Origin of the sequence: Pseudonocardia bannensis, assembly GCF_012911875.1 — a bacterium.
GTDB lineage: Bacteria > Actinomycetota > Actinomycetes > Mycobacteriales > Pseudonocardiaceae > Pseudonocardia > Pseudonocardia bannensis.
The window spans coordinates 1-57,671 of sequence record NZ_JAAXKZ010000019.1 but is presented as its reverse complement, the minus strand read 5'-3'; the positions used below and the strand labels follow the sequence as shown (position 1 = coordinate 57,671).

At 71.2% G+C, this 57,671-nt stretch carries 51 protein-coding genes and 3 tRNA genes; 27 read left to right on the top strand and 27 right to left on the bottom strand.

Annotated elements, in window-relative coordinates; all coding sequences use genetic code 11:
- Nucleotides 1-87 precede the first annotated feature (87 nt).
- The 3 genes from trxB (at nucleotide 88) to HF519_RS08020 (ending at nucleotide 2,864) form a co-directional block, all read left to right on the top strand.
- Nucleotides 88-1,083, top strand: coding sequence for a thioredoxin-disulfide reductase (gene trxB / locus HF519_RS08030; RefSeq protein WP_169411682.1), 996 nt, complete (start codon nucleotides 88-90; stop codon nucleotides 1,081-1,083).
- A gap of 73 nt (nucleotides 1,084-1,156) precedes the next feature.
- Nucleotides 1,157-1,486 (top strand): thioredoxin, encoded by a 330-nt coding sequence (gene trxA, locus HF519_RS08025; protein WP_169411680.1) that lies wholly within the window; start codon nucleotides 1,157-1,159, stop codon nucleotides 1,484-1,486.
- Nucleotides 1,487-1,685: 199 nt separating this feature from the next.
- Nucleotides 1,686-2,864: an N-acetylmuramoyl-L-alanine amidase gene (locus tag HF519_RS08020; RefSeq protein ID WP_169411677.1), complete on the top strand. Its 1,179-nt coding sequence runs from the start codon at nucleotides 1,686-1,688 to the stop codon at nucleotides 2,862-2,864.
- A gap of 100 nt (nucleotides 2,865-2,964) precedes the next feature.
- Here the strand turns inward: HF519_RS08020 and HF519_RS08015 are convergent, their stop codons facing one another.
- Complete coding sequence (locus HF519_RS08015; protein WP_169411675.1) at nucleotides 2,965-3,618, bottom strand: GNAT family N-acetyltransferase; 654 nt, start codon at nucleotides 3,616-3,618, stop codon at nucleotides 2,965-2,967.
- 247 nt (nucleotides 3,619-3,865) lie between these two features.
- Here HF519_RS08015 and HF519_RS08010 point away from each other — a divergent pair, with 247 nt between their 5' ends.
- On the top strand, nucleotides 3,866-5,185 hold the full coding sequence (locus HF519_RS08010) for an aminotransferase-like domain-containing protein (protein ID WP_246242808.1): 1,320 nt from the start codon (nucleotides 3,866-3,868) through the stop codon (nucleotides 5,183-5,185).
- Nucleotides 5,186-5,217: 32 nt separating this feature from the next.
- On the top strand, nucleotides 5,218-6,165 hold the full coding sequence (locus tag HF519_RS08005) for a D-alanine--D-alanine ligase family protein (protein WP_169411672.1): 948 nt from the start codon (nucleotides 5,218-5,220) through the stop codon (nucleotides 6,163-6,165).
- Nucleotides 6,166-11,560: 5,395 nt separating this feature from the next.
- On the opposite strand, the gene HF519_RS08000 is transcribed toward HF519_RS08005, so the two are convergent.
- The 8 genes from HF519_RS08000 to rpmH all read right to left on the bottom strand — a co-directional run bounded on the left by HF519_RS08000 (nucleotide 11,561) and on the right by rpmH (nucleotide 16,868).
- Nucleotides 11,561-12,574 (bottom strand): ParB/RepB/Spo0J family partition protein, encoded by a 1,014-nt coding sequence (locus HF519_RS08000; RefSeq protein ID WP_169411670.1) that lies wholly within the window; start codon nucleotides 12,572-12,574, stop codon nucleotides 11,561-11,563.
- Nucleotides 12,575-12,579: 5 nt separating this feature from the next.
- The gene (locus HF519_RS07995) at nucleotides 12,580-13,515 is read right to left on the bottom strand and encodes a ParA family protein (protein WP_312859968.1); all 936 of its coding nucleotides are present in this window, start codon (nucleotides 13,513-13,515) and stop codon (nucleotides 12,580-12,582) included.
- Nucleotides 13,516-13,553: 38 nt separating this feature from the next.
- Nucleotides 13,554-14,237, bottom strand: coding sequence for a 16S rRNA (guanine(527)-N(7))-methyltransferase RsmG (gene rsmG, locus HF519_RS07990; protein WP_312859966.1), 684 nt, complete (start codon nucleotides 14,235-14,237; stop codon nucleotides 13,554-13,556).
- Between the two features lie 61 nt (nucleotides 14,238-14,298).
- The gene (locus HF519_RS07985) at nucleotides 14,299-14,829 is read right to left on the bottom strand and encodes a Jag family protein (RefSeq protein WP_169411668.1); all 531 of its coding nucleotides are present in this window, start codon (nucleotides 14,827-14,829) and stop codon (nucleotides 14,299-14,301) included.
- Nucleotides 14,830-14,937: 108 nt separating this feature from the next.
- Entirely contained in the window at nucleotides 14,938-16,059 is a 1,122-nt protein-coding gene (gene yidC, locus HF519_RS07980; protein WP_169411666.1) for a membrane protein insertase YidC, read from the bottom strand.
- Nucleotides 16,053-16,310, bottom strand: a complete 258-nt coding sequence (gene yidD / locus HF519_RS07975) for a membrane protein insertion efficiency factor YidD (RefSeq protein ID WP_211169706.1) — start codon at nucleotides 16,308-16,310, stop codon at nucleotides 16,053-16,055. Before yidD ends, yidC begins: the two co-directional genes overlap by 7 nt.
- 38 nt (nucleotides 16,311-16,348) lie before the next feature.
- Nucleotides 16,349-16,708, bottom strand: coding sequence for a ribonuclease P protein component (gene rnpA, locus HF519_RS07970; RefSeq protein ID WP_169411662.1), 360 nt, complete (start codon nucleotides 16,706-16,708; stop codon nucleotides 16,349-16,351).
- A 16-nt stretch (nucleotides 16,709-16,724) separates the two neighbouring features.
- Entirely contained in the window at nucleotides 16,725-16,868 is a 144-nt protein-coding gene (rpmH, locus tag HF519_RS07965; RefSeq protein ID WP_169411660.1) for a 50S ribosomal protein L34, read from the bottom strand.
- Nucleotides 16,869-17,318: 450 nt separating this feature from the next.
- Here rpmH and dnaA point away from each other — a divergent pair, with 450 nt between their 5' ends.
- The 11 genes from dnaA (at nucleotide 17,319) to HF519_RS07915 (ending at nucleotide 30,412) form a co-directional block, all read left to right on the top strand.
- The gene (gene dnaA, locus HF519_RS07960) at nucleotides 17,319-18,932 is read left to right on the top strand and encodes a chromosomal replication initiator protein DnaA (protein WP_169411657.1); all 1,614 of its coding nucleotides are present in this window, start codon (nucleotides 17,319-17,321) and stop codon (nucleotides 18,930-18,932) included.
- 962 nt (nucleotides 18,933-19,894) lie between these two features.
- Complete coding sequence (gene dnaN / locus HF519_RS07955) at nucleotides 19,895-21,067, top strand: DNA polymerase III subunit beta (protein WP_169411655.1); 1,173 nt, start codon at nucleotides 19,895-19,897, stop codon at nucleotides 21,065-21,067.
- A 54-nt stretch (nucleotides 21,068-21,121) separates the two neighbouring features.
- Complete coding sequence (gene gnd, locus HF519_RS07950) at nucleotides 21,122-22,069, top strand: phosphogluconate dehydrogenase (NAD(+)-dependent, decarboxylating) (protein WP_169411653.1); 948 nt, start codon at nucleotides 21,122-21,124, stop codon at nucleotides 22,067-22,069.
- Between the two features lie 7 nt (nucleotides 22,070-22,076).
- Nucleotides 22,077-23,219 carry a DNA replication/repair protein RecF gene (gene recF / locus HF519_RS07945; RefSeq protein WP_169411650.1) on the top strand — a complete coding sequence of 381 codons (1,143 nt, stop codon included), beginning with the start codon at nucleotides 22,077-22,079 and terminating at the stop codon, nucleotides 23,217-23,219.
- Nucleotides 23,220-23,361: 142 nt separating this feature from the next.
- The gene (locus HF519_RS07940) at nucleotides 23,362-23,919 is read left to right on the top strand and encodes a DciA family protein (RefSeq protein WP_169411648.1); all 558 of its coding nucleotides are present in this window, start codon (nucleotides 23,362-23,364) and stop codon (nucleotides 23,917-23,919) included.
- Nucleotides 23,920-24,273: 354 nt separating this feature from the next.
- Nucleotides 24,274-26,256: a DNA topoisomerase (ATP-hydrolyzing) subunit B gene (gyrB, locus tag HF519_RS07935; RefSeq protein WP_169411645.1), complete on the top strand. Its 1,983-nt coding sequence runs from the start codon at nucleotides 24,274-24,276 to the stop codon at nucleotides 26,254-26,256.
- A gap of 90 nt (nucleotides 26,257-26,346) precedes the next feature.
- The gene (gene gyrA / locus HF519_RS07930) at nucleotides 26,347-28,842 is read left to right on the top strand and encodes a DNA gyrase subunit A (RefSeq protein ID WP_169411643.1); all 2,496 of its coding nucleotides are present in this window, start codon (nucleotides 26,347-26,349) and stop codon (nucleotides 28,840-28,842) included.
- 397 nt (nucleotides 28,843-29,239) lie between these two features.
- Nucleotides 29,240-29,977 (top strand): DUF3566 domain-containing protein, encoded by a 738-nt coding sequence (locus HF519_RS32740; protein WP_312859965.1) that lies wholly within the window; start codon nucleotides 29,240-29,242, stop codon nucleotides 29,975-29,977.
- Between the two features lie 96 nt (nucleotides 29,978-30,073).
- Nucleotides 30,074-30,147: transfer RNA gene (locus tag HF519_RS07920), tRNA-Ile, on the top strand.
- A gap of 35 nt (nucleotides 30,148-30,182) precedes the next feature.
- Complete coding sequence (locus tag HF519_RS30320; RefSeq protein ID WP_211169693.1) at nucleotides 30,183-30,296, top strand: DLW-39 family protein; 114 nt, start codon at nucleotides 30,183-30,185, stop codon at nucleotides 30,294-30,296.
- Between the two features lie 43 nt (nucleotides 30,297-30,339).
- Nucleotides 30,340-30,412 (top strand) — tRNA-Ala (locus HF519_RS07915).
- 108 nt (nucleotides 30,413-30,520) lie between these two features.
- Here HF519_RS07915 and HF519_RS07910 read toward each other — a convergent pair.
- Entirely contained in the window at nucleotides 30,521-31,144 is a 624-nt protein-coding gene (locus HF519_RS07910; protein WP_211169692.1) for a site-specific integrase, read from the bottom strand.
- A gap of 211 nt (nucleotides 31,145-31,355) precedes the next feature.
- On the opposite strand from HF519_RS07910, the gene HF519_RS07905 reads away from it, so the two are divergent.
- Nucleotides 31,356-31,763, top strand: coding sequence for a hypothetical protein (locus HF519_RS07905; RefSeq protein WP_169411640.1), 408 nt, complete (start codon nucleotides 31,356-31,358; stop codon nucleotides 31,761-31,763).
- An 85-nt stretch (nucleotides 31,764-31,848) separates the two neighbouring features.
- Nucleotides 31,849-32,523, top strand: a complete 675-nt coding sequence (locus tag HF519_RS07900; protein WP_169411636.1) for a DUF6766 family protein — start codon at nucleotides 31,849-31,851, stop codon at nucleotides 32,521-32,523.
- Nucleotides 32,524-32,679: 156 nt separating this feature from the next.
- Here the strand turns inward: HF519_RS07900 and HF519_RS07895 are convergent, their stop codons facing one another.
- Nucleotides 32,680-33,105, bottom strand: a complete 426-nt coding sequence (locus tag HF519_RS07895; RefSeq protein ID WP_281358455.1) for an STAS domain-containing protein — start codon at nucleotides 33,103-33,105, stop codon at nucleotides 32,680-32,682.
- Nucleotides 33,106-33,304: 199 nt separating this feature from the next.
- On the opposite strand from HF519_RS07895, the gene HF519_RS32240 reads away from it, so the two are divergent.
- Nucleotides 33,305-34,012, top strand: a complete 708-nt coding sequence (locus tag HF519_RS32240; protein WP_169411631.1) for a GAF and ANTAR domain-containing protein — start codon at nucleotides 33,305-33,307, stop codon at nucleotides 34,010-34,012.
- 1,074 nt (nucleotides 34,013-35,086) lie between these two features.
- Here HF519_RS32240 and HF519_RS07885 read toward each other — a convergent pair.
- From HF519_RS07885 to HF519_RS07875, 3 genes are all read right to left on the bottom strand, one after another.
- Nucleotides 35,087-35,506, bottom strand: a complete 420-nt coding sequence (locus HF519_RS07885) for a hypothetical protein (RefSeq protein ID WP_211169691.1) — start codon at nucleotides 35,504-35,506, stop codon at nucleotides 35,087-35,089.
- Between the two features lie 187 nt (nucleotides 35,507-35,693).
- Nucleotides 35,694-36,119, bottom strand: a complete 426-nt coding sequence (locus tag HF519_RS07880; RefSeq protein ID WP_169411625.1) for a hypothetical protein — start codon at nucleotides 36,117-36,119, stop codon at nucleotides 35,694-35,696.
- A gap of 177 nt (nucleotides 36,120-36,296) precedes the next feature.
- The gene (locus tag HF519_RS07875) at nucleotides 36,297-36,860 is read right to left on the bottom strand and encodes a hypothetical protein (RefSeq protein ID WP_169411623.1); all 564 of its coding nucleotides are present in this window, start codon (nucleotides 36,858-36,860) and stop codon (nucleotides 36,297-36,299) included.
- Between the two features lie 233 nt (nucleotides 36,861-37,093).
- On the opposite strand from HF519_RS07875, the gene HF519_RS07870 reads away from it, so the two are divergent.
- Nucleotides 37,094-38,197, top strand: coding sequence for an alpha/beta hydrolase (locus HF519_RS07870; protein ID WP_312859964.1), 1,104 nt, complete (start codon nucleotides 37,094-37,096; stop codon nucleotides 38,195-38,197).
- A 26-nt stretch (nucleotides 38,198-38,223) separates the two neighbouring features.
- Here HF519_RS07870 and HF519_RS07865 read toward each other — a convergent pair whose 3' ends face one another.
- Nucleotides 38,224-38,625: a hypothetical protein gene (locus HF519_RS07865; RefSeq protein WP_169411618.1), complete on the bottom strand. Its 402-nt coding sequence runs from the start codon at nucleotides 38,623-38,625 to the stop codon at nucleotides 38,224-38,226.
- A gap of 119 nt (nucleotides 38,626-38,744) precedes the next feature.
- Between HF519_RS07865 and HF519_RS07860 the strand changes: the two genes are divergently transcribed.
- Together HF519_RS07860 and HF519_RS07855 are read left to right on the top strand one after the other, a co-directional pair.
- A complete protein-coding gene (locus HF519_RS07860; protein ID WP_169411615.1) occupies nucleotides 38,745-39,284 on the top strand; it encodes a peptidylprolyl isomerase in 540 nt (179 codons plus the stop codon).
- A 224-nt stretch (nucleotides 39,285-39,508) separates the two neighbouring features.
- The gene (locus tag HF519_RS07855) at nucleotides 39,509-40,180 is read left to right on the top strand and encodes a rhomboid family intramembrane serine protease (protein ID WP_312859963.1); all 672 of its coding nucleotides are present in this window, start codon (nucleotides 39,509-39,511) and stop codon (nucleotides 40,178-40,180) included.
- Nucleotides 40,181-40,457: 277 nt separating this feature from the next.
- Here HF519_RS07855 and HF519_RS07850 read toward each other — a convergent pair whose 3' ends face one another.
- The 10 genes from HF519_RS07850 to HF519_RS07805 all read right to left on the bottom strand — a co-directional run bounded on the left by HF519_RS07850 (nucleotide 40,458) and on the right by HF519_RS07805 (nucleotide 51,958).
- Nucleotides 40,458-40,889 (bottom strand): PH domain-containing protein, encoded by a 432-nt coding sequence (locus HF519_RS07850; RefSeq protein ID WP_169411610.1) that lies wholly within the window; start codon nucleotides 40,887-40,889, stop codon nucleotides 40,458-40,460.
- 83 nt (nucleotides 40,890-40,972) lie between these two features.
- Entirely contained in the window at nucleotides 40,973-41,242 is a 270-nt protein-coding gene (gene crgA / locus HF519_RS07845; protein WP_169411609.1) for a cell division protein CrgA, read from the bottom strand.
- Between the two features lie 115 nt (nucleotides 41,243-41,357).
- Nucleotides 41,358-41,993 carry an aminodeoxychorismate/anthranilate synthase component II gene (locus HF519_RS07840; RefSeq protein WP_169411606.1) on the bottom strand — a complete coding sequence of 212 codons (636 nt, stop codon included), beginning with the start codon at nucleotides 41,991-41,993 and terminating at the stop codon, nucleotides 41,358-41,360.
- 2 nt (nucleotides 41,994-41,995) lie between these two features.
- On the bottom strand, nucleotides 41,996-43,981 hold the full coding sequence (gene pknB, locus HF519_RS07835; protein WP_169411604.1) for a Stk1 family PASTA domain-containing Ser/Thr kinase: 1,986 nt from the start codon (nucleotides 43,979-43,981) through the stop codon (nucleotides 41,996-41,998).
- A 108-nt stretch (nucleotides 43,982-44,089) separates the two neighbouring features.
- Nucleotides 44,090-45,757 (bottom strand): serine/threonine-protein kinase, encoded by a 1,668-nt coding sequence (locus HF519_RS33520; RefSeq protein WP_169411601.1) that lies wholly within the window; start codon nucleotides 45,755-45,757, stop codon nucleotides 44,090-44,092.
- A gap of 34 nt (nucleotides 45,758-45,791) precedes the next feature.
- The gene (locus HF519_RS07825; protein WP_169411599.1) at nucleotides 45,792-47,261 is read right to left on the bottom strand and encodes a peptidoglycan D,D-transpeptidase FtsI family protein; all 1,470 of its coding nucleotides are present in this window, start codon (nucleotides 47,259-47,261) and stop codon (nucleotides 45,792-45,794) included.
- Nucleotides 47,258-48,709 (bottom strand): FtsW/RodA/SpoVE family cell cycle protein, encoded by a 1,452-nt coding sequence (locus HF519_RS07820; RefSeq protein WP_169411596.1) that lies wholly within the window; start codon nucleotides 48,707-48,709, stop codon nucleotides 47,258-47,260. Before HF519_RS07820 ends, HF519_RS07825 begins: the two co-directional genes overlap by 4 nt.
- Nucleotides 48,709-50,058, bottom strand: coding sequence for a PP2C family protein-serine/threonine phosphatase (locus tag HF519_RS07815; protein WP_169411594.1), 1,350 nt, complete (start codon nucleotides 50,056-50,058; stop codon nucleotides 48,709-48,711). The genes HF519_RS07820 and HF519_RS07815 overlap by 1 nt, the downstream gene beginning before the upstream one ends.
- A 124-nt stretch (nucleotides 50,059-50,182) precedes the next feature.
- A complete protein-coding gene (locus tag HF519_RS07810) occupies nucleotides 50,183-50,638 on the bottom strand; it encodes an FHA domain-containing protein FhaB/FipA (protein ID WP_169411592.1) in 456 nt (151 codons plus the stop codon).
- A 54-nt stretch (nucleotides 50,639-50,692) separates the two neighbouring features.
- Nucleotides 50,693-51,958: an FhaA domain-containing protein gene (locus tag HF519_RS07805; RefSeq protein ID WP_281358454.1), complete on the bottom strand. Its 1,266-nt coding sequence runs from the start codon at nucleotides 51,956-51,958 to the stop codon at nucleotides 50,693-50,695.
- A gap of 136 nt (nucleotides 51,959-52,094) precedes the next feature.
- Between HF519_RS07805 and HF519_RS07800 the strand changes: the two genes are divergently transcribed.
- A tRNA-Leu gene (locus tag HF519_RS07800) sits at nucleotides 52,095-52,177 on the top strand.
- A 29-nt stretch (nucleotides 52,178-52,206) separates the two neighbouring features.
- Here the strand turns inward: HF519_RS07800 and HF519_RS07795 are convergent.
- On the bottom strand, nucleotides 52,207-52,827 hold the full coding sequence (locus tag HF519_RS07795; protein ID WP_169411588.1) for a nucleoside/nucleotide kinase family protein: 621 nt from the start codon (nucleotides 52,825-52,827) through the stop codon (nucleotides 52,207-52,209).
- A 220-nt stretch (nucleotides 52,828-53,047) separates the two neighbouring features.
- Between HF519_RS07795 and HF519_RS32735 the strand changes: the two genes are divergently transcribed.
- On the top strand, nucleotides 53,048-53,839 hold the full coding sequence (locus HF519_RS32735; protein ID WP_169411586.1) for an IclR family transcriptional regulator: 792 nt from the start codon (nucleotides 53,048-53,050) through the stop codon (nucleotides 53,837-53,839).
- 31 nt (nucleotides 53,840-53,870) lie between these two features.
- The gene (locus HF519_RS07785) at nucleotides 53,871-54,650 is read left to right on the top strand and encodes an enoyl-CoA hydratase/isomerase family protein (protein ID WP_169411584.1); all 780 of its coding nucleotides are present in this window, start codon (nucleotides 53,871-53,873) and stop codon (nucleotides 54,648-54,650) included.
- A 100-nt stretch (nucleotides 54,651-54,750) separates the two neighbouring features.
- Here HF519_RS07785 and HF519_RS07780 read toward each other — a convergent pair whose 3' ends face one another.
- Nucleotides 54,751-55,599 carry an LLM class F420-dependent oxidoreductase gene (locus tag HF519_RS07780; RefSeq protein ID WP_169411582.1) on the bottom strand — a complete coding sequence of 283 codons (849 nt, stop codon included), beginning with the start codon at nucleotides 55,597-55,599 and terminating at the stop codon, nucleotides 54,751-54,753.
- Nucleotides 55,600-55,667: 68 nt separating this feature from the next.
- On the opposite strand from HF519_RS07780, the gene HF519_RS07775 reads away from it, so the two are divergent.
- On the top strand, nucleotides 55,668-56,786 hold the full coding sequence (locus HF519_RS07775) for a 5-methyltetrahydropteroyltriglutamate--homocysteine S-methyltransferase (RefSeq protein ID WP_169411580.1): 1,119 nt from the start codon (nucleotides 55,668-55,670) through the stop codon (nucleotides 56,784-56,786).
- Nucleotides 56,787-56,833: 47 nt separating this feature from the next.
- Entirely contained in the window at nucleotides 56,834-57,568 is a 735-nt protein-coding gene (locus HF519_RS07770; RefSeq protein ID WP_169411578.1) for a class I SAM-dependent methyltransferase, read from the top strand.
- Nucleotides 57,569-57,671: the final 103 nt, after the last annotated feature.

Sequence of the window (57,671 nt, the reverse complement as noted above, 5' to 3'; positions counted from 1 at the left end):
CCGCTCCTAGGATCGTGTTGACCGGTCCGAGTGGCGGGCCCGGTCCGGCCGCCCAGCAGCCACGACGGCGAGGAAGGAAGGCCAGCGGTGACCACCGACACGGTGCACGAGCTGATCATCATCGGATCCGGCCCAGCCGGATACACGGCGGCCATCTATGCCGCACGTGCCCAGCTCGCCCCCCTCGTCTTCGAGGGGACCCAGTTCGGCGGCGCGCTCATGACGACCACCGAGGTCGAGAACTACCCCGGCTTCGCCGAGGGGATCATGGGCCCGGAACTCATGGAGCAGATGCGCCTGCAGGCCAAGCGCTTCGGTGCCGACCTGCGGACCGAGGACGTCGAGTCGGTCTCACTGCTCGGTGACGTCAAGGAGGTCACCGCCAACGGGGTCACCCACCGCTCCCGCGCGGTCATCCTGGCCATGGGCGCCTCGCCGCGCTACCTGCAGGTCCCGGGGGAGCAGGCGCTGCTGGGCCGCGGGGTGAGCTCGTGCGCCACCTGTGACGGGTTCTTCTTCCGCGACCAGGACATCGCGGTCGTCGGCGGCGGGGACTCCGCGATGGAGGAGGCCACCTTCCTGACCCGGTTCGCGAAGTCGGTCACGATCGTCCACCGGCGCGACGAGTTCCGGGCGTCGAAGATCATGCTCGAACGGGCCAGGAACGACCCGAAGATGAAGTGGAAGACCAACGCCGAGGTCACCGAGGTGCGCGGGGACGGCAGCGTCTCCGGGCTGACGGTCCGTGACACCCAGACCGGCGAGCAGTCCGACCTCGACGTCACCGGCATGTTCGTCGCGATCGGGCACGACCCGAACAACGAACTGGTCCGCGGCATCGTCGACACCGACGAGAACGGTTACGTCAAGGTCGAGTCGCCGAGCACCCGGACCTCGGTTCCCGGAGTGTTCGCGGTGGGCGACCTGGTCGACCACACCTACCGGCAGGCCGTGACCGCCGCCGGCTCCGGATGTGCCGGGGCGATCGACGCCGAGCGCTGGCTCGCCGCCCGGCCGATCCCGGCGGAGGAGGCCGGCGGTGGCTACGGTCCCGCCACCGAGGCCGTGCCCGCGACCAGTTGACCGGTCACCACACACTTCACCCGATCGCGCGAAGACGATCGGCTCGACCATCTTTGGGAAAGGGAGTGCTCTGATGGGCAAGAACACCGTGGACGTCACCGACGACTCGTTCGAGGCCGACGTCCTGAAGAGCGAGAAGACCGTGCTGGTCGACTTCTGGGCGACGTGGTGCGGGCCCTGCAAGATGGTCGCCCCGGTGCTCGACGAGATCGCCGGCGAGAACGCCGACAAGCTGACCGTGGCGAAGATCGACATCGACGCGAACCCGGCGACCGCCCGGGACTACCAGGTCATGTCCATCCCGACGATGATCCTGTTCCAGGACGGCAAGCCGGTGAAGCAGATCGTCGGCGCCAAGCCGAAGGCCGCGCTGCTCTCGGACCTGGCCGACTACCTCGGCTGATCCGGCGGGCCCGCTCGGGCCGGTCATAACGGACACGTGTCCCGGTCGATCACGACCGGGACACGCCCGTTTACGCCCCGCTGTCCCCCGGTCGGGGAACGGCAGGGCACAATGGTCGACGGCCGATGCCGGAAACTCGGCGACAACGCCAGGGGACGACGGAGCCGCTCGCGCGGCACGAAGATCGAGCGAGGAGTGCATGCATCTGCTCCGCCGCGGGGACAGCGGTCCGGGGGTCGTCGAGATCCGGGCGATGCTGCGCGGGTTCGGCCTGCTGCCCAAAGAGGGCAGCAACTCTGATGCCCGCCCCGGCACCGCCACCGAGGCCCATTACGACCTCGATGTCGAGCACGCCGTCCGCGCGTTCCAGCAACGCCGCGGGCTCATCACCGACGGGATCGTCGGACCCGCCACCTACCGCGCGCTGCGCGAGGCAGGCTGGACCCTCGGCGACCGGATGCTCGCCCTCATGATCTCCTCGCCGATGAGCGGCGACGACGTGGTGACTCTGCAGGAACGGCTGCTCGAACTCGGCTACGACGTGGGCCGCCCGGGTGGTGTCTTCGACGAGCAGACCGAGCAGGGCCTGCGCGGTTTCCAGCGCGACTACGGGCTCGTTCCCGACGGGGTGTGCGGCCCGCAGACCCTGCGCGCGCTGCGTCAGCTCGGCCGGAAGGTGACCGGGGGCCGCCCGGGCCTGCTCCGCGAGCAGGAGCTGCTGCGTCGCGCCGGGCCGCGGATGCGCGGCAAGCGCATCGTCATCGATCCTGGTCACGGTGGCACCGATCGCGGTGTGACGGTCGCCGGGGTCACCGAGGCCGACCTGATGTGGGACCTGGCCCGCCGACTCGTGGGTCGCATGTCGGCCACCGGCATGGAGGCGCTGCTCTCCCGCCGTGAGGATTCGTGCCCGCCCGAGGCGGAGCGCGCGGCCTTCGCGAACACCACCGGGGCCGACCTCGTGCTGTCGTTGCACACCGACGCGAACCACAGCATGCAGGCCCAGGGACTGGCCACGTTCCACTTCGGGAACGGTTCCGGTGCGACCTCCACCGTCGGTGAGGCGCTGGCCGGCCTGATCCAGCGGGAGCTGCTCATCCGCACGTCGATGCTCGACTGCGGAACCCAACCGCGGACGTGGGAGCTCCTGCGACTGACCCGGATGCCGACCGTCCGTGTCGAGGTCGGCTACCTCACCCACCTCGGCGACCGGCGCAAGCTGCTCGATCCGGCCTTCCGCGACATCGTGGCCGAGGGCATCCTCGTCGGGGTCAAGCGCCTGTACCTGCTCGGGCAGGACGACCAGCCGACCGGCACGTTCACCTTTTCGGACGTATTGGCCCGAGAAATCAGCCGAAACGAAGCACGGGCGATTTAGGGCCCGTCCCGGGCCCCTCGGTCGCGGTCACTTCCGTCAAGCCGGCAGCGGCGATTACAGGGCGCCCCCAGATCGTCACAGAGCAGCGATTTCCTGAAGATCAGACGGATGTGCGGGCCGGCACCTGCGGCCGCACCGGGGCTGCGGGCTGCATGGGGATCGTCACCGAACCGAGGATCTGCTCGAGCGCCGCCTCGACGTCTTCCTTCCACGTCATCGCCGCGCGCAGCTCCATCCGCAACCGCGGCCACCGGGGGTGCGGCCGGACGGTCTTGAAGCCCACCCCGCGCAGGAACTCAGCGGGGATCACACAACTCGGCTCGGTGCCCGGCCGGGCGTCACCGAAGACCTCGATGGCCTTCACCCCGCGCCGGGTGAGATCTTTCACGACGGCCTGAGCGAGCATCCGACCCAGACCCTCGCCGGCGAACTCGGGCATCACCTGCATCGTGGTGAGCAGGACGGCGTCGGCACTCACCGGACCGGTCGGCATCTCCGACGCCCTCGGTACCGCCGACGGCGGGGCGTACATCACGTAACCGGCCGGTACGCCGCGCACGTGCACGATCTTGCCGCAGGAGCCCCACTCGAGCAGGACGCCGGAGACCCAGGCCTCCTTCTCGAGGTCGGTCGAGGCGAACTCGGCCGCTTGCTTGCCGAGGTGGTCGGACAGCTCCCAGAACACGCAGCTGCGACACCGCTTGGGCAGTTCGTCCAGATTGTCCAGAGTGATGCTCGCCACGTGCCAGGACAAGGCGAACCTCCGGCGCCGAATGTGGTGTCGTACGCCGCCGCCTCTTGCGCCGACACCCGAGCTTAGATCGATACAGGACCGTCCCGACACCCCGTCTGCTGCGACCGGCGTCTCAGCTTCGCCGAAGGGCAGGACCGTCCCCCGTCCTGGTTACACTCATCCGCACCGGTTGTCATCCGTCCATCGTCGCGAGCCCGGGGAGGGTCCGTCCGTGCCAGTCCCGAGCGCTGCAGATCCCGAACGCCGTCTGCCCGTCCCGGGCGGGGGAGCGCACCCGGCGGTGCCCCCGGCCGAGCGGTTCGCGGCACGTACGGCCGGGATGACCGCGTCGGAGATCCGGGCCCTGTTCGCCGTCGCGAGCCGGCCCGAGGTCGTCTCTCTGGCCGGCGGCATGCCCAACCTCGCGGCGCTCCCGCTCGACGCGCTGTCGGTCGAGGTGGCCGATCTCGTGGCGCGGGAAGGTCAGGTTGCGCTGCAGTACGGCTCCGCTCAGGGCGTCCCGGCGCTGCGGGAGCAGATCTGCGAGGTCATGCGCCTGGAGGGCGTCAACGCCGATCCGAACGACGTGGTCGTCACGGTGGGCTCCCAGATGGCGCTCGACCTCGTCACCCGGATCTACTGCGATCCGGGTGACGTCGTCCTGGCGGAGGGCCCGTCCTACGTCGGCGCGCTGGGCAGCTTCGCCGCTTATCAGGCCCGCGTCGTGCATGTCGCGATGGACGCAGACGGCCTGATACCGGAGGCACTGCGCGATGCATTGCGCACGCTCGGTGCCCAGGGGATCACGCCCAAGTTCCTCTACACGATCCCGAACTTCCACAACCCTGCCGGCGTGACCCTCGCCGTCGAGCGGCGGTCGGAGGTGCTCGAGATCTGCGCGGAGTACGGGGTCGCGGTTATCGAGGACAACCCGTACGGCCTGCTCGGCTTCTCCGGTCGCGTCTACCCGGCACTGCGGTCGATGGATCCGGGGGTCGTGTACCTCGGTTCGTTCTCCAAGACGTTCGCGTCGGGACTCCGGGTGGGCTGGGCGTTGGTGCCGCCGGCAGTGCGCGATCGTCTCGTGCTGGCCGCGGAGTCGGCCACGCTGTGCCCCCCGAGCTTCAACCAGATGCTGGTGTCGCGGTACCTGGAGGGCCACGACTGGCGCAGCCAGATCAAGACCTTCACCGAGGTCTACCGCGACCGCCGGGACGCCCTGCTCTCGGCGCTGGAGACGTACCTCCCCGAAGGCTGCAGCTGGAACGTCCCGGACGGCGGCTTCTACGTCTGGCTGACCGTTCCGGAGGGTGTGGACACCAAGGCGATGCTCCCGCGTGCGGTCACCGCGCGCGTCGCCTACGCCTCGGGCACCGGCTTCTACGCCGACGGGCTCGGCAGTCGGCAGTTACGGCTGTCCTACTGCTATCCGACGCCCGAGCGCATCACCGAGGGCGTCCGGCGGCTGGCAGCGGTGCTCGAGGCCGAGCTCGACGTGATGCGCACGTTCGGTTCGCCCGTCCGGTCGGCATCACCGCCGCCCGCGGTCGGGCGGGGTCCGCAGACTCCCTCTCCGGACACCGCCTGACCCTGCGCCCGGGCATGACGCAGAATGCCCCGGTGAGCGAACGAACCGTAGCGGTCCTGGCCGGTGGGCTGTCCCATGAACGCGAGGTCTCCCTTCGGTCGGGCCGCCGGCTGGCGGGCGCGCTTCGGGCCGTGGGTGTCACGGTCCGCGAGTGGGACGCCGACGCCGCCCTGATCGAGCACCTGCGCGCCGACCCACCCGACGCGGTCGCGATCGCGTTGCACGGCGGCGAGGGGGAGAACGGCGCGATCCAGGCCGTCCTGGAGTTGCTGGGGGTGCCGTTCGTGGGAACGGCGGCACCCGCGTGCCGACGGGCCTGGGACAAGCCGACGGCCAAGGCCGAACTCGCCCGTGCCGGGCTGGACACGCCCGACTGGGTCGCGCTGCCGCACGCGACCTTCCGTGAACTCGGGGCACGGAGGGTGCTCGACGCGATGGTCGAACGCCTCGGCCTCCCGCTGATGCTGAAGCCCGACCAGGGCGGGTCCGCCCTCGGGGCGCAGGTGGTGGGGACCGCGGAGGATCTGCCCGCCGCCATGGTCAGCTGCCTGGCCTACGCCGACACCGTGCTCGCCGAGCGCTTCGTGGCCGGTACCGAGGTCGCCGTCTCGGTCGTTCACGACGGTCCCGAGCCGCGGGCACTCCCGCCGGTGGAGGTGGACGCGAAGGGCGGCGTCTACGACTACACGGCGCGCTACACGCCCGGTGCGACCACCTTCCACTGCCCGGCCCGCCTCGACGCGGGGCTGCTCGAGAAGCTGCAGGAGACCGCTCTGGCCGCGCACCGGCTGCTCGGGTTGCGTGACCTGTCGCGGATGGACGCGGTGGTGGACGACGAGGGCCGGGTGCAGATCCTCGAAGTGAACGTCTCGCCGGGCCTGACCGACACCTCGCTCCTGCCGACCGCGGTCGACGCCGCGGGCAGGGATCTGGGGGAGTTGTACGCCGCGCTGGTGGAGCGGGCGGTCGAGCGGGGCTGACTGTGTTTCACGTGAAACACGGGCCGGCGCGCCGGTGTCCCGGCGACGGTGGGAGATGGCGCGGCGAAGCCCGCGCACTCCATCGGCGCCGGGAGCCGGATCAGAAGCCGTCGGCGGCCGGACGCTCTGCACGGCCCGGATCGATGCGCAGGCGGCGACTCGCGTGTGGCACCTGATGCGGATCCGGACCGGGCGCCGGTCCTGTCGATCGACGCTCGGCACCCGCGAGATCGGCGGCGCGGTGTCACGCCAGGATCGCGGCGACGGCGCTCGATCGATCGTCGCGGCCCGGTGAGGACGCGCCGCGGACTAGAGCCTTGTGGCTCGGACCTTTGGCGGCCGCCTCGTGCGACGGGCAGTTCTCGGGGATTCCCGACGGGCACGGCACCCGCACGGGTTCCGCGACATCGCTCGATCCGATCGAAAGCGTGCTCGATGTTCTTGCGCGTGGTGAGGTCGGGTCGGCCGGGACCGCTCGGGCCGGTGGCAGTCCAGGCGGCGGGGCGAACCAACCAGGACGGCTCGGGGCGCTGCAGCCGGTGCTTCGACGACAACGGAGCGCCGACGGCTGCGGCAGCGATCACCCCGATTGCGGTCCGCGCCCGTGGGGACCGCTGAGCAGGCCGGCCGGCTGGCCGCAACGCTGCGGTCGCAGGGACACGTCATCGGTCGACCGGCCACGCTCGCGGCGACAACCTCAGGGCGGATCGACCGCATCGGCCGCGTCGAGCGGGTCCGCTCAGCGCCGGCGCCCCATCCCCGAAACCGGCCGCATGACACGCGGCGGGCCTCGGCGAGCGACAGGCCGTCCCCGCGGCCGGCCCCGTGGGTCGGCACGGTCCACGGCGGCTCCCGAGCCGAGTTCTAGAAGCCCGGCGGACCCCGACGCGGCACCGTGACCGACCGGGGATTCGCCCCGGCCACGACATCCACAGGGCGGCGATCCCACAGTCGAATGCCGTTGCTGCCGGTGCTGGAGTAGGCGAGGTCCGCACCTGAGATGCCGCCGTCCGCCTGCATCTCACCGCACCATCGCCGTCGCCCGGCAGCCACCTCGTTCGCTTGCTGCACCGGTTTCACGTGAAACACCCGCCGCGCGATCGCGACGAGTTCGTGATGCGGACCCGGGTGATGGACATCGAGTTCGCCGGCCCACTCGGAGTCGCCACCACGTACGCGACGCCCGGAGAGGACGTCCGCCGCGACGACGGCCGGGGAGTGAAGCCGGATACGACGCGCACGAACTCCCGTGTCACCGGAGCCGCCGGTCCGCGTCGGACCAACACCTGTCTCACCGCCGGCGCCCCGTCGGCACGGTGAACGGAGTCTGGATGCCGTCCCGCCCGCCGAGCTTGCACGCCGCCGTACCAGCCACACGCCGGGCAGGCTCAGCGCGACGGCACGAGACGACGGGCTCACAGGCTCGGCCGGCCCGCCCGGGCGGGCCGGCACATGCCGCCAGGGCCGCCGACCCGACGGCGTCACGGCCTACCGCGTCCTCGGGGCCGCCGGGCCGTTGCGGATCACGGCTGTGGCCGGCGGACGATCTCTGCGAACGGAGCGCCGGTGTTTCACGTGAAACGCATCCATGCGCTCGCATCTCCGTCCGTCGTAAAGGCGAAGGGCAGTCGTAGACCGCGGTGCGGTGGCGGGCATCCGCCCGCCACCGTAGGACAGGTGCCGCAACGCCCTCCCCGGAATCGGGGTCGCGTCGGCGCCGAACCCGCTGATGACGTTCTCGACCACGACGTCGCCATCGCGGACCAGGTACATGCTGGGCCGGTTCCTGGACGTCCTCGCCGCCAGGACGAGGTCGGCGACGGCGCTCGCCCCGTACGCCACGCTGCTGCTCGGTGGTCTCGGCACACATGACCGCCCCCGTCCCGGCGGACAGGTCCGGCCCAGGTGCGAGCGGACGAACCGACCTGCCGTCGATCGCCGGGCAAGGTCGGAGTGACAGGGATGCCCGGATCGGCTTCCCGAACTGAGCCCCGGTAGCGCGGTGCGGCCAGCGCGCGGAGCCGCTCCCGCGACGCCTGTGGCGATGCAATGCTGCGCATGGAGCACGTCGAACAGGTCGGTCTCCTCGGCGCGCGCTCGGCCGGGCCGGGGGAGGCTCGCCACGGCCGCTGCATCAGCGACGGCGCGAACCGCGAGAAGCAGATCACGACGCCGACCCATGGCGGCCTTGCAGCTACGGCCTCCGCGCTCAGCGGGCGTCGGCGCCCGGCAGGGCGACGACGCGGATCGTGGTGCGGTCCGGGTCGATGTCGTTGACGCCCGGGCGCGTCGATGCCCTGGCGCGGGTCGTCAATGGTGAAGACGGCGGCCCCGTCAGGATCCCACGTCCACCGCCTGGGTGCGCTCGGCTGCCGGTGCCGTCATGATCACTACGGGCGAGGCCCGGCCTGGCGACCGCAGCACAGGCGCTCACCGACCCGCCGGTGCGTCGCCACTACCGGCGGGTGGCGGCGGTGGGTGTCCCCGCCGGTTGCGACCCACTACCGACTCCCTCGCCACAGGCCAGACACTCCGCCATCGCAGGTCGCCTCGACTCGCCCGCTCCCAGAGGCGCGGTGAAGGCGAGCAGGACGAGGGCTGCGCTCTCTGCTCACTTCGAGCGCAGGCTGCGGGCTCCACGGACGAGGAACATGACCGGGCCGCAATCGCGCACCGCCGCACCCGGCCATCCGCGTCAGGTGGAACGGAGGTCGACCGCGACCCGCGGGTGATACACCAGACCACGGACGGCCCCGGCTCGTCCCTGGCCGCGGCGCAAGCCGCGGAGGTCGTCGCGACGATGGTGCCCGCCAGGCGCCCGTGTCCCACCGAGAGATGGCGAACCGAGACCGATCTCGTACCGGCGCCCGTCGCCGGTCGGGCGGCGCCATGAGGTCGAGCCGACTTCGCCGACCGATGCCCGTCTCGGCGAACAGGCCTGGAGTCGTCCTGCGCTCGGGGGCCCGCTGCTCGGCCGCGCGTGGCGATCCCTCAAGGGTCCCGTTCCGCGGGACCGGCGCCGAGATGCGATCTCCGCGGTCACTCACAACCACCGAGAACCGGCGAGGTCACGCGGTGCCAGCGGGCATAGTGCTGCCGCTCCGGCAACGCACTCCACGTGGCGTTGAGGCACTCCCACATCTCACGCCGTCCGCGTCTACGCCAGCGTCGACCACGGCGTCTACGCCAGCGTCGACCACGCAGCCCGCGACCCCGGCGGCATCCTCGCCGCCGCCGCCGCGGCGTCGCCGGTGAAGGCGGGCCCGTGCATGGCAACTGACGTCGGACGTCCGCCGCGGCAGCCGGTTCGATCGCGGCCGACCACCCTGGGCGATCGTCGCGATGGTCGGCCAGGGGACGATCGGAGCGCTGCCGGTCGCAGGAGTCGAGCCGCTGGCTACCCGCCGATGTCCGGCGACACCCGCGTCGAGCCGGGCCGCCGTGGCATCGATCGCGATGTGGCCGGCACCGTCAGCCCGACAGCAGCGCCGAGGCCGCTGCCTACCTCCGAGCAAGCCCGGTACACCGCGGAGATCGCGGACACCACCCACGGCCGCGACATCGCGGCCCTGGTCTCCGGGCCGGACCCCGCCCCCGTAGCGGCCCGCGATCCGGATCCACCCGATCCACGCGGCGATGCCGGCGGCCCCGACGAGGACCCCCAGGACCCGACGACCCCCGACGACCCCGACGAGGGCGACCCGAACCGGTCGGACCTCGACCAGTTCTCACCCGGGCGCAGCCCTGCAGTGGAGCGTCGAGCCGGCCCAGCGACTGCGCGGCCCCGAGCGGGCGCTCGCGGCAGCGGTGGCATGGCATCCGCCGCGCTCGGCTTCGTCGTAGCGCCCGACGATCTCGTCCGCGGCGGTTGCCGATCGGCCCGACGCCGGATTCATCGCCCGCCTGGACGAGCACACCCGCCGAGGACGGGAGTGGCGGTCATGGCGTACGGCTGCGGGTTGCCTGCCCTGGCCGGATCGGCCGTACATCACGTTCGACCCGCCCACCGCGATCGCAGCGCCACCAACCGCTGGCAGCGCCAGGGGCCGGGCAACCGCCCGCACGTGCCGGATCGGTCCGCCGTTTCACGTGAAACACGACCGACTCCATCCGCGCCCGGCCGAGGCAGCCTCTGAGGGTCGGCGGGAGCGACTCGGTGGTGCCGGCCGTGGCCGGCCGTGGGGTCCGATGGCGCGTGGCGGAGGTGTACCGGCCCGAGACAGGCAGAAAGGGCAGCCCCCGGACAGGACAGGAGGCCGGCCAGATCGCACCCGGCGGGGCAGCACGATGAAGTACCGAGTGATGGTGGCCGACACCGTGGACGCGGTCGCCATCGGCATCCCGCCTCGGCGTATCCGTCGTGGTCGTGCAGCGCGTACGGCACGAAGAGCACCTCGCGGCGCGGGTGCCCCCTCGCGCTGCCGCTTCCTGTCCGCCGTGCCCCGACCGACGGTGAGAGCCTGCCCCTCACCGTGGCGCCCCGCGAACGGGACACGAACCAGCCGGGAGGATCGGTACGCGAGGCCGACCAAGGCAATTCGGTCAGAGAGTCCGCTGCGGAGCAGCCGGGACCGGCCCGCGATCCGCTTCGCGGAAGCGAGGCTGCTCATTCGCGACCAGCACCATCAGCTGCGGGATCGTTCCGTGCCATCTCCGACTGCAGGGCCGGCCGAGCGGGCAGGCCGGCGCCTGTTTCACGTGAAACACGACGATGTTCACGGTCGGTTCATCGGGGCCGCCTCGTGGACCTGGCGCCACGTCGTGGCCCAAGCGCCGAGTGCCCCCGGATGCCGGGCGCATCTGCGGACACGGTGGGGAAGAGCACCGGGCCACCCGGGCCGCCCCCCGGGCTCAGCCGCTCGTGGTGGCCGAAGGACCACGGCCCGGATGCCGGCCCACCGGAGTCGGCCGTTCATGACGAGCGCTGACCATGCGCCCACCCTGGCGCCGGAACCCCGGACCGTCGGAGGAGGGGCTGGCGTCCTGTAGTGCGCGGCACGTCACCGATTGACGACCCTGACCCGCGCAGCCAAGCCTCACCGGCCGGGGCACCGCACTGCCTTCGCCAGGTGGAGATCTTGTCGGTTCGGGTGGCTACGCGGTGCAACCCGGGCGCTACTCGACACGGGGCAAGCGGCAAGGCCGCGATGCACTCCGCGCCCCCGTACTCCTCCGGCTGGCTGAAGCCGAGTGCCCCGAGGCGGCGATCCCGGCCTGCCGGGAGCAGACGAGGCGCAAGCCGCTGCTGCCGCATGCGGCGATCGCGCCCGATGGTGGCCGTGCGGCCCGCGATCTCCTGGCGCGGACACCCTGCGCCGACGGGCGAGGATCTCGAGCACGTCATGGCCGACTCCGTGGAGGTCTCCGGGCACCCACCTGCGCCGGCAGTGGCGTCTCAGCCCTCGCGGGGCGGGGTCATCATTCCCGCGATGCGCTCCAGGTCCTCGACCGAGCCGAACTCGACGACGATCCGGCCCTTGCGCTGTCCGAGCTCGACCTTCACCCGGGTGTCGAACGTGTCGGAGAGACGCTCGGCCAGATCCTGGAGCCCAGGCGCCTGGATCGGCTTGCGGCGCGCCGGTCGCGCCGGGGCCGGTGACTCCCGCCGGGCCAGCACGACAGCCTCCTCCGTCGCCCGCACGGACATCCCCTCGGCGACGATCTTGGCGGCCAGCTCCTCCTGCTGACCCGGGTCCGGCAGGCCGAGCAGCGCACGGGCGTGCCCGGCGCTGAGCACCCCGGCGGCGACCCGGCGCTGCACCGACACCGGCAGCTTCAGCAGCCGGATCATGTTCGTGACCACCGGGCGGCTGCGGCCGATCCGGTCGGCGAGCTCGGTCTGTGTCACCCCGAACTCGGCGAGCAGCTGCTCGTACGCGGCCGCCTCCTCGAGCGGGTTGAGCTGAACGCGGTGGATGTTCTCCAGCAGGGCGTCGCGCAGCATCGCGTCGTTGCCGGTCTGCCGGACGATCGCGGGGAGGCGCTCCAACCCGGCCCGTTGGGCGGCCCGCCACCGGCGCTCGCCCATGACCAACTGGTAGCGGCCGGGCCCGGCCGTCCGCACGACGATCGGTTGCAGCAGGCCGAACTCGCGGATCGAGTGCTCGAGCTCGGCGAGTGACTCGTCGTCGAACGCGGTGCGCGGCTGCTGCGGATTGGGTTCGATGGCATCGACGTCGAGCTCGCGGTAGACAGCACCCGCGACGGGCTCCCCGGTGCTCTCGGGCGGCGGGGCCGGCTCGCCGGTGGCGATGTCGGGACGCGGAGGGTTCCACGACACGGGGACCTCAGCCGGCGGGGTGGGGGGCCGACCATCGGACGGGCCCGTAGCAGTCGGCGCCGGAGCGGGAGGACCGGTGGGGATCAGCGCCGCGAGGCCACGCCCAAGCCCGCCCTTGCGCTCGGCCATGGCCGTCACCGTCCGTTCGTCTCGGAGCCGCCCATACGCGCGCCGTAGTTCGCGATCTCCCGCGCCGCATCCACGTAGCTCATCGAGCCACGCGAGCCCGGATCGTAAGCGAGGACGGTCTGCCCGTAGCCCGGCGCCTCGGACACCTTCACACTGCGCGGGATGACGGTCCGAAGGACCGTGCCGCCGAAGTGCTGGCGGACCTCCGACGTCACCTGGTCGGCCAGCTTGGTCCGGCCGTCGTACATCGTGAGCAGGATCGTCGAGACGTGCAGTGCGGTGTTGAGGTGCGACCGCACCAGGTCGATGTTGGTCAGCAGCTGGCCGAGCCCCTCCAGCGCGTAGTACTCGCACTGGATCGGGATGAGCACCTCGGCGGCCGCGACGAGCGCATTGACCGTCAGCAGGCCGAGAGAGGGCGGGCAGTCGATCAGGACGTAGTCGACGTCGAGCTGGTCGAGCACTGCGGGGTCGAGCGCCTGCTTCAGCCGGGCCTCTCGGGCCACCATGCTGACCAGCTCTATCTCGGCACCGGCCAGATCGATGGTGGCCGGCACGCACAGCAGGTTCGGCGAGGCCGTGCTGGGGGCGGCGGCTTCGAGCAGGCTGATCTCACCGAGCAGCGCCTCGTAGACGGACGGGGTACCGGCGCGGTGCTCGACTCCCAGGGCGGTACTGGCGTTGCCCTGGGGGTCGAGGTCGAGGACCAGCACCCGGATCCCGTGCATGGCCAGTGCCGCCGCGATGTTGACCGTGCTCGTGGTCTTGCCGACGCCGCCCTTCTGGTTGGCGATCGTGATGATCCGCCGGAAGGCCGGACGCGGCATGCCGTGCCGGTCGGGGTGCAGGACGCGCGCTGCTCGCTCGGCCTCCTCGGCGATCGGGGTCCAGCCGAGGTGGGCGGGGGACTCCTGTGTTTCACGTGGAACGGGGGAGTGGATGGGGCCGGCCTGATGTGCCACGTCGTTCGAGTGCGCGGTCACGAGCGCTGTTCCCTTCTCCGCCGGGGCCGTTCAGGACGACCGCCACGCCGGTTCGCCACCCGCTCCACGAGCACCACCGTGCTCGGCGGATCGACGACGCCGACCCCGCAGCGCATCACCTGCGGCTCTCCGCCACCTGACTTCCGGACCGTCGCAGCGTCCCGGACGACTTCCTCGGCCGCCGATGCGCCCTTGACTGCCAACAGCGTGCCACCCGGGCGCAGCAGGGGGAGAGCCCACCCCGCCAGCCGGGCGAGGGGGGCAACGGCCCGCGCGGTCACCACATCGGCCCCCTCCCAGCGGCGTCGCATCGCAGCCTCCTCCGCTCGGCCGCGTTCCACAACGACCGGAATGTCCAGATCTGCGATGATCTCGTCGAGCCAGTCGACACGCCTCGCGAGCGGCTCGATCAGCACGACCTGAAGATCAGGACGGGCGAGCGCCAACGGTATCCCGGGGAGCCCCGCTCCCGAACCGACATCCACCAGACGAGCGCCGTGCGGGATCAATTCCGCGGCCACCGCGCAGTTGAGGATGTGCCGGTCCCAGACCCGACCGGCTTCCCGCGGTCCGATCAGGCCGCGAACCACACCGGAGGTGGCGAGGTGCTCGGCGTACCGGCGGGCGGCCGGCAGCCGGTCGCCGAAGACCTCGGAGGCGACCGCCGGGGGGTGTTTCACGTGAAACAGTTCGTCCTCGGTGAGCCCCGCCTCCCCGGAAGGGCCCACCGATGCAGGCTGATCAGCCACTGCGGAAGACGACCACCTGTCGTCGCGGCTCCTCGCCCTCGCTCTCGCTCGAGACGCCCTTGATCCCGGCCACCGCGTCGTGGACGACCTTGCGCTCGAACGGCGTCATCGGGCGCAGCCGGACCGACTCACCGCTCTCGAGCACGTCGTTCGCGGTCCGGCGGCCCAGCTCGGTGAGCTCGTCGCGGCGGCCCTGGCGCCAGCCGGCAATGTCGAGCATCAGCCGGCTGCGGTTACCCGAGGACTGCTGGACCGCCAGCCGGGTCAGCTCCTGCAGCGCCTCCAGCACATTGCCCCGGTCACCGACGAGCTTGCTCAGGTCCTCGCCACCGTCGATGCTCACCACCGCACGGCCGGCTTCGACGTCGAGGTCGATGTCGCCGTCGTAGTCGAGGACGTCGAGGAGTCGCTCCAGGTAGTCACCGGCGATGTCGCCCTCGCGAATGAGCTGGTCTTCCAGCGATGTCGCGACCGCTCTGCTCTCGCCGGCCTCCGCGGGCCCGTCCTCCGCAGTCTTGGGCACGATGTGTCTCCTCTCGAAATATCCCGGCGGGGTCCCGGTGGCCGCGCAACGCGACCCGGTAACCCCGCCGTGAGCGGCCGGCTCGGGTCGGCCGCTCGAAGGTTCTGGTCAGCGGCGCTTGCGCCCACGGCGGGCGGCCGGCGGGCGAGACCCACCACCGGTCGCCCGGCCGTTGCGGGACGTGGCGGAACCGTTGCTCCCGCCGCCGCTCTTGCCGGACGGCTTCGTGCCGTTCGGCTTCGCACCACTGGACTTCGACACCGGCTTCGCACCGGGCTTCTTGGCCGGGCGGCTGTCGGTGGGATCGTCGGCGGCAGGGGTCGGCTCGTCGACGTTCTCAGCAGCGGTCTCGGAGGCATTCGCGGACGTGTTCGCGGCGGCGTCGCGGTTCGGCTTCTGCCCGGGGCGCGGGGCGCGGGCCTGACGGACCGCGGTCGCCTGCTCGCGCTTGGCCGTCTCCTCGGCGTCGATGCGCTTGTACACGACGTACTGCTGACCCAGGGTCCACAGGTTGTTCGCCACCCAGTAGATGAGCACGGCCAGCGGGAGGAACGGGGCACCGACGACCACGCCGATCGGGAAGACGTAGAGCATCATCTTGTTCATGATCGCGGCCTGCGGGTTGGCGGCCTGCGCCTCGGTCTGGCGGGCGACCGAGTGCCGTGCGGTGATGTGGGTGAAGATGCCCGCAGCGATCATCAGCGGGATCATCACGATCAGCATCGCGGGGATCGACGTGCCGAGCCGGGCCAGCTCGTCGGCCCCCTGCGTCACCCAGGCACCGAGCTTGGCGCCGAACAGGCTGGCCTCGTTGAACGACTCGACCTCGGACGCACCGAAGAAGTAGTTCTCGGTCTTGCCCGGCTTGAACTCGCGGAGCACGTGGAACAGACCGATGAACACCGGGACCTGCACGAGAACGGGCAGACAGCCGCCCAGCGGGTTGACACCCTGCTGGCTCTGCAGCTTCTGCATCTCGGCAGCCATCTTCTGCCGGTCGTTGCCGTACTTCTTCTTGAGCTTCTGGATCTCCGGCGCGAACTCCTGCATCTTCCGCATGGAGCGCACCTGGCTGACGAACGGCTTGTACAGCAGCGCACGCAGTGTGAAGACCAGGAAGACGACCGAGAGGGCCCAGGCGATGCCGCTCGCCTCACCGAACAAGAACCCGAAGGCCTTGTGCCAGAACCACATGATGGCCGAGACCGGGTAATAGATGAAGTTCAGCACGGGGCTTGCTCCTTGTGGTCCTCAGCCGACCAGGTTCGGAGATCCCGGCGCGGCGGGACCGGATCGATACCGCCAGGGTGCCACGGCCCGCAGCGCAGAAGCCGACGAACGGTCAGCCATGTGCCGCGCAGTACACCGTGAACCTGCAGCGACTCCACGGCGTATGCACTGCAGGACGGGTAGAAGCGACAGCTGGGGGGCAGCGCGGGAGAGATCCACCGCTGATACCCGCGGAGCAGGCCGATGAGCAGGCGGCCGACCGGGGACGGCCGGCGCGGCTCGGGTGCGCTCACCGTGGACTCCCGGCGGTGTCGAGCCGGCGCAGCGCGGCACGCAACGCGGCGTCGAGGTCGCTGCCCAGTTCGGCCGAGTCGGCGGTGCCCGCAGGCGGGAGCGCGCGAACGACGAGCCGGGAGCCGGGGGGCAGCTCAGCGAGGTACGGAGCCACGAGATGGCGAAGCCGCCGCGCAACGCGGTGACGGATCACCGCGTTGCCGACAGCTTTGCTCACGACGAATCCGGCGCGCGGAGCCTCGCTACCCGTGACGTGAAGGTGCACCACGAGGCGTGACCGGCCACTGCGCCGACCCCGGCGGATCGTCGAGGCGAACTCTTCCCGACGGGTCAGCCGGGCGCCGGCCGGCAACACTCGGGCGCCGGCCGGATCAGGCAGAGAGCTCTGCGCGCCCCTTGCGGCGACGCGCAGCGAGGATGGCGCGCCCGGCGCGGGTGCGCATCCGCAGCCGGAAGCCGTGCGTACGCGCCCGACGGCGGTTGTTCGGCTGAAAAGTGCGCTTGCCCTTGCTCACGGTCGGCTCTCCTGGTCGACGGCAGCGGTGCGGGGCCCGCGCCGTCAGTAGCTGTGCTGAAGTCTGACAGGTGGTGCTGGTCGTGCTTCGCGCCGAGACCGGTGGGCACGCGGAACGTGCCGGTCGGCGGACGCGGCTGATCCAAGGGTACGCAGCGTCTTCGGAGGGGGTCAAACCGCCCCGGCGCGCCGTCAGCCGGTCGGCGCTTGCATCCGCGAGCGGCTTGTGGCAAAGAGATTCGGGTTGTAGCGTGCCCGCTCGCGGATCGATCCGGGGATCGGACACACACCCGCTCACGCACCACGATGGGGCCCGCACGACGCCCGTCGTGCGGTGCTGCGTACCGTCTTGCACATGTGTGGATAAGTCTGGGGATCGTGAAGGCCCTGGGCACCCGCCGGGCGGGCCCCACAGCTGTTCGAGCGAGATGCGGAGGGGGGCCGTTGGCCTGTGGCCGACCAGCCAGGTGATCTGGGGCGAGTCTGGAACAGGGTCATCGCCGACCTGTCCGGATCCTCTGCCGACTCCGGGGCGCCCAGCCTGTCCGCGCAGCAGCGCGCGTTCCTGCGGCTGACCCGCCCGCTCGGGCTCCTCGACGGGACGGCGCTGCTCGCCGCGCCGAGCGAGTTCGCCAAGGACGCCATCGAGCGCATCCTGCGTCGACCGATCAGTGACGCCCTCGGCCGTCATCTCGGTGTCGCCGTGAACCTGGCGGTCGTCGTCGACGCCTCGGCGGCGTCGGGCGGGACCGAGGTCCCCGATCCGCCCGAGCGTCTCACCCAGGCCCGCGTCGCACCGCCCGCGGGCGGCGACGCGTACACCCGGCCGCCGCTGCCGCACCCCGGCCTCGGCGACGGCGTTGCGGCCCCCGCACCGGTCGAACCCGCGCCGGACGGCGCCTCGCCGGCTCCCGCCACGGTGACGGAGGAGAGCGTCAGCGGCCTCGCGCCCGAGAACGGGCGGCCCGGGGGAGACGTGTGGCCGACGTACTCCGCGCCGCAGGCCGGCGAGGCGGTCACGCCCCGCTCGCAGACGCGGCTCAACGAGAAGTACACCTTCGACACGTTCGTCATCGGTGCGTCCAACCGGTTCAGCCACGCTGCGGCGGTGGCGGTGGCCGAGGCGCCGGCGCGCGCGTACAACCCGCTGTTCATCTGGGGCGACTCCGGGCTGGGCAAGACCCACCTGCTGCACGCGGTGGGGCACTACGCGCAGCGGCTGTTCCCCGGGATGCGGGTGCGGTACGTGTCGACCGAGGAGTTCACCAACGACTTCATCAACTCGCTGCGCGACGACCGGAAGGTGGCGTTCCAGCGCCGCTACCGCGACGTCGACGTGCTGCTGGTGGACGACATCCAGTTCCTGGAAGGCAAGGAAGGCACCCAGGAGGAGTTCTTCCACACCTTCAACACCCTGCACAACGCGAACAAACAGATCGTCGTGTCCTCGGACCGGCCCCCCAAGAGGCTGGAGACCCTGGAGGACCGGATGCGGACCCGCTTCGAGTGGGGTCTCATCACCGACATCCAGCCGCCCGAGCTGGAGACGCGGATCGCGATTCTGCGCAAGAAGGCGGCCCAGGACCGGCTCGCCGTCCCCGGTGACGTCCTGGAGTTCATCGCCGAGCGCATCGAGCGCAACATCCGCGAGCTCGAGGGTGCGCTGATCCGTGTGACGGCGTTCGCGTCGCTGAACCGGCAACCGGTCGACACCCAGCTCGCCGAGATCGTGCTGCGCGACCTCATCCCGGACTCGGCGGCGTCCGAGATCACCGCGCCGACGATCATGGCGGTGACCGCCGACTTCTTCGGCGTCACGATGGACGAGCTGTGCGGGCCCGGGAAGACCAAGGCCCTCGCCCAGGCCCGCCAGATCGCGATGTACCTGTGCCGGGAGCTGACCGACCTGTCGTTGCCGCGCATCGGCCAGACGTTCGGCGGCCGCGACCACACCACGGTCATGCACGCCGACAAGAAGATCCGCAACGAGATCTCGCTCCGCCGGAAGACGTTCGAGCAGGTGCAGGAGCTCACCGCGCGGATCAAGCAGCGCGCCCGGCACTGATCAGCACCGATCGGCCCTGAACCGGCGCCGGTCGGGCGCCGCAGGTCCGGGCCGTCCATCACCGCGGTGGCTCCGCGCGGTGCCGCCACCGCCACCGCGTGCCATCACGCCGCTCCTCGGGCGGGCGAGTCCGGCCTGCCGGACCCGCCGAGGTCACGCTCCGCATCCCGGAACGTGCCTACGCCGGCGTCCGGGGAGCCTCTCCGGTGGTGATCGGCCTCGTTCCGGGTGCTTCTGCGGCCCGCCGCGTGTCGCGGACACGCCGACCGTTCGTCTTGCGCTAGGCGTCGTTCACCGCTCGGGGTGATCCTCGAGGCTCGGCCGGCGTATCCCAGACGGTCACGCTGCGTTCAATTTCATGTGCCGTGAGGGAACTCTGTGAGTTCCGTACCGCGCCTCATCCCCGCCGCGACCCGGGAATCCGGTCGCGCTGCGTCCGCGCATGACCACACTTCACCCACATCTGGGGACAACTCTGTGGATTGTTGCCCTCGGGGCGGTGGACCGATCGTCCCCGACCCGTGGACAACCTCTCTCCGAACCGGGGACAAACGGGGGACAACGGAGGCTCGGACGGCTCCATCCACTGACCGCCCGATCGACCCACCGGCCGTCCCCCTAGCCCATCCACAGGACGCCGCACCGTCTGACCTGCGATGACGCTCGCTATCCACACTACGCACAGGACTTAGTACTACTGCTGGAGTCCTCTCTTGTTTGAACTACAAGAGAAACAACCCCGTGGATGGCCGTCCGGGCCCACCGCTCGTTCGTGGTGTGCCCGGACGGGCGGGGCACCTCGGGCCGACGTGACACCTGGGCGCGCGAGGCTCTACGGTGAAGTGGCCGACCTGGTCCGTGCCGGGGGTTCTCCACCCGGGTTCGTGGGCCGGGGCGAACCACCTCTGCATCCCGCCATGCCGGTCGCAACCAGTGACCGCCGGTGAAAGGTCCCTTTCGTCATGAAGTTCCGGGTCGAACGCGACGTACTGGCCGATGCGGCCGCGTGGGTGGCCCGCAGCCTGCCCGCCCGACCGCCCGTCCCCGTCCTGGGCGGCGTCCTCATTCAGGCGGGCGGCGAATCCGGCGAGGGGCTGACGGTCTCCGGCTTCGACTACGAGACCTCCGCCCGCGTCGAGCTCGACGCCACCGTCGGCGAGCCCGGCCGCGTCCTGGTCTCCGGCCGGTTGCTGGCCGACATCACGAGGGCACTGCCGTCGAAGCCGGTGGACTTCGTCGTCGACGGCGCCCGCGCCACGATCAATTGCGGGAACAGCCGGTTCAGCCTTCCGACGATGCCCGTCGAGGACTACCCCCAGCTTCCGGCGATGCCGCAGCGCGCCGGAACGATCCGCGCCGATCAGCTCGCCGAGGCCGTGGCCCAGGTGGCAGTGGCCGCCGGTCGTGACGACACGCTGCCGATGCTGACCGGCGTCCGGCTCGAGATCGAGGGCTCGCGGCTGACGCTGGCCGCTACGGACCGGTTCCGGCTCGCAGTGCGGGAGCTGGAGTGGACCCCGGAGGACCCGGGCCTGTCGACCGCCGTGCTGATCCCGGCCCGCACCCTCGCCGAGGTGGCCAAGACGCTGGCCGGCGCGGGCACCGTCGAACTCGCCCTGTCGGCGGGCGACGGCATGCTGGGTCTCGCCGGGGCCGGCCGACGGGCGACCACACGGCTGCTCGACGCGGAGTTCCCGCGGTTCCGGCAGCTGATCCCCGCCGACCACACGACCGCAGCGGAACTCGAGGTCGCGGCGCTGGTCGAAGCGATCAAGCGGGTCTCGCTCGTCGCCGACCGGGTGGCACAGATCCGGATGGAGTTCGGCGAGGACGGCCTGCGGCTGGCCGCCGGTGGCGATGACGTCGGCAGCGCCGAGGAGGAGCTGCCCAGCATCCTCGACGGCGCCCCGCTGACCATCGCGTTCAACCCCAGCTACCTGCTCGACTCCCTCGGCGCGCTGCACACCGAGCGCGCCCAGCTCACGTTCACCACGCCGAACCGGCCCGCGCTGGTCCGTCCGGTGCCGCCGCCGCCCGCGGAGGAGCCGGAAGGCTCGGAAACCGGCCCGGCTGCGTCGGATGCGCCCTCTCCGGGGTACCTGCACTTGCTCATGCCGGTGCGTTTGCCCGGCTGAGTCGAGCAGCGCGAGCAACGTGCTGCGAGAACCTGCGCTCCGGAGGAACCAGCTGTGCAGATCGGACTTATCGGCCTGGGTCGGATGGGCGGCAACATGCGCGATCGGTTGCGCGCCGCCGGCCACGACGTCATCGGCTACGACCCCCGGCCCGAGGTCACCGATGTCGACTCCCTCACCGCCCTTGCCGCCGCGCTGACCGCGCCCCGCGTGGTGTGGGTGATGGTCCCGTCGGGGGAGGCCACGCGGAGCACGATCCGCGCGCTCGCCGACGTGCTCGAGGACGGCGACCTGGTCATCGACGGGGGCAACTCCCGCTACACCGACGACCGGCCGAACGCGGCGCTGCTCGGTGAGCACGGGATCGGCTTCCTGGACGTCGGGGTGTCGGGCGGCGTCTGGGGCAAGGAGAACGGCTACGGGCTGATGGTCGGCGGCTCGCGGGAAAACGTCGAGCGGACGATGCCGATCTTCGACGCGCTGCGCCCGGAGGGTCCGCGCGAGGAGGGCTTCGCGCACGCCGGACCGGTCGGTGCCGGGCACTTCGCGAAGATGGTGCACAACGGCGTCGAGTACGGCCTGATGCAGGCCTACGCCGAGGGCTTCGAGTTGCTGTCGGCCGCCGAGCTGGTCACGAACGTGCCGGCGGTGCTGCAGGCCTGGTCGCGGGGCACGGTGGTGCGTTCCTGGCTGCTCGACCTGCTGGTCCTCGCACTCCAGGACGACCCGACGCTGGCCAAGCTCGACGACTACGTCGAGGACTCCGGTGAGGGCCGGTGGACGATCGAGGAGGCGATCACGCACGCGGTGCCGCTGCCGGTGATCGCGGCCGCGCTGTTCGCCCGCTTCGAGTCCCGGCAGGACTCCTCGCCGGCGATGCGCGCGGTCGCCGCGCTGCGCCAGCAGTTCGGTGGGCACGCGGTGAAGCACGCCGTCGGCCCGTCAGGCACTCCGGGCGACATCGCCGGTCCGAGCTCGGGCACCGGATCGACCCAGGGCTGACCCGAAGGTGTACCTGCGTCGCCTGGCGGTCGCGGACTTCCGATCCTGGGAACGCGCCGAGCTCGAGCTGGAACCCGGGGTCACGGTTCTGGTCGGGTCGAACGGTGTCGGCAAGACCAACCTGGTCGAGGCCATCGGCTACCTGTCGACGCTGGGATCGCACCGGGTGGCCACCGACGCACCGCTCGTCCGCCGCGGTGCCGACCGGGCGATCGTCCGCGGACTGGTGGTCCACCGGGGCCGGGAGCTGGGCGTCGAACTGGAGATCACACCGGGCCGGGCCAACCGGGCGCGGGTCAACCGGGCCCCGGTGGCGCGGCCGCGTGACGTGCTGGGGATCCTGCGCAGCGTGCTGTTCGCGCCGGAGGATCTGGCCCTGGTCCGCGGCGATCCCGGGGAGCGTCGCCGTTTCCTCGACGACCTGCTCGTCGCTCGCTTTCCGCGGTTCGCCGCGGTGCGCACGGACTACGACCGGGTGCTGCGTCAGCGCTCGGCGTTGCTCAAGACCGCCCGTGCGGGTGGTGACCTGCGCACGCTCGACGTGTGGGACGGCCATCTCGCACGGCACGGTGCCCAGCTGCTGGCGGGGCGCCTCGAGCTGGTCGCCGGGCTGGCGCCACTGGCCGAGGAGGCGTTCGCCGAGGTCGCACCGACCTCGGATCCGGTCACGCTGGTCTACCGGTCCAGTCTGGACGGGGAGTTGGCGCCCGCGGCCGGTGAGCTGGAGGCGATGCTCCTCGAGCAGCTGGCCCGGGTGCGCCGCCAGGAGGTGGAGCGGGGTGTCTGCCTGGTCGGCCCGCACCGCGACGACCTGGACCTGCGGCTCGGCGAAGGCCCGGCCAAGGGGTATGCGAGCCATGGTGAGTCCTGGGCGCTGGCCCTGGCGCTGCGGTTGGCGTCGTACCGGTTGCTGCAGGCCGACGACGTCGAGCCGGTGCTGATCCTCGACGACGTGTTCGCCGAGCTCGACAGCCGTCGCCGGCGGGCCCTGGCCGCGGTGGCCGCCCGGGCGGAGCAGGTCATCATCACCGCGGCGGTTGCGGAGGACGTTCCGGCCGAACTGGCCGGGGCCCGGTTTGCGGTGGGCGGCGGATCCGTCGTCCGTACGGTGGCCGGGCCTGCCGATGATGCGGAGACGAACGCGTCCTGACGAGGGACGGAACAGCGGGGGGCGAGGGTGTGCACGGCGGGACCTTCCTGGGGACAAAGTTGTGGATACTGTGGATAACTCGCGTTCCGCTGGTGATGACTGGACGGATCGACCGTCCAAAGACGCCGGAGAGCCGCCGAGCGTGAGCGAGCCGGGCCACTCTGTCCCCAACCCTGGGGACAGCGACGGCTCGACCACTCGTCGTGGGTCGGACCTGGCGCGGGAGGCGTTGCGGGCCGCGCGCGAGGCCTCCGCGCAGCGAGCGGCCGAACGGGGTGGGACCCGCAAGCGTCCCGGTGCGGGGCGGGGCCGTCGACGGCGCTGGTCGGGGCCGGGGCCCGACGACCGGGACCCGCAGCCGTTCGGCCGGCTGATCTCCCGGGTGGCGATGGACCGCGGCTGGTCGCCGCGGCTGACCGACGCCACCGTCCTCAGCCGCTGGCCTCAGCTCGTCGGGTCCGACGTCGCCGACCACTGCACGCCGGTCTCGCTGCGCGACGGGGAGCTGACCCTGCAGGCGGAGTCGACGGCCTGGGCGACCCAGCTGCGCACCCTGCAGCGTCAGTTGCTGGGCCGGTTGGCCGCCGCGGTCGGGCCGGACGTGGTGCGCAGGATCCGGGTGGTCGGCCCGAGCGGGCCGTCGTGGCGGCACGGACCCCGTCACGTGCGTGGGCGCGGACCACGGGACACGTACGGCTGACGGGCCGCCCCGCGCGGAGACGCGTGCGGCGGCCCAGGAATCCGCAGGCCTCGCGCGTCGTTGTACCAAGTGTGACCTGCCGCGCTGGGCCCTCCGGCGTCCGGGCGGGCCATTCAGCGCGACGTGACGACGCGGCAGCCCGTTCACACCCCCGTTTCCGCAGTCGCGACCCGTCCTGGGGCGCGATCGGCGGTCTGTGACCGTTCTGGGGGTGTCCTAGCCGCCGTTCTGTCGGCGCGGACCAGTAGAATCAGGAGGGTGTTCTGAGCGGACCCCGATCCGCTCGGTCGAACGGCCGGTACCTCCCGCGCACCCGCGGGTGGGGCGGTCTCATGGCGAGGAGACAGTCAACCCGTGGTTGCGGAGAAGAAGAACGCTTACAGCGCGTCGTCGATCACTGTGCTCGAGGGCCTGGAGGCGGTCCGCAAGCGCCCCGGCATGTACATCGGTTCCACCGGTGAGCGGGGCCTGCACCACCTGATCTGGGAGGTCGTGGACAACGCCGTCGACGAGGCCATGGCCGGATACGCCAGCCGCGTCGAGGTGACCCTGCAGGACGACGGTGGGGTCCGCGTGACCGACGACGGCCGTGGCATCCCGGTCGACATGCACCCGGTGGAGAAGCGGCCCGCGGTCGAGCTGGTGCTCACCGTGCTGCACGCCGGCGGCAAGTTCGACGACAAGTCCTACGCGGTGTCCGGCGGCCTGCACGGTGTCGGTGTGTCCGTGGTCAACGCGCTGTCGAGCGCACTCGACGTCGAGATCCACCGGGACAAGAAGGTCTGGCGCCAGCACTACGAGCACTCGCGGCCCGGCCCGCTGCGCAAGGGCGAGGACACCATCCGCACCGGTACCTCGATCACGTTCTGGGCCGACCCGGACATCTTCGAGACGACGGCCTACAACCTCGAGACGATCTCGCGCCGGCTGCAGGAGATGGCGTTCCTCAACAAGGGGCTCACCATCGTGCTGCGCGACGAGCGCAACGGCGAGTCCGAAGAGGCGGCCGAGCCCGACGCCGAGGGTTACGTGGCGAAGGTGAAGGAGACGACCTTCCACTACCCGGGCGGGCTCGAGGACTTCGTCGCGCACCTCAACCGCAGCAAGGACCCGATCCACAAGAAGCTGGTCGCGTTCTCCGGTGAGGCCGAGAACCACCAGGTCGAGGTCGCGATGCAGTGGAACTCGGGTTACGCCGAGTCCGTCTACACGTTCGCGAACACGATCAATACGCACGAGGGCGGCACCCACGAGGAGGGCTTCCGCGCGGCGCTGACCACCACGGTCAACCGCTACGCGCGGGAGAAGAAGCTGCTCAAGGACAAGGACCCGGCGTTGTCGGGCGACGACATCCGCGAGGGCCTCGCGGCGATCGTGTCGGTGAAGGTCCGGGAGCCGCAGTTCGAGGGCCAGACGAAGACCAAGCTCGGCAACACCGAGGTGAAGTCGTTCGTGCAGCGGGTCAGCAACGAGTGGCTGGCCGACTGGTTCGAGCGCAACCCCACCGAGGCCAAGACGATCGTCAACAAGGCGGTACAGTCGGCGCAGGCCCGGCTGGCGGCGCGCAAGGCCCGTGAGCTGGTGCGCCGCAAGAGCGCCGGTGACATCGGTGGTCTGCCCGGCAAGCTGGCCGACTGCCGCTCGACCGACCCCAGCAAGTCCGAGGTGTACATCGTCGAGGGCGACTCGGCGGGTGGCTCGGCGAAGTCCGGCCGCGACTCGATGTTCCAGGCGATCCTGCCGATCCGCGGCAAGATCATCAACGTGGAGAAGGCCCGGATCGACCGGGTGCTCAAGAACACCGAGGTCCAGGCGATCATCACCGCGCTGGGCACCGGCATCCACGACGAGTTCGACCTGGCGAAGCTGCGGTACCACAAGATCGTGCTGATGGCCGACGCCGACGTCGACGGCCAGCACATCCGGACCCTGCTGCTGACCCTGCTGTTCCGGTTCATGCGTCCGCTGGTCGAGCACGGTCACGTGTTCCTCGCCCAGCCGCCGCTGTACAAGATCAAATGGGGTGGCCGGGGCGCGGAGCCGGAGTTCGCCTACTCCGACCGCGAGCGCGACGGCCTCATCGAGGCCGGCCGGGCCGCCGGTAAGAAGCTGCCGAAGGAAGAGGGCGTGCAGCGCTACAAGGGTCTGGGCGAGATGAACGCCAAGGAGCTGTGGGAGACCACGATGGACCCGGCTCACCGGGTGCTCCTGCAGGTGACCCTCGACGACGCCGCGACCGCCGACGAGCTGTTCTCCGTCCTGATGGGCGAGGACGTCGAGTCGCGCCGCTCCTTCATCACCCGCAACGCCAAGGACGTGCGGTTCCTGGACGTCTGAGATCCGCTCGCCGGATCGGGGCCCGGCTCCGACGACCTGACGAACGCGCCCAGTACTCCCTAGCCGCACGCGAACCAGAAGAAGGACCACGTGACCGACACCTTGCTGCCGCCGGAGGGCGACCGGATCGAACCGGTCGACATCCAGCAGGAGATGCAGCGTTCCTACATCGACTACGCGATGAGCGTGATCGTGGGGCGGGCGCTGCCGCTGGTCGAGGACGGACTCAAGCCGGTGCACCGGCGCGTCCTGTACTCGATGGGCGAGAACGGATTCCGCCCCGACCGCGCGTACGTCAAGTGCGCGCGCGTCGTCGGTGAGGTGATGGGTAACTACCACCCGCACGGCGACTCGTCGATCTACGACGCGCTGGTGCGCCTGGCCCAGCCGTGGTCGATGCGCTACCCGCTGATCGACGGCCAGGGCAACTTCGGCTCCCGGGGCAACGACCCCGCCGCGGCCATGCGCTACACCGAGTGCCGCCTGTCGCCGCTCGCCATGGCGATGCTGCAGGACATCGACGAGGACACCGTCGACTTCCTGGACAACTACGACGGCAAGACCCAGGAGCCGGTGGTCCTGCCGTCGCGGGTGCCGAACCTGCTGATCAACGGCAGTGCCGGCATCGCGGTCGGCATGGCCACCAACATCCCGCCGCACAACCTGCGCGAGGTCGGCGACGGTGTGGTCTGGGCGCTGGAGAACCCCGAGGCCTCCGACGAGGAGCTCCTCACCGCGCTCATGCAGCGGATCCAGGGGCCGGACTTCCCGACCGCCGGCCTGATCGTCGGGCGCGACGGCATCGAGTCCGCCTACCGGACCGGCCGCGGCTCGGTCCGGATGCGCGCGGTGGTGGAGGCCGAGGAGGACGCCAAGGGCCGGACCGTCCTCGTCGTCACCGAGCTGCCGTACCAGGTCAACCCGGACAACCTGATCGAGTCGATCGCCGGGATGATCCGCGACGGCAAGCTGGCCGGCATCTCCGAGATCAACGACGAGTCGTCCGACCGCATCGGCATGCGCATCGTGTTCACGCTCAAGCGCGACGCGGTGGCCAAGGTCGTGCTGAACAACCTGTACAAGCACACCCAGCTGCAGTACAGCTTCGGCGTCAACATGCTGGCGATCGTCGACGGCGTGCCGCGCACGCTGCGGCTCGACCAGGTGGTGCGCAACTACATCCGCCACCAGATCGAGGTCATCGTCCGGCGCACCCGCTACCGGCTGCGCAAGGCCGAGGAGCGGGCCCACATCCTGCGTGGCCTGGTCAAGGCCCTCGACGCGCTCGACGAGGTCATCGCGCTCATCCGCGCGTCGCAGACCGTCGACGTCGCACGGGCCGGCCTGATCGACCTGCTCGGCGTCGACGAGGTGCAGGCCCAGGCCATCCTGGACATGCAGCTGCGGCGCCTCGCCGCCCTGGAGCGTCAGAAGATCATCGACGAGCTCGCCGAGATCGAGCGCGAGATCGCCGACCTCGAGGACATCCTGGCGCGGCCGGAGCGGCAGCGCCGGATCGTCCGCGACGAGCTCATCGAGATCGTCGAGAAGCACGGCGACGACCGGCGGACCCGGCTGATCGCCGACGACGGTGACGTCACCAACGAGGACCTCATCGCGGTCGAGGACGTGGTCGTCACGATCACGCAGACCGGTTACGCGAAGCGGACCAAGACCGACCTGTACAGGGCGCAGAAGCGCGGCGGGAAGGGCGTGCAGGGTGCGGCGCTGAAGCAGGACGACATCGTCGCCCACTTCTTCGTCTGCTCGACGCACGACTGGATCCTGTTCTTCACGAACAAGGGCCGCGTGTACCGGTTGAAGGCGTACGAGCTGCCGGAGGCCAACCGCAGCGCCCGCGGCCAGCACGTGGCGAACCTGCTGGCGCTGCAGCCGGACGAGCACATCGCCCAGGTCATGCAGATCAAGGACTACAACGCGGCGCCGTACCTGGTGCTCGCCACCCGCACGGGGCTGGTGAAGAAGTCCAAGCTCACGGACTTCGACTCCAACCGCAGCGGCGGCCTGATCGGCATCAACCTGCGCGAGGACGACGAGCTCGTCGGGGCCGTGCTCGCCGGGCCCGAGGACGACCTGCTGCTGGTCTCGGCCGAGGGGCAGTCGATCCGGTTCACCGCCACCGACGAGGCGCTGCGGCCGATGGGCCGGGCGACCTCCGGGGTGCTGGGCATGCGGTTCAACGACGGCGACCGGCTGCTGTCCATCGGCGTGGTCCAGCCCGAGAAGTTCGTGCTGGTGGCCACCGCCGGCGGGTACGCGAAGCGGACGCCGATCGAGGACTACCCGGTGCAGGGCCGCGGCGGCAAGGGCGTGCTGACCCTCCAGTACGACCGTCGACGTGGCACCCTGGTCGGCGCGCTCATCGTCGGCATCGACGACGAGCTGTACGCGATCACCTCGACCGGAGGGGTGATCCGGACATCGGCCCGCGAAGTGCGCAAGGCCGGTCGGCAGACCAAGGGGGTTCGGCTGATGAACCTCGGCGACAGCGCCACCCTGCTGGCGGTCGCGCGCAATGTCGAGGACGATGCGGACGACCCTGAGTTGACCGGCTCCAAGAGCTGATCAGCGAGCCGAGCATCGAGGAGACCGCCACCTCGTGAGCGAGAAGAAGAACAGCCCGCAGGATCCGGGCGGCGCCCGCAGCGGGGGGCCCGTCGCGACCGGTGACGAGGCGAAACCGGAAGCGACCGCTCCCGGTAACGGCAAGGCCACCGGCAACGGGACCGCCGATGCCGGGTCCCCCGGGCAGCCGACGACCGCCGAGGGAGCCGGGACGGCTGCGACGAACGCAGCCTCCCCGGCCCCCAACGGGACTGCGACTGTCGACGCCGCAGGTGGGGGAGTGGCCGCTGCCCACGGCCGATCGTCGAAGGGCACCCGGCCGGGCAATGGTGCGGCCGTTTCGAAGCCGTCACCCACATCGAAGTCCACCGCGGCCCCGGGTGGTTCGGCTGCTGCCGTGGGAGCGGACGAAACGACGCGCCCGTCCGGGTCGCCGACCGATGAGGTGCCCGCTCCGCGACCGGTCGCGACCGGCGCTCCGGCTGCGGACGGCGCGGAGGGCGTCCCGGCCCCCGGGCCGGTCCCGTCGCCGGGCCCCGGGGCCGCCGCCCCGCCGCCGTGGCGCCGCGTACCGGGCGAGGACGGCGCCCCGCCGCCGGAGCCCGCCGCCCCGGTCGCGGGCGGCCTGCTGGACGCGCCGACGACCTACATCGAGCGGCCCTCCGGCGAACCACCCTCGGCCGGCCCCGGCCCGGCGCCCGGCGGCGCCCAGGGCGGAGGATCGACCACCGGCGAGAGCGGCTGGTCGGCCGTCCGCGCGGTCCGCAACCGGCCTCCCCGGCAGGCGGCGCTACAGCTCAAGCGGCTCGACCCGTGGTCGGTACTCAAGCTCGCCCTGGTGCTCGCCGTCGTGCTGTTCTTCATCTGGCTCGTCGGGGTGGGCGTTCTCTACGGCGTGCTGGACGGCATGGGCGTCTGGGACCGCCTGAACGGCACCTACAACGACCTGGTCTCCGGTGAGACGCAGTCCGCCGGTGCCCTCATCAGCGCCGGGCGGGTCTTCGGCCTGGCCGCTGTGGTGGGAGCGATCAACAGCCTGTTGTTCGCCGTGGCGATCACCGTCGGGGCGTTCGTCTACAACGTGTCGGCCGACCTCGTCGGGGGTATCGAGGTCACGCTTTCGGAGCGCGACTGACCTGCAGGTTCCTGTCTCCGCACCGGCTCCGGGGTAGCAAACCGGAGCCGGTGTGAGCGGGCGTCGGAGGCTCCGGTAAGGTCTTCCCTGCCGCAAGGGCCCATAGCTCAGTTGGTTAGAGCGCGTCGCTGATAACGACGAGGTCGCTGGTTCAAATCCAGCTGGGCCCACTCCCATCGCCGGGACAGGCAAGGACGTGATCTCCATGAAGAAGCTGCTTGCTCTTGCCGCCGCTGCTGGGGCCGCTTTCCTGGTCCTGTCCAAGGTCTGCGCCTCCCGCTCGGAGTCCGACCTCTGGCACGAGGCCACCACCCGCTGAGCACCAGCCACGCCCTGAGCGGGTAACGTCACGCGCTCAGCACGGGGACGTAGCTCAATTGGCAGAGCACTGCCTTTGCAAGGCAGGGGTTAGGGGTTCGATTCCCCTCGTCTCCACTCCGAACGCTCGGTCCATCGCGTCCGCCGCGCTGTCGAGCTGGCCGTCGAGGACGTGGGCGTAGGTGTCCATCGTGAGCCGGAACGTCGAGTGTCCGAGCACCTCCATCACCGTCCGCTAGTCGACGTCCCTCGGCGATCAGGTAGGTCCCGCAGGCGTGCCGGAGATCGTGTAGATGCAGCCGGTCCAGCTCCGCATCTGCCCGGATCTGTGCGGAGCGCCTGCTCAGGTGCCGCGGCTCGATCGGCGTCCCGACCGACGAGGCGAACACCAACCTGATCGTCCCACGGGGGGCCGGCGGCGAGACGTTCCTTGGCCTGCCGGACGCGCTGGCGCTGCAACGCCGTGACCGCGACGTGCGGGAGCCGGATCCGGCGCAGTGACCTGCGGGTCTTCGGCTCCGTGATACGCGGCGCTCCTCCTGAGTGCTGAATAATTGTCCTCACGACGAGAATGCGTTCGTCCAGGTCGACGTTCGAGCAGCGCAGTCCCAGCAGCTCACCGCGGCGCAGCCCGAGCGGCACGGCGAGGACGAAGGCGTCCGCGAGCCGGTCACCCTCGGCGGCGGCGAACAACTGCCGGATCTCCGTCGGTGTCGGTACCCGGCGTTCCGCAGCCGCACCGCTCGGGATCTTGACCGCCTTGGCGACGTTGTCGTCGGTGAACTCGGCGAGCTGGTCCGCGACGCCGAACAGCTCGGCCTCTGCCAGCGCCGATGAGCGAAACGCCACGAGGTTGCCAGTCGCTTCGGAGTATCCGTGTCCCGCAGAAACCGCGTCCCGTCCAGCGGATGGAAGCCCGTCTCCGCCGGCTCTGGGGCCACGTCTCTTCGGCAGCCGCAAGGGCGCCTACGGCGTCGCTGCGCGATGGCTGCGCGACCCGAGGTTCGATCGTGACCTACCGGCGGAGTTTGGCGGCCGGGCGGGCAGGGAAAGCGACTCCGTGGGGGCACGGCCGGTTGTCTGGGCGTCGGTGTCGTGCGTCGCGGCGCTGCTGCTCACCGGTTGCTCCGGGGTCCGGCAGGACGCGGTCACGCGCAGCGCGGCGGCGTTCACGGCGGCGGTCGCCGCGGGCAACGCTGGCGCCGCGTGCGCCCAGCTCACCCCGGCCACCCGCGCGGAGCTGGAATGGCGTTTCTCGGCGCCGTGCGCGGCGGCCCTCGGTGAGCTGAGGTTGCCCGTCGGCACCGGGCCGGTGGCTGCGGTGAGCGTGTGGGGCGGGTCGGCGCAGGTGCGGCTGGCCGACGACACGCTGTTCCTGTCCGAGACCGCCGGGGGGTGGAAGGTCGCCGCCGCCGGCTGTCAGGAGCAGGGCGAGGCGCCGTACCGCTGCGAGCTGGAGGGGCCGTGAGAAGCGTGCGCGTGGTGTTCGTGGGGTACTTGGTGCTGATCGTGGTCGGGCTGGCCTACTTCGCTGTGCTCGGGGTGCTGCACCGATGAAGCGTGCGCTGCGCGACAACGGGCTGAGCCTGGCGTTCGGGTTGCTGTTCCTGGCCGCCCTGGTCGGCCAGGCGTTCGCCGGGCAGGCCGATTTCAACGACCGGCAGCTCGCGCAGGGCGCCGAGCAGGTCACGCTGATCGACTACGTGACCTCCTCGGACTTCGGCGTCGACGTGGTGGAGAACTGGCAGTCGGAGTACCTGCAGTTCTTCCTCTACATCTTCGGGACCGTATGGCTGGTACAGCGTGGATCGCCGGAGTCGAAGAACCTGGACGAGGCCGGCCTCGAATCGGACCGGGCCCAGAAGGTGGGCCGGTTCGCCGGCCCGGAGTCTCCCCGCTGGGCGGCGACCGCCGACTGGCGCACCACCGTGTTCTCCCGCTCGCTGGGCCTGCTCATGGGTGGCATCTTCCTGCTGTCCTGGGCGGTCATGTCGGTCGCGGGCTGGGCCGCCTACAACGCCGAGCGGCTCGGTCAGCGCCAGGACGCGGTCTCCTGGCTGAGCTATGTCGGTTCTGCGGACTTCTGGAACCGCACGCTGCAGAACTGGCAGTCCGAATTGCTGGCCGTCGGGTCCATGGCGATCTTCGCGGTGTTCCTGCGTCAACGGGGTTCCCCCGAGTCCAAACCGGTCGGCGACCCCCACACCACCACTGCCGACACCGGCTGAGCGAGGCCTGCGCGCGAGCCGACCGGTCACCGTCGCCGGATCACCCCTGGCCCGAACCGGGCGCAACAGGGACAAGACCCCTCACCACGTTCGCCGTGGACGAGTCGTGGCACGGTCGTGCTCGGGCCCTGCGTGTGCTGGGGGCCGGTCGGTCGATCACGGCGGTGTATCGGTGATCCGTACCGCGCGGCGGCAGCTCCAGACCGCCCGCGCCGCCCCGGTCTTCACCGGGCCGCGGGCCGACACCGGCATGAGCATCCCGATCGCTTCCCCGACGGTCGAGGCCATCGGCAGTGCGACCTCCAGCTCGGTCATCCTGACTATGCGTCGTACTGCCGTGGGGGCAGCGGCGAGCACAAGGATTGCACCGGCCTTCTGAAGGCGGTCGAGGAGTTCGAGCAGCACCGTAAGCCCTGCCGCCGTCAGCCACCGCACCCCCGACAGGTCGAGGACGACATTGCGACTCGGCACGCTCAGCAGGCCCTCGCGCAACTCGGGAGCTGAGGCGAGGTCGATGTCGCCGACAATTACCACCAGCGTCACCGAACCGATCGTGCTGGTTCGGACGGTCGGTGAAGACATGGCGCACCTCGGAGACAAGAAGGTCGGAGATGGCCGCGCTGCGGGACCGCGGGTAAAGATACGACGCGTGCCCGCCGCCCACCAGCGCTCCGCGTGGGGCACTGGGTCGTCGGAGCGCTCCGTGCCCGTCAATCCTGTGGCGAGCCGCCTTTGATGATTCGCCTCCACCGGGAGCCCTGCTCTCAGACGGGTCGTTCCGATGGCCGACCAGAACATCCCCACCCTCACCTCCGCTGCAGCGGCGGTCGAGTTGCAGGAGTTGCTCCTGGCCACGGAGGACATCGGCGACTTCCTGCAGGAAATCGCCACGCTCGCGGTCGCCGTGCTGTCCGGTGATCTGTCCTGCGACATCACCGTGCGCCGCAACCACCACGCGATGACCGTCGCCAACAGCGACACCCGCGCCAGCCAGCTCGACGAGGTGCAGTACGGCCACGACCAGGGCCCGTGCCTGGCCAGCCTAAACACCGACGAGGTCGTCGTCATCGACGACCTCGCCGACGACGACCGGTGGAGGGCCTACCAGATGCCGGCGCTGGCCCACGGCATCCGCTCGTCCCTGTCGCTTCCCCTGCACACCGGCGGCCAGCCGATCGGAGCGCTCAATATCTACTCCCCGCACCCTGGCACGTTCGGCCCACAGGAACAGCTCGTCGCCCGGCGGTTCGCCGACGAAGCGTCTCGGGCACTTGCGCTCGCGGTCCGGCTGGCCGAGCGCACCGAGATGTCCGAGCACCTGCAGGCCGCGCTCTCCTCCCGGGCCGTGATCGACCAGGCCCTCGGGATCGTCATGGGCCAGAACGAGTGCACCGCCGACCAGGCGTTCGACCTCCTCCGCCAGATCGCCGCAGAGGTCATCACCGCGGTCAGCGGACAACCCCCCGCCGACACCCCCGGCTTCTCCTGACGGCCGCAGTAGGAAAGCAGTAGGAAAGCGGCCCGGCACCGGCTCAGCGGCAGGACGGGACGGATCGTCGCTCAAGTCGCGCGGACTCACTTGGACCGGGCGGAGCCGGGCAGCTACTAAGGAGATCGAGGGCGGGCAGTTTCTGCAGGCGTCGGAGCGCGGAAATGGCCTGGCTTTTGAGGTCGTCCTGGCTGGTGACGCCGGTCTTTCCGATGCGGTCGTGCGTGACGTTTCTTCCAGACCCACTCCTCGGGGTCGCGTTCGGGGGAGTACCCGGGCAGGAAGAACAGCGTGAGCCGGCCGCCGGTGGAGGCGACGAACTCGGTGGCGGCCTTGGCCGGGGGGCCGGATGGCCGTCGACGACGAGGAAGACGGGCCCACCTCCGGTCCTCTCGGCGTGCACGACCGGGGTTCGACCGGCCGGCGCCCAGGTGGTGCCGGCGTGGTCGTCCGAGCGGACCCCGGCCTCGTTTCGCCGCCACCAGAACAGCCACTGCTGCGCAACCGAGCGGTCGAGCTCCTCGCTGCTGATCACAGGTGCCCGGCGGACCCCGTCCCACATCCCGACGCCACGCTGCTGATCAGCAATGCCGTACATCACGAGCGGCCCTGTTCACGCGGGCCGGGCTTCGGGCTCGCCGTCACGCGATGCGGAGCCGGGAGCGTGCTCCGGTGGCGCGTCGAGTCACACCTTCTCCCCGTGGGCGCCCCGCGCGGAGTGATCGTCGGGTGGATGGCTACGAGCCGTCGCTTGAGGATCGGGGGCAGCGCCCTCGGCCTCGGCTCTGCTCGTCCTGGTGGCTCGGCGCGCGACCGTCACGACCCTGCGGAGTCCCACCTTGCCGGCGAGCAGCCGCGCGACATCCGCTGCCGCGATGCGAGCCAAGTCCTTGCTGTCTGAAGACGTCATCTCAGCGCCCTTTACCCACCCGTGGTGAGCGCTAAACCCGGATCTCGTGGGCCGACCGGCGCTGTCACTGGCCCAGGGCCGGTAGGTCTGGCTCCGGGGCATCTGCAGCGTGGCCGAGCACGACGGGCTGCCGATCTGTTCACCCGCGCCGGCACCTCGAGCGGTCAGCGTTTCGTGACGATGGTCGTCACCGGCAGTCCGAAACGGCGTTCGACCTGATTCGGCAGGTCCGCCTTGAGCCAACGCGAGAAGCGATGGGGCAGCGTCGCCACGATGATCTCGTCGAACTGACGATCCGCGAGCACGTTGTCGATGCCCTCGAGCGGGTTCGCGCTCCCCAGATTGCCCTCGACCTTGACCCCCGCCGCGGAGAGGTCGACCAGCATCCGGTCCAGCCGCTGCCTGGCCAAGGCCGTTGCCTCCTCGTCGCTCTCGGGGCGGCCGTAGTCGGCCGCCATGCTGGGCATGGGCACGAGACCCCCGGCAGCGGGCACCACGTGGTAGTGCGCCGCGCTGGTGTTCGGGACGAGTACGAAAAAGCTGCTGGGTCCTGCCTCGACCCGCTTGCGGAGCTCGTCCCGCAACTCCGCAGCCTCCAAGGTCTGATTCGCAACGACCAGGTACCTACGCATGAAGACCACCTATTCGGCCCGCATTGACACACGGTACGGGCCCATGGTATTGGCCTGACCGGGGCAGGTCTACGGACGAATGGGCGGTCGCGCCCGCTGCCGCTCTACCTGCGGCGATGTCGTGACGCGAGGATTCTCGTCATCGGGACGACAACCGGCGCAACCCCGTCCACTGCAGATCCGCGAGGACCGCGACGGCGCCCGCCTGAACCAGGACGAACGCGAGGCCGAGGGTCGTGAGTGCGGACCACCCGGCGGCAAGGCCCACCAGGCTCCCGAGCACCCACACGATGTTGAGCGCGACGACCACCCGGACCCCACCTGCTGCGACGACCGGCCTCGAGCCGAGCGCCAGGAGCGCCGCCGCGAAGACGACGAGGAACGCGCCGGCCCCACGGAGCAGCCCGGGGGAGATCCCGAGCAGCTCGGTCAGCAGAGGCGCGGCCGTGACCGCCGCGATGCCGAGCAGACCGGATGCGAGCGCGTCGAGCTGCAGCGCGGACCGCAGCAGCCGGGCGCGGCCGGCCGGCGCAGGACGAACCGGCGGAGAGGAAGGGGCGGTCATGGTGGCCTCCGTGGGGTCGGAATGCGCACACCATGACCGGGCGGCGTCGTCATGTCGATGACGCCTCAGGTAAAGCGCCAGGCCAGAAGGGTGGAAGCCCCCAGACGACGCGACGCGCCCCACGCGAACCCGTCAGGGATTCGCAGCGGGACGCGCCGCGTTCAGGTCCTGCCGGCCTTACTGGCCGATGCTGTGACCGCTGATCTGCGTGCCGTTCGCGGCCTGCTGCGCGAGCTCGGCGAACATGGTCGCGCTGTCGGCCGACGGCGACGGGCCGACGTTGTTGCTGCCGGCGAAGTCGGTCGCCCCCTCCTGCACCTGGCCGGCTGCGTCGGCGTTGCCGAACTGGCCGAAGGCGTCGGTGGCCGGGTTGCTCGGGATCTGCTCGGTGCCGAACTCCGGCGCGGAGGGCGCGGAGGGCGCCTCGGGCAGGCCGGCGGTGTGGAACCCGGTGCTCTCCGGGGCGGTCTGGGTCTCGACGTTCGGCATCTCGAACGAGAACAGCTCCGGGAGACCGGCGGCCTCGGCCGAGGGCGCGGCGGACTGCAGGTCGGCCAGCGCCTCCGGCGCAGAAGCGGCGTCCGGCGTGGTCAGGGCGTCGGCGCCCGGGGTGGCCGGGAGCTCAGGGGCGGTCGGCACGGCCGGGGCGGCGAACGCGTTGCCCGCGAGGCCCACACCGATGGCGGCGATGCCGGCGGCGGTGGCGGTCGTACGCAGGCTGCGGCGGGCGAGGCTGCTCATTGCAGATGATCCTTCCGATCGGGGGTGTCGGATGTCGCGACGGTGATCTTCAAAGACAACGAAGCGGGGCCCGTGGAGATGTGCCGATAACGGCTGGGTCACTGCACTTCACTCGTTCCGGTGGAAAAGAACATGCAGGTCGCGCGGTTTTCACCGGGTCGGATGATGTTCGGGTGCTTGACGTTGCGGGACCGACGGGCAATCGCGCCGGGCGGTGCTCCATCATCACCTCTGTGGTGCGCTTCCAGAGGTATGGAACCGGCGTCGGTGTCGGATTCGGTGCCGTAGTCGCCGGAATCGGGTGGTTCTACTCGAACGTTCTGCTCGATACGCGGCGTCGGCCGCTCTATCCCGAACGCATCCTGGACGCCGGCGACGGGACCGTGACCCTCGCCCGCAACCGGCTCGTCGAGCAGCCGGGAATCTGGGGCCTGCGCTGGTCCGAGGGATTGGCCGTGATGGGGCCCGTGGTCGAGTGGCACGACGACCGGATCGTCCGTGCGCTCCTCGACGGCCCGGTACCTCCTCCCGGTACCACGGCCGTCGTCGACGCGGGGCCCTTCGATCCGGACCCGGGCGCGCGGGGGCTCACGTTCACCGAGGTGGCCGTCGCGACCGCGCTGGGGCCTGCACCGGCCTGGTCGGTTCCCGGTGACGGGGACACCTGGATCGTGCACGTGCACGGGCGCGGCGGCAGCCGGCGCGAGGCGCTGCGGATCCTGCCCGCGTTGCATGAACTCGGCCTGCACCAACTGGTGATCAGCTACCGCAACGACGAGTGCGCGCCCCCGAGCCCTGACGGGCACCACCATCTCGGGGACACCGAGTGGGAGGACCTGGAGGCCGCCGTCCGGTACGCCCGGGCTGCGGGGGCCCGGCGCATCGTCCTCTACGGCTGGTCGATGGGGGCGGCGATCATCGGGGCTTTCCTCGACCGCTCACCGGAGGCGGAGAACGTCGCGGCGGTCGTGTGGGACGCGCCGCTGCTGGATTGGCGGGCGACTCTGCGCCAGCAGGCACGCAACCGTCGGCTGCCCGCGATGCTCACCCCGATCGCCGCGAACATCACGAGCCGCCGCATCGGCATCGACTTCGATCGCTTCACGCTGCGGATCCACCCGCCGGCGGTGCGACCGCCCACGCTCGTCATCCACAGCACCGGCGACACCGCGGTGCCGGTCGGGCCGAGCCGGGACCTGGTCGCTGCGGCACCAGGTCTCGACTGGCCGATGCGCTACCTCGAGGTGCGCGACGTCGAGCACACCGCGGCGTGGAACGCCGACCCGGCACGCTACGAACAGGCGGTCACCGCATTCCTGCGCGAGCAGCTGGGCTGATCGAGCGGAAACGGTGGCCGGCCTGGTCAGTGCCCCGAGCTGCCGTTTCGCGCCGCCGGCCCACCGGCCGCGCTGGTGGCCGGGCCACCGGTGATCCGGGAGCCGCCCGGCGGGGTCGCCGGGATCGGCCGGTCGCTGGTCGACTGCGGCTCCACCTGCTGCGGCCGGCGGGACAGCACCGTCCAGACCACACCGGACACGGCCGTGACGACCACTCCGGCCAACAGCCACCGCGGCCGGCGCCGCGGGACGGGGTCCGGGTCGATGCGTCCGGCGAGCTCGCGTCGAGCCTGCGTGAGCCCCTTCGACAGATCCGGCAGCCGCTCGTGCACCTCCCGGCGCGCCCGGTCGAGTTGCTCGCCGGACTCCGCGAGCAGGTCCCTGGCCTGACGGGATAGCTCCGGAACGGCGTCGGCGACGGTGTTCACCACGCTCCCGGCCGAGCCCACAATGGGACCCGTCCGCTTCCGGGTCCGAGCCGGCGTCTTCGCAGCTTTCATGATCCGACCTGCTTCCCGCGTGGGCGTCTTTCTCCGGTGCTGGCACGATGGGGGACGTGACTGACCCAGGCAACTCGAAGCAGACCGCGACGCTGCGGACGTCCGAGGGCGACATCAGGATCAACCTGTTCCCGGACCACGCACCGAAGACGGTGTCCAACTTCGTCGGTCTGGCGACCGGTGAGAAGGACTACTCCCAGCCCAATGCCAGCGGGGGTGACAGCGGCCCGTTCTACGACGGCTCGGTGTTCCACCGGGTGATCAGCGGGTTCATGATCCAGGGTGGCGACCCGACCGGGACCGGCCGTGGTGGCCCCGGCTACCAGTTCGAGGACGAGTTCCACCCCGAACTCAAGTTCGACCGGCCCTACCTGCTGGCCATGGCCAACGCCGGCCCCGGCACCAACGGCTCGCAGTTCTTCATCACGGTCGGCCCGACCCCGCACCTCAACCGCCGGCACACCATCTTCGGTGAGGTCGCGGACGCGGAGTCCCGTGCGGTCGTCGACGCGATCGCCGGCACCACGACCGACCGGGCGGACCGGCCGCTCAACGACGTCACCATCCAGCACGTCGAGGTCTCCTAACAGCGGTGAGCTACCCCGCCGGACCGCCCCAGCCACCGTCCTGCCCGGGCGGGTCACCGCCCGGGGCCGGCCCGGTGGGGTGTGTCCGGCACCCGGACCGGCCGACCGGGCTGCGCTGCACGCGGTGCGAGCGGCCGGCCTGTCCGGATTGCCTGCGTGAGGCGTCGGTCGGTCACCAGTGCGTCGACTGCGTCGCCGAGGGCAATCGTGGGGCCCGCCGGGGGGTGACGATCGCCGGCGCCGAGCCGGGAACCCGCCCGATCGTCGTACCGGTGCTCATCGCGCTGAACGTCGTCGTGTTCGCGTGGACGGTGCTACAGGCCGGCAGCCTGGGTGCCAACGTCAGAGCGTCGCTGTTCCGGGAGTGGGCGCTGGTCCCCGGCCTGGTGGCGGACGGCGAATGCTGGCGGGTGCTGACCTCCGGCTTCCTGCACATCGGCCCGCTCCACCTGGTCTTCAACATGATGGCCCTGTGGATCATCGGCCGGGACATCGAGATCGTCCTGGGCCGGGGCCGGTTCCTGGCCGTCTACCTCGTGGCGCTGCTCGGTGGCTCGGCCGCCGTGATGCTGTTCTATCCGCCCGACGCGCGGGTGGCCGGTGCGTCCGGTGCGGTCTTCGGGCTGATGGGTGGGCTCGCGGTCGTCCTGCGGCGGCTCAAGGTCCCCGCCGGCCAGGTGCTCGGCCTGATCGCGGTCAACGTCGTGATCAGCATCGTGCTGCCCGGCGTCTCCCTGATCGGCCATCTCGGTGGCCTCGTCGTGGGTGCGGTGGCCACAGCGGCACTGGTCTACGCCCCGGCCCGCAACCGTCCGCGGTATCAGGTCGGCGCGCTCGTCGGCCTCACGGTGCTGCTGTCGGCGGTCATCGTGCTCAGCGTCGGAGGGCTCGGCTGACGCAGGCCGAAACCCCGGCGAACGCCACAACCGAGGGACGACGGTGTCCCTCGGTTGTGATCCGGGTGTTCGAGGAGTGGTGACTACTCCGGGGTTCCGCACCCGCACCCGGTGGAGCAGCCGTCGGTGCCTCGCATCGGCGTTCTGGTCATCGTGATTCCCTTTCGTCGTCCTGACCACGATGGTAGGTATCGGTTACCGACGGGCACGAGCCCCTAACGGGCGGCGATCGGTGACGGGTGGTCATGGGCGCTACGGCGGCCGGGTGAGCCAGGGTCTAGCCGGCTCGCAGTGCGAGCAGGCGGTCTCCGACCTCCTCGGGGTCCTCGCCCAGGTCGAGCCGCCCGAAGACGAACAACCGCTCCCGGCCGTCCTCGCCCACGACGTCCAGTTCGAGCAGTGGAGTCTCACGCCCGAACCGCCGGGTCCGCAGTACCCGGACGCCCGGGACCCGCGACCAGGGGTGGTGGTGGGGGGCTCCCAGCCCCCGCACGGTCACGCCGCTCGTGTCGGCGGCCAGCCGGGGCCGTGCCACCGTGCCGAAGACCGCCGCGACCAGCAGCCCGACGGCCGCGACCCCGGACAGCAGCCGGCCGGCCGGATCCGCCTGGCTCAGAAGTAGCAGCACGAACCACGCGACCGCTCCCGCTGTGCCGAGCCAGGCGAGCACCACGAGGACGGCCGGGGGGCTCCAACGCAGCGGCTGCATTGCGTCACGCACCGTAGTAGGAATGTTTGTCCACAGCAGTTGTCCACACTGGGGATGGACTTACAAACCTGTATTTAAGCCGATCAGCGCCATCTCATGGTCATGAGCAGACCAATTACGATCAGTGAAAAGCCGATCAAGAAATTCCAGGAACCGAGGGCCAGCATGAATCCGATGGACGGCCCCGCGAGGTAATTGACGACCAGCCAACCGAGACCGACGAGCATCAGGCCGAGCATCACGGCCACGTAGACGGGGTGCGTCGGGCCGGTGGCACGGACGGCGGCAGCCGTCCGCCGGTCGCTCGGCGGCGGCGTGTAGGCGACCTTCTTGCGTACCTTGGACTTGGGCATGTGGTGGACCTCGTCTGACGGTGTGCCGACCGGGCCGTCTCACCCGGTGTCGGTTACCACCGTAACGTGACCGGCCCGCCGCTGGTCAGCGGCCGCCCGCTGATCGAGCCGCGTCTCAGACGCCGGCGCTCAAGCCGGCGACCTCGGCGGTCAACGTCGCCACGGTCGATTCTGCCACCGGGTACCCGGCGCCTTCCATCCAGTTCGCCAGCAGCCGGTGCCCACCCTCGGTCAGCACGGACTCGGGATGGAACTGCACGCCCTCCAGCGGCAGGTCGCGGTGCCGCACGGCCATGATCAGCCCGCTGTCGGTGCGGCCGGTGACCTCGAGCTCGACGGGCAGCGTGTCCGGCCGGATCGTCAGCGAGTGGTACCGGGTGGCGACGAAGGGGTCGGGCAGCGCGCGCAGGACGCCGACTCCCTCGTGGTGCACGAGCGAAGTCTTGCCGTGCAGCAGTTCGGGGGCGCGCTCCACCACGCCACCCCAGGCCGCTCCGAGCGCCTGGTGCCCGAGACAGACCCCGAGCAGTGGCAGGTTGCGTTCCCCGCTGCGCCGGATCACCTCGATGCTGCGCCCGGCCCGCTCCGGCGTGCCCGGACCGGGGCTGACCAGCACGCCGTCGACCTCGTCCAGCTCGTCGAGCTCGACCTCGTCGTTCCGCCGCACGATGGTCTGGGCGCCGAGCTGGGCAAGGTACTGCACGAGGTTGTAGACGAAGCTGTCGTAGTTGTCGACCACCAATACGCGCATGATCAGTTCCCGCCGCCTCCGCCGTTTCCGCCGCCTTCGCCGTTTCCGCCAGGGCGCTCACGATTACCGAAGAAGCCGCTGTCGAACTGTCCGACCGTCAGGACGATCTGCTGGTCCGGGTCGGCGGACTGCCCGCCCGCCACCGACTGGCCGAGGACGCGATCGTCCTGGTTACGGTCGCCGACCGGCTGGCGCTGCAGCTCGATGTTGCGGAACCCGGCCTGCCGCAGTTCGTCCCGGGCGTCGTCGAGATCCAGGCCGACCACGCTGGGCACGGTCGCGCGGTTGCCCCGGGAGACCTGCAGGGTGACGGTGGTGTTCTTCTGGACGCGCTGGCCGCCGGCGGGGTTGGTGCCCACGACGGTGCCGGACTCGCCGCCGCCGTCGACCTCCTGGGTCTGGACCTGGAAGCCGGCGTTCGACAACGTCTGACGCGCGGTCGCCTCGTCCCGGCCGGTCACGTCGGGGACCGCGACGGTGGTCTGTTCCTTGCCGATCACCACTGCGACCGAGCTGCCGCCGGGGGCGTTCTCACCCGCGGCCGGGGTCGAGGCGATGATCTTGCCGACCTTGCTGGGGTCGCTCGTCTCCTGCTCGGTCTGTTCGCCCAGGGTCAGGCCCCGGTCCCGCAGCAGTTGCTCGGCGTCGGAGACGGACCGACCCACGATGGCGGGGACGGCCGCCACGGCGGGGCCCTTGCCGATGAACAGCTTGACGTTGCTGTTCTCGTTCGCCTGGGTGTTGCCGGCCGGCTCGGTCCGCACGACCCGGCCGATCTGAGTGACCTCGGATTCGACCTCTTCCATGCTCGCCCGCAGTTCGGCTGCGAGCACCGCAGTCCGCGCCGCCTCCTTCTGCTGACCCACGACATTGGGGACGGTGACCTGGCGCGGCTGGGCCGGGGCGCCGAAGACCTGGTACCCGACGAAGGCGATGAGGCCGAGGACCAGCGCGATCGCGAGGCCGGCCGCGATCTTGCGGCCGTTGCGGCGAGGTGGCTCCTCGTCCTGGTAGACCGGGACCGCCGACGGCGGCAGCGTGTGCCGTCCGCCTCCGCCCGCGGCGTTGATGCGCCGTGTGTGACCCCCGGTGTCGGCGGCGAGCAGCGCGGTTCGCTCGTCCTCGCTCATCACCATCGGCGCCATCGGGCGCTGACCGCCCCGCACGCGCACCAGGTCGGTACGCATCTCGGCGGCGGACTGGTACCGGTTGGCCGGGTTCTTGCTCAGCGCCTTGAGCACGACGGCGTCGAGCGCGTCGGGAATCTGCGGGTTCAGCTCGGACGGGCGCTTCGGGTCCTCGCGAACGTGCTGGTAGGCCACCGCGACCGGGGTGTCACCGGTGAACGGGGGCTCACCGGTGAGCAGCTCGAACAGCACGCAGCCCGCTGCGTAGACGTCACTGCGCGCGTCGACGGCCTCGCCGCGGGCCTGCTCGGGGGAGAGGTACTGCGCGGTGCCGATGACCGCGGCGGTCTGGGTGACGTTCTGGCCCTCGCCGAGGGCGCGGGCGATGCCGAAGTCCATCACCTTCACCGCGCCGGCGCGGTTGATCATGATGTTGGCCGGCTTGACGTCGCGGTGGATGATGTTGTGCCGGTGGCTGAAGTCGAGGGCGGCGCAGACGTCGGCCATCACCTCGATGACCTTCTGCTGGGTCAGCGGCCCCTGCGTCTTGACGATCTCGCGCAGGGTCTGCCCGTCGACGTACTCCATGACGATGTAGGGCAGCGGCCCGAACTCGCCGATCACCTCGCCGGTGTCGTACACGGCGACGATCGCGGGGTGGTTCAGCGCCGCGGCGTTCTGTGCCTCGCGGCGGAAGCGCAACTGGAACTGCGGATCGCGGGCCAGGTCGGCGCGCAGCACCTTGACGGCCACGTCGCGGCCCAGTCGCGTGTCACGCCCGTGGTGAACCTCGGACATGCCGCCATAGCCGAGCGTGTCGCCCAGCTCATAGCGCTCGGACAGCAGTCTGGGGGTCGTCATCGGTGCCGATTCCTGGAAGGTGTCATGGATCGAGTCATCATGCCGGTCCTCGCCGTCCCTCGGGTGTCGCTCCGACCGGGGGAGCGCCGGGGGGCCGGTTGTGCGGGTTCACCGGACCTCCCCTGCAACGGTCATCGACACGAACGGCTCTCCGACCGCCGTCGGACCGGCGAGGATGGCCTCTCGGCCCGTCACGGTACCTGTGGGTGCCCCCGTGGGCGTCGGATTCGGCGGTGTGGGATCCGACTCGAACAGCCTGGGGACGACGAAGATGGCGAGCAGGAGAGCGGCGAGCGTCAGCAGCAGGAACAGCACGAGCAGCAGGGACCGGTTCGGCCCGGAGGCCGGCTGCAGCTTCAGCGGCTCGGTCAACGGCGCGGCCGGGCGGGCCGGAGTGGGTGTCGACGAGCGGCGCAGCGGGTCCGGGGTGGGTGCCGCCTGCGGGGTGCGCGTCGGGTTCGAGGCGGGCCTCGAGCTCGGCGTGCCGCCGGAGGTACCGGACGGTGCGGGATCGGACGCCGGGGCCGGGGTGGCGCCGGACTCGGGAGCCGTGGCCTCGCCGGAGCCGGGAGCCGTGGTCTGACCGGAGCCGGGGGTCGTGGTCTGACCGGAGCCGGGAGTCGAGGCGGTGCCGGAGGCCGAGGTCCTGGGGCTGGATGCCGGCTTCCGGGTGCCGCCGGACGTCGGGGTGCGGGTGGTGCCGGATGTCGGAGACGGGGTGGGGCCGGACGCCGGGAGGGTTCGGGCCGGGCCGGACGCCGGCGTGGCGGCTCCGGTCGACGACCGTGGCAGGGCCCGAAGCCCTCCAGGTCTGCGCGCGTCCTTGATCGTCCGCTGTGCCCGGCGCTCGTCCTGCTCCTCCCGGCGGCGGTAGGCCCGCTGCTCGGTGGAGTCGGTGGCCTCGCCGGCGGCGAGCACCCGCGACGGACGTGGCAGCGGCTCCCCCCGGCGGACCGCCGCGACGGCGGCGGCGAACTCCCCACCGTCGGCGTAGCGCTGGTCGGGGTTCTTGACCAGCACCGCGCTGATCAGCTCACGGGCAGCGGCCGGCACGCTCGTGGGCAACGGCGGCGGTTCGTCGCGCACCTGCATCATCGCGATGGCGACCGCGTTGTCGGCGCGGAACGGCCGGTATCCGACGAGGCACTCGTAAGCCACGATGCCGAGCGAGTAGACGTCGCCGGTGGGCCCGGCCTCCCCGCCGCTGGCCTGCTCAGGCGCGATGTAGTGGGCCGTTCCCATGACCATGCCCGACTGGGTCACGGGCACGGCGTCCGCCGCCTTCGCGATCCCGAAATCGGTCAGCTTCACGACCCCGTCGTTGCGGATGAGGATATTGCCGGGCTTGACGTCGCGGTGCACGTAGCCCCGATCGTGCGCGGCCTGGAGGGCACGTGCTGCCTGCTCGACGATGCGCAGCGTCTCGTCGGCCTCGATCGGTCCGCGGCTGATCCGGGTCGACAGCGGCTCGCCACGGACCAGTTCCATCACCAGGTAGGCGGTTCGGCCGCCGCCGACCGGGCCGTCGTCCTCGCCGTAGTCATGCACCAGCGCGATGCCCGGGTGGTCCAGCGACGCAACGGTGCGAGCCTCGATCCGGAACCGGTGCAGGAACTCCGGGTCGTCGGACAGCTCAGGACGCAGCACCTTGACCGCGACGCTGCGGCCCAGCCGGGTGTCCGAGGCCTGCCAGACCTCGCCCATCCCGCCGACGGCGATGCGGTGGTCGAGCTGGTAGCGATCGGCGATGCGCTGACCGGCGGCGAGAACCTTCATGGCGCCGCCTCCCCCGAAGGGAGCACGCCGGCGGTCATTGCGCAGCCCGCAGCGCCTCGGCGATGACCGCGCGGCCGATGGGTGCCGCCACCGAACCGCCGGTGGCCTCCAGCGAGCGGTTGCCACCGTCCTCGACCAGCACCGCGACGGCCACCACGGGGTTGGCCGCAGGGGCGAAAGCGACGTACCAGGCGTGCGGCGGGGTGTTCTTCGGGTCGTTCCCGTGCTCGGCGGTGCCGGTCTTGGACGCGATCTGGACGCCGGTGATCTTCCCGCCGCCCTGGGTCCGGTTCTCCGAGCCGATCATCAGGTCCGTCAGCGTCGCCGCGACCCCGGCCGGGACGGCCTGGCCGAGCCGGTCCTTCGACGTGGTGTCGATGGTGTCCAGCTCGGGGCCCTGGATCTCCTTGACCAGGTGCGGGGCCATCAGCTGGCCACGGTTGGCGATCGCGGCGACCATCATCGCGTTCTGCATCGGGGTGACCCGGACGTCGCGCTGGCCGATGCCGGACTGCTGCAGCGCCGCGGTGTCCGGGATGTCACCGATCGAGGATGGGACCACCCGCATCGGCACCGAGACGTCCGACGACCCGATACCGAAGGCCTCCGCCTGCTTGCGCAGCGCGTCCTCGCCCACGCTCGCGGCCATCTCGGCGAACGCCGTGTTGCACGAGCGGGCCAGCGCCTCGCGCAGTGACGCCGTCGACGACGTCCCGCATGCCGTGCCGGCGAAGTTCTCCAGCGTCGTGTTGGTGCCGGTCAGGGTGATGTTCGGAGCGGCGGTGAGCTGGCTGTCGGGGGTGAAGCCGTTCTGCAGCCCGGCGGCGGCGTTGATGAGCTTGAACGTCGAGCCGGGCGGATACGTCTCGGAGATCGCCCGGTTGGTCAGCACCGGGGGGTCGGCCTCGTTGTACTCGGTCCACGCCTTCTGCTGGGTCGACGTGTTGTGGCTGGCCAGCGGGTTCGGGTCGAACGACGGGGTCGACACCATGGCCAGGATCTCGCCGGTCTGCGGCTGGAGCGCGACCACGGAACCGGCGAACTTCTTGTCCGCCATCGCCTCGTAGGCCCGTTGCTGTACGGACGGCTTGATCGTCAGGACGACGTTGCCGCCGCTCGGGTCCCGGCCGGTGATCAGGTCCGACAGCCGGCGGCCGAACAGCCGGTCGTCGCTGCCGTTGAGCACCGAGTCCTGGGCGCGTTCGATGCCGCTGGAGCTGTAGAGCACGGAGTAGTAACCGGTCAGCGAGGCGTAGGCCGGGCCGTCGGGGTACTGCCGCTGGAAGCGCAACCGGTCGTCGGTCTCCACGCTGCGCGCCAGCACCTGGCCGTCGGCGCTGATCTGGCCGCGCTTGCGGGCGTACTCGGCGAGCAGGACCCGCTGGTTGCGCGGGTCGTTGCGGTAGTCGCCGGCCTTGACCACCTGCACGTAGGTGAGGTTCCCGAGCAACAGCACGATCATCGCCATCACCGCGATGGCGATCCGGCGGACGGGGGTGTTCATGGGCGCTGCACCAACTCGGTGTTCGCCTCCGCGATCGGGGCCTGCGGTTGCGGGGGCCGCCGCGGCAGCGGCGCGCGGGCCGCATTGGAGATCCTCAGCAGCAGTGCGACGAGCGCGTAGTTGGCGACCAGCGACGAACCGCCGTAGGACAGGAAGGGCAGTGTGAGACCGGTCAGCGGGATCAGCTTGGTGACCCCGCCGATCACGACGAAGATCTGCAGGGCGACCGCGAAGGACAATCCGGTGGCCAGCAGCTTCCCGAAGCTGTCGCGCACCGCGAGCGCGCTGCGCAAACCGCGGGTGACCAGCACCAGGTAGACCACGAGCACGGCGGCCAGGCCGATCAGGCCGAGCTCCTCGCCCAGCGAGGACCACATGAAGTCGCTCTCGGCGAAGGGCACCAGGTCCGGGCGGCCGGCGCCGAGCCCGGTGCCACCCACCCCGCCGGTGCCGAGACCGAACAGCGCCTGGCCGATCTGGTAGCCCGAGCCGTTGAAGTCGCTGAACGGGTCCAGCCAGATGTGCACCCGCACCCGGACGTGGTTGAACAGCTGGTAGGCGATCACACCGCCGCCGACGAAGAAACTCAGCCCGATCAGCATCCACGAGACGCGCTCGGTCGCGATGTAGAGCAGCACCAGCACGATGCCGAAGAACAGCAGCGATGTGCCCAGGTCGCGCTCGAGCACGAGCACCCCGACCGAGAGGCCCCAGGCCACCAGCAGCGGAGCCAGGTCGCGGGCCCGGGGCAGCTCCATGCCCAGGAAGCGCCGGCCCGCGGTGCTGAACAGGTCGCGCTTCTGCACGAGGAAGCCCGCGAAGAAGACGATCAGCAGGATCTTGGCGAACTCACCCGGCTGGATGGACAGGACGCCCAGCCGCAGCCAGATCTTCGCGCCGTTCACCTCGGACAGCGACGAGGGCAGCAGACCCGGCAGGGCCAGCAGGATCAGTCCGACGAATCCGGCGGTGTAGGTGTAGCGCGCCAGCGTGCGGTGGTCGCGGACGAGCCAGAGCACACCGATGAACAGCGCGATCCCGATCGTCGTCCAGGCGACCTGCCGCACGATCAGCGAAGTCGGCGCCTCCGCCCCGAGCAATGTCGCCCGATCGGCCCTGGCCAGGTCCAGACGGTGGATCATCACCAGGCCCAGGCCGTTGAGCAGCGCGACCGAAGGCAGGATCAACGGGTCGGCATAGGGCGCGAACCGGCGGACGGCCAGGTGGCCGACCGTGAACAGGGCCAGGTAGGCGGCGCCCAGGTAGAGCAGCGAGCGGGTGATCTGCTGCTCCTGGTTCGCCTCCACCAGCGCCAGCGCGCCGGTGACCAGCACCGCGGCGAAGGCCAGCAGGAGGAGCTCGATACCGCGCCCCGTCGGCAACGGGGCAGCGGTGGGCTTGTCCGGCGTCTGGACGCCGAGACCTTTCGGGTGGTCGGCCACCGTCATCAGCTCGCCGACCGGCAGGTCGTTCCCGGCTCCGGCGGAACCGCCTGCAGGGGGGTGGTCTCGGCCTGTGGTGGCTGCGGTGCCCCCGGCACGATCAACGCGGGGTCGGTCGGCGTCGCGGCCTCGGGCGGCTGCGGGGCGACGGGCGGGCACGGCGCCAGCATCCGGTTGCGTAACCGCTGCACCGTGCTCCGCGCGCTGGCCAACCCGTCGGAGGCGACGATGCCGTCGCGCACCTGGCTGCGGGCGTCCTCCGGCAGGTCGGTGAGTGCGATGTCGGACTGCTCCTCGATCTCCTGCAGCGGAATGCCGAGCAAGCTTCCCCGGACGCCCTGGAAGATCGTCACCCGGTCGTCGGCCACGCCCACGTAGTACTGCTGCATCACCCATACCCGGGCCAGCCAGCCGGCGCCGACCAGCACCACCATTACGGCGACGATCCCGAGGACGAGCCGCCACCGCGACCGTCCCCGTCCGGTCGTGACCGGCGGCGGGGCCTCGATGCGGCGGGGTGCCGCCCGGGGCAGGGTGGTCGCCGACGCCCGCGCCGCGGCCGAGTCGGGCCCGGGCCGGCCGTCGTCGCTGCCGTCACCGGCGGCGCCCCCGACGATCGGGGCGTCCTCGCCGTACTCGATGTCGACGACATCGGCGACGATGCAGGTGATGTTGTCCGGACCGCCGCCGCGCAACGCCAGCTCGATGAGCCGGTCGGCGCACGCCCGCGGATCGGTGTAGTCGCGCAGCGTCTCGGCCAGGGTCTCGTCACTGACCGGGCCGGACAGGCCGTCCGAGCACAGCAGGTAGCGGTCGCCGGCGCGGGCCTCCCGGATGGTCAGGGAGGGGTCGACGTCCTGGCCGGTGATGGCGCGCAGCAGCAGCGAACGCTGCGGGTGCGTGTGCGCCTCCTCCTCGGTGATCCGGCCCTCGTCGATGAGCGACTGGACGAACGTGTCGTCCTTGGTGATCTGGGTGAACTGGCCGTCGCGCAGCTGGTAGGCGCGGGAGTCGCCGACATGGACCAGGCCCAGTCGTTTGCCGGCGAACAAGATGGCGGTGAGGGTGGTGCCCATGCCCTCCAGGTCGGGGGTCTCGGCGACGTGCCGGGTGATGGCCGCGTTGCCCTGGAAGGTCGCGTCACGCAGTTCGGCGAGCAGGTCGTCGCCCGGGTCGTCCTCGTCGAGCGGGGCCAGAGCCGAGATCACCAGGGACGATGCGACCTCGCCCGCGGCGTGGCCGCCCATCCCGTCGGCGAGTGCGAGCAGCCGCGGGCCGGCGTAGACCGCGTCCTGGTTGTTCTGCCGAACGAGCCCGCGGTCGCTGCGGGCCGAGTAGCGCAGGACCAGCGTCATGTCGCGACTCCGCGTGCACCGTCGGCTCGACGCTGGATGCGGGCCGCGGCGCTGATGGCTCGACCCTGCACACAGGTCTCGCAAACACGGCCCGGCCCGGCATGGGGGTGGGTGGGTCGGAGGCTCATGAGCGCAGCTCGATCACCGTCTTGCCGATACGGACCGGGACCCCCAGGGGGACCCGGGTGGGTCCGGTGACCTTAGCCCGATCCAGATATGTGCCGTTTGTCGACCCGAGGTCTTCGACGTACCACTCCTCACCCTGCTGGGAGATCCGCGCGTGCCGGGTGGAGGCGTAGTCGTCGTCGAGCTTGAGTGTCGAGTCGTCGGCCCGGCCGATCAGGATCGGCCGGGAGTCGAGCGAGATCCGGCTGCCCGCCAGCGGACCCTGGGTGACCAGGAGCTGGCGAGCCGTCCGGCTGCGTCCCGCCCGGGCCGTGGCCCGGCCGCCCGGGAGGATCGCCCGTAGCCCCGAGGCGGCGTACAGGTCGGACCGCACGACCCGGAGCGCGACCAGCACGAACAACCACAGGAGGGCTAGGAAGCCCGCCCTGGTCAGCTGCAGCACCAACTCCGGCACTCGTCGTGGACTCCGCTCTCGGTGGCTCTGGATCGGGTGATGCCGACGGGGCGATCAGGCCTGGACCCGGAAGACCAGGCTCGAATGCCCGACCCGGATCACGTCACCGTCGGTGAGCTGCCAGGTCTGTACCTGGTTGCCGTTCACCGTCGTACCGTTCGTCGACCCCAGGTCGGACAGCGTCGCGGTCTGCCCGTCCCAGCTGATCTCCAGGTGCCGGCGCGAGACGCCGGTGTCCGGGAGCCGGAAGTTGGAGTCCTGGCCGCGGCCCACGACGTGGGTGCCCTCGGTCAGCGGGTAGCTGCGGCCGGAGCCGTCGTCCAGGCTGATCGACGCGGTGAGGTTCTGCTGGCCGTAACCGCCCCACCCCGGCTGCTGGCCGTAGCCCGGCTGGCCGTATCCCTGCTGGTCGTAGCCCTGGTCGTACTGCTGCTGGCCGTAGCCCTGCTGGTCGTAGCCGGGCGCGTAGCCCGGCTGGCCGTAGCCGCCCTGCTGCCCGTAGCCACCCTGCTGGCCGTAACCGCCCTCGTAGCCGGGCTGGGGGTAGCCCTGCTGGCCGTAGCCGCCCTGCTGGTAGCCCTGGGCGCCCGGCTGGGCGTAGCCCTGCTGGTCGTAACCGCCCGGCTGGGCGTACCCGGGCTGGCCGTAGCCGGGCTGCTCGTAACCCTGCTGGTCGTAGCCCTGCTGGTCGTAGCCGCCGGGCTGCTCGTAGCCCTGGTAGCCGCCCGGCTGGGCGTAGCCCTGCTGGTCGTACTGCTGGCCGTAGCCGTCGCGGCCGCGCGACTCGCCACGGTCCTGCCCGGCGGGTGGGGCGTACGTCTGCTGCCCGTATCCGCCGGGGGCGCCCCGGTCGTAGCCGTACTGCCCGTTCTCCTCGGGGTGGCCCGGTTGCTGGCTCATGGGTGCTTCTCCTGCGTTGCGTGCTCTGGTGGGGTCCCGACGGGAAGCGTCGGGGTCCACGGACGAGCGGGTGCGGAACTGTCCCGTGTGCAGCGCCTCGGAGCGCTCCAGAAAGACTACGACGTCGCCGTAGGTGTCCCATCCCTGGTCGGCGAGTTGTTCGGTGACGTAGCCGGACAGCGACTGCTCGATCTGGTCCGTGTCACCGGCCATGCGTTCGAGATCGGCGGGGCTGAGCTGCACGGTGTAGCGGTTCGGAGCCAGCAGGCGTCCTCCCGCGAGCGGCTCGATGTGGTCCTCGGCTTCCCTGAGCAGCGCCTGTGCGACTTCCTGGGGAACGACGCTGCCTCCGAAGACCCGCGCGAAGGCATCTCCGACCATCCCCTGGAGACGGCGTTCGAATCGCCCTACGCGGCCCAACCGATCTTCCTCCGTTCGCATCGGCGTGTTACCGGCAGCCCTGATCGTATCTGTGCTAGCCAGTCCCCTGGGGAGACCCGATGCGGGACCCCCTCGCGTAGGCCCTTCCGGGGCCGTGCTAGCTTTCCTCCCGTCAGGGCGAGTGGCGGAATGGCAGACGCGCACGGTTCAGGTCCGTGTGTCCGAAAGGACGTGAGGGTTCAACTCCCTCCTCGCCCACAACATCTCCTCTTCCGAGGTCCGGTTGATCAGGACCGTACCGCGGGCCGCTCCGGGTGATCGGCCAGCACCAGTAGGTCGGCTTCCCCGGCCGGGTCGCGTTCGCGGTCGTATCGTTCGAAAGCCGGCACCGTCCAGCGCTCCTGATCGTCCGTTCGGCGCGTGAGCGCCGCAGGGGTCATCCGCAGGTGCACGACGATATCCAGTGGCAGCCCCCGGCCGAGCAGCAACGCGCCGGTGAGCAGCACGACGCCGTCATCGGCCAGGTCGCGGTAGTCGTCGCGGTAGGCCCGATCCCGGTCGGAGTTCCAGAGCCGGGGCAGCACCCGCCCGGAGCCGCCCGGTCCTGCGGGGTCGAGCACCTCGCGGCGCAGCGCCCCCGAGTCGAGCCAGCCGTCGAGGAACATGTCGACGTCCGTGCGGCCGTACTCGAGGCGGACCGAGGCCGGGCGGAGGAAGTCGGCCGCGGACACCACCACGACGTCGCGGCCGCGCAGGCGCAGCAACGTGGCGGCCTCGCCGGCCAGCGCCTGCGGTGCCGTCGGCGGCGCCCCGTCGACGGCCACCCGGACCCGTTGCCCGGGCCGGGCGGTGACGAGGTCGGCGATCTGCTCGGCCAGTGCCGCCGGGGTGGTGGGGGTGATCCGCATCCGCCGATCCTCCCTACCGCCGGTTCTCCTGGACGTCGGCCGGCCGCTTCTGTCCCGGGGCGGCAACACCCCGAGCGCCCGTTACGGGCGATGCTCGCCCGGATCGTCGAACCGGTGGTGTAGCCCCTGGTCGTCCACGGTGTGACTCCTCGGTGCCGTATCACGCAGAACGCCCGATCGGAGGGTGCGCGTCCCACGCGGTTGCTCAAGACTGTGATCCGTGGCACTCGAGCAGCGCAGCTCCGGGGGATCGATCCTACGGGCGCTCCGGGTGGTCGAGGCCGTGGCGGCGGCGGGCGACGGGGTCACGGCGAAGGCTATCGCCCGCCGGCTCGGGAGCCCGTTGCCCACGATCTACCGCGTGCTCGGCATCCTCGTGGAGGAGGGCTATCTCGTCCGCTTGCACGGTGTCCGCGGCTACGGCCTCGGATACCGCATCGCCGAGCTCCACCGGGACCTGACCGAGCAGGTGGTGCCCCCGGCCGCGGTGCGGATGATCCTGCAGGAGGTGCACGGTGGGGCCCGGGCGGCGACCTACCTCGCCGTGTTCCGGGATCTGGACGTGGTGGTCGCCCACCTGGACCACTGCACCGAGCACCCCGGCCCGAACGGGATGCGCATCGGCGAGCCCACCCCGTCGCACGCGACCGCGGGCGGGAAGGTGCTGCTCGCCGGCCTCGAACCCACCCGGCTCGGTGAGGTGCTCGCGTACTCGCGACTGCCGCGGCTCACCTCCCGCACCGTCGCCGACCGGCGGGCGCTCGACCGCGAGCTGATGCGGGTGCGCTCGGCGGGGGCCGCGGTGGAGGTGGAGGAGTACCAGCGCGGGGTGGCAGGCATCGCCGTTCCGGTGCGCGGACCCGGGGGTGAGGTGGCCGGGGCGCTCGGGGTGTCGGTGAGCCGCGCCGAGTTCACCGCGCGGCGCTGGGAGCTCGAGCACGCGGTGCGCAACGGGGCGGGGCGGGTGGCGCGGTCGATCGTCGTGCTGCCGGGGGCCGCGGCGCAGCCCTGAGCGAGAGCCGCCCGGCTCTACCCTCCGGGCCGTGGAGCAAACCGTGCGGTACGACCTCGCCGATCACGTCGCGACGATCACCTACGACCGACCCGGGAAGCTGAACGCGATCGACGGCGCGATGCGCGAGCAGATCAACGCGACGTTCACCCGGTTCCGCGAGGACGACGACGCGTGGGTGGCCATCGTGACCGGCAGCGGGCGGGCGTTCTGCGTCGGTGCCGACCTCCGCTCCGAGACCGGTAGTGCTGCCGGGGACTTCCCGGGGAGCTTCTGGGAGCGACCCACGGTGAACTCCTTCGAGAGCGGCTGGGAGATCAACAAACCGGTCATCGCCGCGGTGAACGGGCACTGCCTGGGCTACGGGCTGACGCTGGTCACGTGGTGTGACTTCGTGATCGCGAGCGAGCGGGCGACCTTCGGATTCCCCGAGGTCACCGTGGGGATACCGACGATCGTGGGCGCGATCCGGCTGCCCCAGAAGATCAACTGGCAGTACGCGATGGAGCTGCTGCTCACCGGTGAGCGGATCGACGCCGCGCGGGCGAAGGAGATCGGCCTGGCCGGCTGGGTGGTGCCGCACGACGAGCTGCTCGGCGAGGCGCGGGCGCTCGCCGCGCGTCTGGTGCGCGCGGCACCGCTGGCCGCCCGGGCCACCAAGGAGATGGCGGTCCGGGCGCCCGGGCTCGGTGCGGTCGACGCGATCCGGTTCGGCGAGACGATGCGCCGGGTCGCGGCGGCCACCGAGGACGCGGCCGAGGGCGCCGCGGCGTTCCGGGAGGGCCGTGACCCGGTGTGGCGGGCGCGCTGAGGGCGGGCGAGCAAGCCGTGATCGGCGTCCCGGAACCGGCGGCCGCGAACCCCGCGGTCACGGGCACCGGACCGCTGATCACGGCCCGCCGGGCCGGCGGTCATGCCACCAGTTCGGCCAGCCGGTCCAGCTCCCGCAGCGCATCGGTGCCCCGGTCGTCGTCGCTGCCGTGGTCGGCCAGCTCGAACAGCACCCGGTCCACCCCGGCGGCCGCGTAGGACTCCAGCGCCTCCGGCTTGCGCGCGGCGCCGTAGATCGTCACCGGGATGTGGCCGCGCCCGGCGTCCGCCGCCCGCTGCTGCAGTTCCGCGATCCGCTTGGCGAAGTCGTCGAGCGCGGACATCGGCACCCGCAGCGGGATCCAGCCGTCGCCGTGCGAGAGCACCCGGTCGAGCACGGTCGGCCCGCCGCCGCCGATGAGCACCGGCGGTACCCGGACCGGCTTGGGGAACGACCAGATGGGGTCGAAGTCGACGAACTCGCCGTGGAACTCCGGCTCGTCGGAGGTCCAGATGGTCTTCAGCGCGGCGATCTGCTCGAGCATCCGCGCGGTCCGGGTCCCAGGGTCGACGCCGTGGTTGGCCATCTCCTCGCGGTTCCAGCCCGGCCCGACGCCGAACTCGAAGCGTCCGCCCGCGATCCGGTCCACGCTGGCGACCTGCTTGGCCAGCACGATCGGGTCGTGCTGGTTGATCAGCGACACCGCGGTGCCCAGCGTGATCCGGTCGGTCACCGCGGCCATGGCGCCGAGGGCGACGAACGGGTCGTAGGTGTGCGCGTAGCGCCGGGGCAGCTCGTCCCCGCCGGGCCACGGTGACTGCCGGCTGGTCGGGATGTGGGTGTGCTCGGTGAGGAACAGCGAGCCGAAGCCGCGCTCCTCGACCGCCTTGGCCAGGGTGAGCGGTTCGATGCCGTAATCGGTCAGGAAGGTGACGACGCCGTTGTCCACAGCGGAAGCTTGCCAGCAGCCGGAAACATCGCCAGCGCGACCTGGGTCACGGCGATAGGTTCGCGAGCATGCATGCGCGCACCGAACCGCCGTTCCGGGCCGACCACGTCGGAAGCCTGCTCCGCCCGCCCGCGCTGCTGAAGGCGCGCGACGAGTTCGCCGCCGGGACCCTGGACGCCGCTGGTCTGCGGGCCGCGGAAGATGCGGCGATCCGGGACGTGGTCAGGGTCCAGGAGGAGATCGGCCTGCAGGCGGCGACGGACGGCGAGTTCCGCCGCACCTCGTGGCACATGGACTTCATCTATCAGCTCGGCGGGGTGACCAAGACCGACGAGCAGATCCACGTGAGGATGCACAACGCCCAGGGCGACAGCGAGTTCACCTCGGCGGGCCTGGCCGTGCACGAGAAGGTGCGGCTCGCGGAGCCGATCTTCGCCGACGACTTCCGGTTCCTCGCCGAGCAGACCACCACCGCGGTGCCGAAGCTGACCATCCCGTCGCCGAGCATGGTCCACTACCGCGGCGGCACCGCGGCCGTGGACCGGCAGGTGTACCCGGACGTCGAGGGGTTCTGGGCCGACCTCTCCGCCGCCTATGCCGACGAGGTGAACGCGCTCGCCGACCTGGGCTGCCGCTACCTGCAGCTCGACGACACCAGCCTGGCCTACCTCAACGACCCGGCCCAGCGGGCCGAGATGGCGGCCAAGGGCGAGGACGCCGACCACCAGCACCTGCGTTACATCCGCCAGATCAACGCCGCGATTGCCGACCGGCCGGCGGACATGAGGATCACCACGCACATGTGCCGGGGCAACTTCCGCTCGTCCTGGGCCGCGGAGGGCGGCTACGACTTCGTCGCCGAGGCGCTGTTCGGCGAGCTGGAGGTCGACGGCTTCTTCTGCGAGTTCGACGACGAGCGCTCCGGCGGGTTCGCGCCGCTGCGGTTCGTCCCGCCGGGCAAGCAGGTCGTGCTGGGGTTGGTCACGACCAAGAACGGCCGGCTGGAGGACGCCGACGACCTCAAGCGGCGCATCGACGAGGCGGCGAAGTACGTGCCGCTCGAGCAGCTGTGCCTGTCGCCGCAGTGCGGGTTCTCCTCCACGGTCGAGGGCAACACGCTCAGCTTCGACGAGCAGGTGGCCAAGCTGCGGCTCATCGTGCAGGTCGCCGAGGACGTGTGGGGCTGACCCGGTACACGCTGACGGCCGCCGATCGCTGCGGTTAACCTGCGCCGATGGACGAGGGGCCGAGCGGGTGGGGCATCCCGTTGTACGAGCGGGTGCTCGCGGGAGTCGCCCCCGGCGTGGCCCTGCTCGATGTGGGGTGTGGGACGGGCGCCTTCGCCCGGCTGGCCGCCGACCGTGGCGTGCGAGTGGTGGGCCTCGACACCGACCGGTCCGCCGTCGCGGCCGCCGCGGAACGCGTGCCCGAGGGGGAGTTCCGGGTCGGGGACGCCCACGACCTGGGGTGGCCCGACGCGGCCTTCGACGTCGTGGCGGCCGTCCAGGTGCTCGCCCACGTGACGAACCCGCTGAAGGTGCTCCGGGAGGCGGCCCGGGTGGTGGGCCGGGGCGGCACCGTCGTCGTCACGGTGTGGGGTCGGGAGCAGGAGTGTGACGTCCGGGCCTTCGGCGAGGCCCTGGCCGGGTTCCTGCCACCGCGCTCGGCCCGGCGTGCCCCGGCCGGCGGGCCGCCGCTGACCGAACCCGACCGGCTGCGCAAGCTGGCGGGCCTCGCGGGACTGGAGGTGGCGGCCGTCGACGAGGTCAGCTGCGCGTTCCGCTATCCCGACGACGACGCCCTGCTCGGTCCGCTGCTCGCGTCCGACATCGGCCGGGCCGCGGTGCACCGGGCCGGTCCGTCCGCCGTACGGAAGGCGGCGCGGGACGGCCTGGCCCGATACCGCGAACCGGACGGCGGCTACCGCCTGGACAACCTGTTCCGCTGCCTCACCGCCCGCGTCCCCTAGCACCCGCCGCCACCCGAAACCGCGTCAAAGCTCCACAACACCGCGCGGAACGGCCCCGGGAGCGCATCAAGGCTCCACAACGCAACGTGGGACGGCCCGGGAG

What these genes read in the sequence shown, in the direction of transcription:
- dnaN (WP_169411655.1), top strand. Translation starts at nt 19,895, where the DNA reads ATGAAGTTCCGGGTCGAACGCGACGTACTGGCCGATGCGGCCGCGTGG.
- HF519_RS07860 (WP_169411615.1), top strand. Translation starts at nt 38,745, where the DNA reads ATGGGGGACGTGACTGACCCAGGCAACTCGAAGCAGACCGCGACGCTG.
- HF519_RS07895 (WP_281358455.1), bottom strand. Translation starts at nt 33,105, where the DNA reads ATGTCTTCACCGACCGTCCGAACCAGCACGATCGGTTCGGTGACGCTG.
- HF519_RS07875 (WP_169411623.1), bottom strand. Translation starts at nt 36,860, where the DNA reads ATGAGCAGCCTCGCCCGCCGCAGCCTGCGTACGACCGCCACCGCCGCC.
- HF519_RS07770 (WP_169411578.1), top strand. Translation starts at nt 56,834, where the DNA reads ATGGACGAGGGGCCGAGCGGGTGGGGCATCCCGTTGTACGAGCGGGTG.
- trxA (WP_169411680.1), top strand. Translation starts at nt 1,157, where the DNA reads ATGGGCAAGAACACCGTGGACGTCACCGACGACTCGTTCGAGGCCGAC.
- crgA (WP_169411609.1), bottom strand. Translation starts at nt 41,242, where the DNA reads ATGCCCAAGTCCAAGGTACGCAAGAAGGTCGCCTACACGCCGCCGCCG.
- HF519_RS07880 (WP_169411625.1), bottom strand. Translation starts at nt 36,119, where the DNA reads ATGACCGCCCCTTCCTCTCCGCCGGTTCGTCCTGCGCCGGCCGGCCGC.
- HF519_RS08020 (WP_169411677.1), top strand. Translation starts at nt 1,686, where the DNA reads ATGCATCTGCTCCGCCGCGGGGACAGCGGTCCGGGGGTCGTCGAGATC.
- HF519_RS30320 (WP_211169693.1), top strand. Translation starts at nt 30,183, where the DNA reads ATGAAGAAGCTGCTTGCTCTTGCCGCCGCTGCTGGGGCCGCTTTCCTG.
- HF519_RS07775 (WP_169411580.1), top strand. Translation starts at nt 55,668, where the DNA reads ATGCATGCGCGCACCGAACCGCCGTTCCGGGCCGACCACGTCGGAAGC.
- HF519_RS07825 (WP_169411599.1), bottom strand. Translation starts at nt 47,261, where the DNA reads ATGAACACCCCCGTCCGCCGGATCGCCATCGCGGTGATGGCGATGATC.
- HF519_RS08000 (WP_169411670.1), bottom strand. Translation starts at nt 12,574, where the DNA reads ATGGCCGAGCGCAAGGGCGGGCTTGGGCGTGGCCTCGCGGCGCTGATC.
- pknB (WP_169411604.1), bottom strand. Translation starts at nt 43,981, where the DNA reads ATGACGACCCCCAGACTGCTGTCCGAGCGCTATGAGCTGGGCGACACG.
- HF519_RS07815 (WP_169411594.1), bottom strand. Translation starts at nt 50,058, where the DNA reads ATGACGCTGGTCCTGCGCTACTCGGCCCGCAGCGACCGCGGGCTCGTT.
- HF519_RS07900 (WP_169411636.1), top strand. Translation starts at nt 31,849, where the DNA reads ATGAAGCGTGCGCTGCGCGACAACGGGCTGAGCCTGGCGTTCGGGTTG.
- HF519_RS07850 (WP_169411610.1), bottom strand. Translation starts at nt 40,889, where the DNA reads ATGCAGCCGCTGCGTTGGAGCCCCCCGGCCGTCCTCGTGGTGCTCGCC.
- HF519_RS07840 (WP_169411606.1), bottom strand. Translation starts at nt 41,993, where the DNA reads ATGCGCGTATTGGTGGTCGACAACTACGACAGCTTCGTCTACAACCTC.
- HF519_RS33520 (WP_169411601.1), bottom strand. Translation starts at nt 45,757, where the DNA reads ATGAAGGTTCTCGCCGCCGGTCAGCGCATCGCCGATCGCTACCAGCTC.
- HF519_RS32240 (WP_169411631.1), top strand. Translation starts at nt 33,305, where the DNA reads ATGGCCGACCAGAACATCCCCACCCTCACCTCCGCTGCAGCGGCGGTC.
- HF519_RS07820 (WP_169411596.1), bottom strand. Translation starts at nt 48,709, where the DNA reads ATGACGGTGGCCGACCACCCGAAAGGTCTCGGCGTCCAGACGCCGGAC.
- HF519_RS07795 (WP_169411588.1), bottom strand. Translation starts at nt 52,827, where the DNA reads ATGCGGATCACCCCCACCACCCCGGCGGCACTGGCCGAGCAGATCGCC.